Origin of the sequence: Halegenticoccus tardaugens (genome assembly GCF_004116405.1) — an archaeon.
Lineage (GTDB): Archaea > Halobacteriota > Halobacteria > Halobacteriales > Haloferacaceae > Halegenticoccus > Halegenticoccus tardaugens.
Map to the genome: position 1 here is coordinate 1 of NZ_SDIC01000002.1, position 57,671 is coordinate 57,671.

The following is a 57,671-nucleotide window of genomic DNA, read 5'->3' on the forward strand; positions in this document are numbered from 1 at the left end:
AGGATTTCACCAACGCCGTCTCTCTCTTTCAGACCTACGAAGGACTCTCTCTTGGGGACGCGACGATTGCTGCGTACATGCAGCGAGAGGGCATTGAGTCCCTGTACTCGTTTGACGATGACTTCGACGTGATCGAGGATATTACCCGACTAGCGACGCCTGACAATCCGTTCAATTGACCACTGAGATCCTGGCCAACGAAGAGGATGAACCTGTGCTTTTCCGGAGTTTGATTCGAGGGACAATGATAAAGCGGCAAAAGCGCAGACTGAGAAGGCTGTTTTAAGTCGGATCATTCTTTTCTACAGAAATACAGCGAGAGTGCCTCGGGGCTTGACCCCGAGGTACTTCACCTCATGTTGAAGCCGTTTTTCTGTTTCTACGAGTGGCTGCGCAACGTAGAGATATTTGACCCCACCTTCGGCGATGTTCTACGGAGATCGAGTCATGAACTCTCGTTCGTGCAACGTTTTCAAGCATTTCCCGATTGTACTCTGATCTCGCTTCAGATGGCGGCGAGGGTTCGACGAGGAGTCTGCGGAGGGGCTGTTGAATATCCTGCACAACCGCGGCTACATCTACTACGTCGGCGAGCAGGTCCGCATTACGTAGGCTCGCTGTCTCGTGAGGGCTCAGGAGTTACTCTGACAGAGGGGGTTTCCAGCGTGACGCTTGAGGTTAGGCGAGTGCGGTCTCTCGAAGGTACTGATCTTCCCACTCGTAGCGCTCTCGGAGGACATTTCGATCCTCGTCGGTGATCTGGGAGAAGTTGGTGCGCTGGTCGATCTAACCCTTCTCGACGTATCCCGTCTCGTGGTCTACCGTTACCAAAGAATACGCTCTTTGAGACAGAGGCCAGTTTTGAGCGCTCTGCAGGTATTTTTCGATTACGATAACCGCATACAATATAAAATATTAAATAGTATAGGTGTATTCTAGATGATGGAATGTCAAACCATACCAACACTCTCGATCGCAGACGCTTTATACAGGGATCAAGCGCCGCTGTAACAGCCCTGGCACTTGGATCCAGTGCTGCAGCGAAAGAGAAGGGAACCGAGAAGGGAGCGACCAACTCGGCGCACCGAAAGCAAAGCGATGAACCGGACATCATTGCGCATCGCGGATTTGCAGGCAAATATCCCGAGAATACGGTCGCTGCAGCGTGGGGTTCCGCACGAGAGGGTGCCGACATGATCGAAATCGACGTCATCCCTTGTGCTGATGGTGAAGTGGTCGTCTTCCACGATGATGATTTGAGCGAACGCGACGGAGGCAATCAAGGCCTCACTGATGAGGATGGACTCGTCTGGGAGACGGACTGTGAGACGGTTCTCAGCGCCGAAGTGCTCGAATCCGGCGAGACGGTGCCGACGCTTCGCGAGGTACTGAAGGTCATCCCTGCATCCGTGAGCGTCAATATCGAGATGAAGAATCCCGGATCAGAGGACATCGTCGCTGGAGATCTGAGTGGCGAGGAACTGGCGGCACAGGAGGACCTCTGGCGCCCGTTCGTACAGGATGTCCTCGCGATCGCTGCCGAGTATCAGAATGATATCCTCGTCTCGTCATTCTATGAGGCCGCTCTCTCAACCACTCGTGAGACTGATCCGTCGATTCCCATCGCGTTTCTGTTCTCGGACGATATTGAGGAAGGGCTCGCCGTCACCCGCGAATACGACGCCGAGGCGCTCCACCCGTCGTTCACCCTCGTGCAAGGAACGCCATTCTACGAGGGAGAGGATGACATCGATCTCGTCGAAGTCGCGCACGAAGAGGGGCGTGAGGTGAACGTCTGGACCATCCAGACGTGGTATGAGGCGACCCAACTTGCTAAGACGGGCGTCGACGGATTGATCGTCGACTATCCCGATCTCCTCTTCGACAGCTTACCACAGTAGGATCAACATCCGTCTACCCACCGATTTTGATGACTGCTGAAGAGATGAAACGACGACATAAGTGACGTGAAGAGATGCTCGACGACGACCGGCTCATTCCAGTGTACTCGCGATGTTGACGCTTGTCTCTGACACGCTTTCCACTGAGCGTCCTCGTCGTCGGCAAGCGAACCTTTTACTCCGGCAGGTCGACCTGAGGGTTGCGGTAGTGGTCGAGGTACGTCTCGTGGAGGGCACCGTTCGTGGCGACGACATCACCTTCGAGGATAGCGTCGATGTCCGTGTTGATGCTGAGAGGTCTGCGCCTGCATTCGATTCGGCCGAGTTAGAGATCGTTAAGTCCAAGTTGACCGTTGATGACTGGGACGCGAAAGCGTACGGGACCGTCAAAAACACGGGTGACAGTCCATTCGAGAGTGTGACGATTATCGCCTGGTTCTACAGTTAATACAGCGAGAGTGCCGCGAGGTCAAGCCTCGCGGATGAATCGCGTAAACTTCACTTTCCACCCGCCCGTTTCTTTAGGTATAATGGGCCACGCGGCCCGATTGAGCGTAAGTACGGGTGTTGCACAACCGCCCGGCGTTCGATTCGACGCGCTCGGGAGCGCCCATCAAGCACGATAGGCAGGAGATGGGCCGAATCGTTCCAGCGAGGGAGAACGCCTGTGGAGTCTGGAACCACTCTGTCCTTCCTCGGAAGGATGGAGGTTCTGACGCCGAGGCAGGAAGCCTCGACCCTTGTGGTCGTGGTAGTTCACAAACGAACAAAACCCTCCATCGTGGCCAAAATCGTTCCGTTTGAAAAATATAGAACAAGTTATGGAACGGCCATACTTAAGGCGGAGGTTAATGTGCGGTGTCCGAACACGGCACAGCGAGCATGTCGTCAGAGATTATGATTGCCTCCGAGACGGAGGGAGTAGAAACCGACACTCTCTCGGTTGCGGTGATCGGCACGGGAGCGATCGCACAGCGACTCCACATCCCTGCATACCAGCGACACGACCGCGCCGAAGTCGTCGCGGTCTGTGACGTCGAAGAGCAAAAGGCCGCCGCGGTAGCCGAGGAACACGGCGTCGGCGAGTACTACACCGACTACGCGGCGCTCCTGAACGACGGCATCGCCGACGCCATCAGCGTCTGTCTGCCGAACCATCTCCATCGCGACGTCGTCGTCGCCGCCCTCGAACGTGACGTTCACGTCCTCTGTGAGAAACCGATCAGTACCTCGCTTGCTGAAGCCGACGAAATGGTCGCCGCTGCGGACGTGAGCGAGGCGATCTTCATGGTCGACCAGACCGAGCGATTCAATCCCGTTTATGAGAAGACGAAGGAAATCCTCGAGAAGGGTATCGTCGGCGACGTTCACAACGTCCGGAGCCGCTTCAGCCACCCCGGCCCGGAGGGGTGGTCGCCTCGTTCGGCGTGGTTCACGGACGCCGACGCCTCCGGGGGTGGGGCGCTCATCGACATTGGGATCCACAACGCCGATCTCCTCAACTACCTGTTCGGCTCCGTAACGGAGCTAATGGGCTACAGCGACACGCTGTCGATGGATACCGAGGTCGAGGACACCTCGGTGGCGGTGCTGCGCTTCGCCGACGGTGCGCTGGGTACGTTCGAGACCGCGTGGCGGACCGATCCCGAGTCGATCCGGATGCAGATCATCGGCGAGGAGGGCGTCGTTTACGTCGACAAAGTCGAACCCTCCGTGCGCGTCGAATTCGGCGACAATAGCGGCGAACTCGACGTCCCCGTCCCGGATCGTTCCCGGCACGGCGGCCCTATCTCTCACTTCATCGCTTGCGCACTGACCGGGGAGGAGCCCACGGTGACGGGAAGGGACGGACGAAAGGCACTCGAAATCGTCATGGGCGTCTACCAATCCTCGAAGTCGAGACGTGCGGCCGAGTTACCGCTCTCTCGGGAGGGGAGTAGATGAAACTCGCTTGCAGTTCCTACTCGTACCACGCGGAACTCGAAGAGTGCATGGAACTCGCGGAGTTCATCCGCATTTGCGGGGAGGAACTCGGCGTCGACGGTGTCGAACTCATCGACGAGCACCTTCCCGGTGACGATCGGGACACCCTCGACGAGATACGAGAGCTCGCGGACGCGTATGGCCTCGAAATCGCCTGTCTCTCCGTGTTTTACAACGACTTCGCGAAGGCGTGCCGAGCGGACCGTCGCGAAGACGTCGAGAACGTGATGGCGTGGCTCGATCGGGCCGACCGACTCGCCGCGGACGTGCTCCGCGCGTTCACGGGCTTTCCGGGCCTTCACGATCGCGACCACGGCGACCCGGCCGTCTGGCGCGACGTGACGACCTGCCTGCAGGAGTGCGTCGACTACGCCGAGACGGTCGAAGCGACGCTCGCTATCGAGAATCACAACCACGACGGCCTCATTCGCACCGCGGACGACGTCTTCCGCGTCAGAAGCGGGGTGAACGGCGAACTTGGGCTCGTCCTCGATCTCGCGAACTACGTCGACGGCGTCGACTCGATCGATCGAACCGCGCACGTGGCCGATCACGTTCACGCCGCGTACGACGACATCGACGCGGACGGGTCGGATCCGAACTACCCCTACTACGATGCCGTCCTTGCGGACCTCGCCGGGAAAGGATACGACGGTTACGTGACGTTGGAATGGGAGGGCGAGGCCGACGACTTCGAGGCCGTCCCCAGAGCGATCGACTACCTGCGTACCGTCGCCGACTGACGAGCGCGGCCGCTTACGCGTTATTTTATGTATTTCACCGGCTGAACGAGAGGCCGGTCGGCTCTGTTCGTCGATTTTCAAATAGCTTTGAAAATACCCGAAGACGAGAGGGAGCTTTATCAGTCGTAGTTGGTTGCCCACACCTGTGAATTTCCCATGACAGGTTCTGACAATCCGACGCGGCGGACGTTGTTGCAGGGGATCGCCGGTGCGAGCACCGCGGCGACACTCTCGATTGCCGGCTGTACGCAAATCGAGGGCTTCGGCGGCGGTGGCGACTCATCAACGCTCGAATTCTGGTCCTCGCCGAACGAAGAGGAGGTGTCGTTTCACGAATCGGCCGCCGAAGAGTTCACCGCCGACAACGACATCGAGTTGGAAGTCCGCCCCGTTCCCGAGGGCGACTCGTCCGAGGAGGTCGTCCTCTCGGCGCTCGCGTCGGGAACCGAGCCCGACGCGTTCGCCAACGTGTTTCCGGGATTCGCCGCGCAACTGGAGGTCAACGACGCCGCCGTGAACCTCTACGACATCGAGGGCGCGAAGCAGGCGCTCACCGAACGCTGCGGCGAGGAGATCCTCTCTCGCTACGAGACGCCCGATGGTGATCTGTACCAAGCGCCGTGGAAAGCGAACCCCGTTCTCTTTCAGTACAACGATACTGTTTTCGAGGAGGCGGGCTACGAAGAAGAGGACTACCCCCGAACGCTCGACGCGCTCGTCGAAGCAGGGATCGAGATCGTCGATTCCGGTGCCGCCGAAGTGTTGTGGGATCGTGCGCCGCTGCCGACGTGGTACGAACGGTGGTTCGACTTTCTGCCCATCTACTTCGCAGCCTCGGAGGGCAAAGCGGAGATGTTCACTCAAAACGGCGAGACGACCGAACCTGCGTTCAACAACGACACCGCGGTCACCGTTCTGCAGTTCTTCCAGGATCTCTTCGAGAGCGATCTACTTCCGACCCAGTCGAGCGAGAATCCGAAGTTCCCGGAAAACAAGGCGGCCATTAACACCGGCGGTCCGTGGGTCGTTCCGTACTTCGAGGACGTAAACGAGGACGTTCGGATGAGTCACCACACGGCACCAGTTCCCGACGACGTCGAGCCGAACGCTCACACGTACGCGGACCCGAAGAACACGACCGTTTTCCAGTCGTCGTCGAATGCCGAAGCCGTGTGGTCGTTCACGGCGTTCGAACTCGGGGAAGACTGGGACGTGAGGCTCCTCGAAGACACGCTGCAACTTCCGCATCGAGAAGGAATCATCGATAGCGCGAGTTCGTTCTTCGAAGAAAATCCAGATATTAAACCGTATGCCGAGGCGCTCGAAACGTCCCATCCACCGTCGTATACGCCCGATTACACGAAAGTGATGGACATTTTCGGCGACGAGGCGTTCGTCCCGGTCGTCCGCGGTAATCGTTCACCCGAGAAAGGACTCAACGCCGCCGAACAGAAGATCACCGAGGAACTCGAGTAGCTGGCGGGTGACAGACGAGATGTTAGATCCAATTATTCGGCGCGCTCGCGTCGCCGGAACGTCCGCTGGCGGTGCCATCGGTCAGCACCTCGCTGGAATGCCCCTACTCGGGTCCACGGTCGAACGACTCGGACGGTACGACGACAACTTGAAAGGATGGGCGCTCATGCTTCCCTGGCTCGCGTGGGCATCGGCGTTTCTCATCTTCCCGTTCGTGTTCGCTCTCTACCTCAGCTTCCACGAGTGGGCCATCGTGTCGCCGGAGACGCCGTTCGTGGGGCTCGATCACTACGTTGATCTGTTCACGAGCGACCTCTTCTATCAGTTACTCGGGAACACGCTGTACTTCTTCGCGGTGAACGTCCCGTCGCAGATCCTGTCAGCGCTCGCCGTCGCGGTGCTCCTCGACCGCGTCGTCCGCGGACGGGCCTTCTACATGGCGGGATACTTCGTTCCGTACGTTACGAGCGGCGTCGTCGTTGCCGTCGTGTTCAAACGTCTCTACGCCCCCGACGGAATGCTCAACCAGTGGCTCGCGGTCGTCGGCGGACGGATCGACTTCCTCGGGAGCGAAACGTTCGCGATGCCGGCCATCGCGATGATGGTTTCGTGGAAGTTCGTCGGCTACTATGCCATCATCTTCCTCGCGAACCTCCAGTCGATTCCCGAAAACGTCTACGAATCCGCCGCACTGGACGGCGCCAACGAGTGGGAGCAGTTCCGCCACATCACGCTCCCGCTTTTGAACCCGAGCATCCTCGTCGTCGTCATCCTGTCGACCATCACCGCGTTCCAGATCTTCACGGAACCGTTCATCATGACTTCGGGCGGACCGAACGGCGCGACGGAGACATTCGTCCTCGTCATCTACCGAACGGCGTTTTCCTACCTGGAAATGGGGTACGCCAGCACGGTCGGCGTCGTTCTCGCGGCGATCATCTTCGTGGTCAGCTACGTCGAGCGCAACTATGTCGAACAGGAGGTGTCGGCGTAACATGGCCGCCGACACGGTCGAAGCGAGGTCGCAAGATTCCGTCGTTGATCGGTCCGAGAGTCGGTTCGCGTCGCTGACGCCGAAGCGGTTACTTGTTTACGCGCTGTTGACCGTCGGCGTCGTCGTCCCGGTGTTCCCCTTCGCGCTGATGGTGTCAATGTCGTTCAAGCCGCGCTCGGAGATGTACGAACCTGCCCTCCTCCCGTCGCACGTGACTTTCGAGCACTACCTGTTCCTGCTGGAGAACGTGCCGATCGTCCGGCAGCTGTTCAACAGCGTTCTCGTGACGTCGGCCGTCGTCACCTCCGTCGTCGTCACGTCGTGTCTCGTCGCGTACTCGCTGGCGAAGCTCGACTGGTTCGGACGACGGTTCACGTACAACTTCATCCTCGCGACGATGATGATCCCGGGCGTGCTGCTTCTCATCCCGCAGTTCATCGTCATCGTCTGGCTCGGGTGGGTCGACACCTATCAGGCGATGATCGTTCCCTTCGCCATCAGTTCGTTCGGCATCTTCCTCCTGACGCAGTTTTTCAAGCAGTTTCCCGACAGCCTCATCGATGCCGCACGGATGGACGGCTGCTCGGAACTGGACGTCGTCTTCCGAATCGTGCTGCCGAATTCGCTGCCCGCCATCGCGACGGTCGCGCTCTTTACCTTCATGAACCGCTGGAACGAGATGCTGTGGGATCTCATCGTCATAAAGGAGGAGACGATGTACACGCTGCCGGTGAGCATCACGCTCTTCGCGAAAACGGGACTCTACGGCGACAGCACCGGGGCGCTGATGGCGGGGGCGACGCTGCTCGCGCTCCCGACCATCGCGCTGTTCTTGCTGCTACGCCGGTACTTCATCCAGGGGGTCACGATGTCGGGGTTGAAGTCGTAATGGGAGCACAGAGCGCCAATCACCGGTCGACGCCCTGAACATCACCCATGCACTCGACGTACGACCTCGCGACCGGCCGCGTCCACTTCCTCTCGCTCACCCGGGAAGTCGTCGGCGACCTTTACCGACAGCTCCCGCGAGTGGTCGCCGTGAGCCTCTGTTGGTGCGTCCTCAGTTCGACGGCCGTTCTCGCCGCACCCGCAACGACCGCCGCGCTCGTCGCCGCGCGAAGTATCCTCGACGGCGACGACTTCGGCGTTCGCGACGCCGCCGCCGCGTTCCGACGGTTCTTCTGGCGGTCGCAGGCGGCGTTCGTCCCGGCGTTCGTCCTGTTCGACGTGGCGTGGTGGCTCTGGCTCCACGCGACGCCCGGCGGGATCGCCGCGACGATGGCGGCGTTTGTCACCCTCGACGTGCTCCTGTTGTACTGTTTCCTGCTCCTGTACTACGGGCCGTTGCTCGTCGAACGCGACGGGTCGGCGCGCGAGACGGCCCGAGCGTCGGCGCTGCTCGCGTTGACGCGGGTCAGGGCGTCGGTCGGCTTGTTCCTGTTCGTCGCGTCGACGGCTGCGCTTCTCGCGTTCTCCGTCGTCGGATTCGTCCTCCTCGCCCCGGGCGCACTTGTGACGAGCCTGTCGCTGGCGACGCGATATTTGGCGGGGGATGCCGACTGATGCGTTCCGCCGCGACGCTGACGGTCGCCTTCGCGGCGCTGTCCGCCGGTACGCTCTGTTTAGGAATTCTCGGTGTATTCGCGAGTGCCCCCGGCGTCTGGCCGGACGCGTGGCCGATAGCCGTCGTCGTACACGCCTGTCTCGCGTCGGCTGTCGGCTACTACGTCCGACGAACGGGCGGGTTCGTGGCGTGAAACTGCCCGCCGATTCCGCTACCGATTCGAGAGTTTGAGCGTCACTTCGTCGACCGCGAGGGCGACTTCCTTCTCGACGCCGCCGCTATCGCTGACGTTGAAGCGCGAGGCCGCGACGCCGGCGTTCTCCAACTGCTTTACGTGGGTCGAGACGGTTCCCTTCGAGCGACCGACGGCCTCAGTCAGCTCTTGAATGGTTCGTGTATCGCGCGCGAGAGCGCGAACGATCTGCCACCGCGTGTCGGAGCCGAGCGCCCGCGCGACGCTGACGACTTCGTCGCCGTCGACGTCCTGCGTCTGCGGCGGACGTATCTTCGAGCGAGCGTTCGGAATCTGACGGGTGAATCTCGGTTTGCTCATAGTGGGCGTCAGCGCGTGTACTGAGGGCGGTCCCGAACGACGATTATAAATTTACCGTCCACGTTCGGAGATTATCAAATATCTTCTGTAGCCGCCGAATATACTCGGCTCCCGTCGGACTGGGTCATCACGTATATTTCTCTTCTGCTCGTTGGCGCACGTGATGACCGACTCAGGGGATGAAGCGCACTGGTGGGAGGATCGGCTGTTCCGGTCCGTAACCCTCTATCCGTGGGCGACGATGGACGCGGAAGCCGAGCTGAAGTACCTTGCCGAACGCGACGTGAACACGGTGTTCGTCGTGACGAAAGAGAGCGACGGCCGCGTCTTCTACGACTCGTCGGTCGCACCGAATCAGGTGCCCAACCGAGATCTTCTCTCTGACCTCGTCGACGCGGCCCGGGTCCACGACGTCGCGCTCGTTCCGTCGGTTTTCACGCTCTGCGATGAGCACCTCGTCGAACAGTACCCGGAGGCGGTGCAGGTGGCCCAGGAGGGGACGGAGATTCGCTACCCGAACGTCTCCATGGAATGGATGCACTGGGTCTGTCCGAACCACGACGTCGTCCGTGACCACCTGCGATCTATAATTGACGAATTGGCCGAGTACGACGTCGACGGTATCCAATTCACCCACTTCGAGTATCAGCCGATCATGAACGGCGAGTCGAGCTACCGCTCTTGTTTCTGTGAGGAGTGCGTCCGCCGCTACGAGGAGGAGGGCGTCACGACCGAATCGAGTGGAGGGGTTGCCCTCCGTTGCGAGACGATTACGTCGATGCTCGACGACCTGACGGCATCGCTGCGACGACGGGACGATCTCATGGTGAACGTCGAACTGGAGGCGTTCGCCGACCTCGATGCGGCGGTCGCCGACAGCCGAGAGATGCTCGGCGTCGACCCGGCGACGCTCGCACGGTTCGCCGACGTGCTCACCCCGCGGACGGCTCACGTCGACCTCGGGCTACATCCGCTCTGGATACGCGACGTCGTCCGCTCGCTCCACGAGGTGACCGCGACGCCGATCGTCCCTTCCATTCGCACGTCGACCGGGGAGCGTCCAACCGAGCACGTTCCCGCTGACGAATTGATGACGGCAATGCAGATGGCGCTCAACGGGGGCGCACGCGGCGTCTCACTGTTCTCGGCGGGAGCGAACGTCGGTCGCCTCACCGACGCGCAGTGGGAAACCGCGGCCGCCACGTTCGAGGAGTTCACCTACTTCGAACGCGAGTACGGCGTTCCCGGCGACGAATCCGGCTCAGCCGTCTTTTGATCTTCCGACTGGCGTTCGGAGAACGCCAAATATGAGTTGATACTCTCTAAACGCGGGCGAACTATTATGCGGGCGGTTCGCACAGTCGTCACCGACATGGGCGAACTCGACATCGACGATCTGACGAAGGCGTTTCCTACGGCCGACGGCGGCAACCGGATCGTCGCGGTCGACGGTCTCGACATCTCGGTGGCGGACGGCGAGTTCCTCGTCCTGCTCGGCCCGTCAGGGTGCGGGAAGTCGACGACGCTACGGTGTGTTGCCGGTCTCGAACGGCCGACCGACGGTCACGTCCGTCTCGACAGTGAGGACATCACCGACGATTCTCCGCAGCAGCGCGATATGGCGATGGTGTTCCAGGACTTCGCGCTGTACCCGCACATGTCCGCCGCGGAGAACATGGGATTCGGACTGAAGATGACGACTGACCTTTCGGGCGACGAGATCGAAAACCGAGTCGGGGAGGCGGCGAGCATCATGGACATCGGCGATCTGTTGGACAAGAAGCCGAGACAGCTATCGGGCGGCCAGAAACAGCGCGTCGCGCTCGGCCGCGCCATCGTCCGCGACCCCGAGGTGTTTCTGATGGACGAACCGCTCAGCAACCTCGACGCGAAACTCCGGACGCAGATGCGAACCGAAATTCAGCGCCTGCACCGCCGACTCGACGTAACGACGCTGTACGTCACCCACGACCAGACGGAGGCGATGACGATGTCCGATCGCATCGTCATCCTCGACGGCGGCGAACTCCAGCAGATCGGGACGCCGTCGACTGTCTACCACCACCCCGTGAATCGGTTCGTCGCCGGATTCATCGGCTCACCGTCGATGAACTTCCTCGACGTCGAACTCATCGACGAGCAGCGCCGCCGACTCACCGCCGACGGAGAGACGCGGTTCGACTATCCGCTTCCCGCGGCCGTCGCCCAACGCTGCGACGTCTCCCCGGGAGACGAGCTGACGCTCGGTGTCAGACCGGAGGCCATCCGCGTGGTCGATCACGAAACGGACGGAATCGATCAGGCGGCGGAGGGCCGCGATCGGGCTCAGCACGCGGTTCTCGACGTGGTCGAGCCGATGGGAAGCGACGACTTCCTCTACCTCCTCGTCGGCGATTCGGCGTGGACCGCTCGCGTCGATTCCGCGGTGGAACTCGAGGAGGGCCAACGGATCGCACTCGAATTCGACGCCGACGCGCTCCACATCTTCGACGCCGAGGGTCGCACGCTCAAATCCGCTGGGACAGGAGAGGATGCGTATCACGAGAGCGGAGCGACGACGGCACCGACGCCCGGCGGTGCCGTGGAAGGGATTGAACCGTGAGCGTGAACCGGTCGACTGCTCCGTGATACCTTATCCATCGCCGCGACACTCGTCGGATCGCTGGCTGACGTTTTTCACGTAGTCATGGATCGTTAGAGCGAGATCGAACATCACCTCGGCTTGTTCTGCGGTCGCAACCGTATCGCGATAGTACGCTGCCGACCGACTGTCCGTGTAGAGCGTTTGGAGGTGGCGAGATGTCAGGTCTCGGAGCGATTTGCTCTCGTGATAAACGTGGATATATCTATCTCGTCGATGACCAGGTTCGGATCACGTAGGCGCTGCGCGTCTCTCGGAGGCTTCGGGACGCGATCACCGTCGGTGAGCGGTGACCGCGTCGTCACGCGCTGAGCTGTTCTGGAACTTCTCGGACGGGATTCGGGCACCATCTACCGACTTTTCGAGTGGAACGGGCACGACGGCGGCGGTGAATACCTCCAGTGGATCCAGTCGATTTAGCGGATGCAGCGGAAGCGGATGTTCGAGTAGATGCACGCGAAGCGTCAGACACGGTTACAGTCATCCAGGCGTCCTTCGATGCCCTCGTGTCCGAAACGTCGTTCAAATGCGCGTTCGTGTGATTCCGTTCCCGACCCAAACGGTTTTGCCGTCATACGACCCTCGTCGAGCGTGATCAAATCGCATGATACGAAGTGGCATTGATATCGGCGGAACGTTCACGGACGTGATCGTGTTTGACGAAGAGACGGGTGCCATCGAAGTGACGAAGACACCGTCAACGCCGGAGAATCCGGCCAACGGCGTTCTCACGGGTCTGAAGAAGTCGAACGTCGATATCGGAAATTTGGACTTTTTCTCCCACGGTTCGACGGTAGGCACGAACGCGCTCATCGAACGCGACCTTCCGCGGACGGCGCTCGTCACCACGAAGGGATTTCGTGACGTCCACGAGATTCGCGACGCGACCAAGCAGAACATCTGGGACGCGTACGAAGACGTCGCAGATCCCTATGTCGCTCGCCGAGATCGACTCGAAGTAACGGAACGCGTCAAACAAGACGGCACGGTTGCCACCGAATTGGACGAGACGGAAGCGTACGACGCGGTTCGGGTGCTGAAAAAGCGCGGCATCGAGACCGTCGCGATTTCGTTCATCAATGCCTACGTTAACGGCGACCACGAAAAGCGGATGCGTGCGATCGTCGAGGAGGCGTATCCCGAGGCCTTCGTCTGCTGCTCGCACGAAATCCTCCCGGAGATGTTCGAACACGAGCGCACTTCTACGACCGTTATCAACGCGGCGCTCGTTCCCGTCGTCCGAGAATACCTCGTCGACCTTTCGGAGCGCCTCGAAGAAGAAGGGTACTACGGCGACGTGCTGGCGATGCACTCCGGCGGCGGTGTCATGACGACCGACACCATCGCCTACTACGCCTCGCGCATCGCGAACTCGGGGCCGACCGCGGGGGCCATCGCTTCGGCGCACGTCGCCTCACTTTGCGGGTACGACAACGCCATCGGCTTCGACATGGGGGGGACGAGCGCCGATATCTCACTCACATATGACGGGGAAATCGAGATGACCGATCAGTGGGCGGTCGAGTACGGCTACCCCATTATGTTCCCCTCGACGGACATCGAGACCATCGGCGCCGGGGGCGGATCCATCGCGTGGATCGACGAGGGGGGCTCGCTTCGAGTCGGACCGAAGAGCCAGGGCGCAGACCCCGGCCCGGCGTGCTACCTTCGTGGCGGCGATAAGCCGACCATCACCGACGCCAACGTCCTGATGGGCTGGATCGACCCTTCGAAGTTCCTCGGTGGAGAGATGGACGCCGCGGCGGACCCGGCGCGGAGGGTCATTGAACGTGACGTCGCTGGCCCGCTCGGTCTCGATCCCATCGAGGCAGCGACGGCCATCGAGGAGATCGCGATCGCCAACATGTCGAACGCGGTGCGGCTCGTCTCGACCTCGAAGGGGTACGACCCGCGCGACTTCGCCCTCGTCGCTTTTGGCGGGGCGGGGCCGCTCCACGCCGCAGACGTTGCCCGTGATATGAGTATCCCGACGGTGATCGTTCCGCCGTACCCCGGTATCAACTCGGCGCTCGGGTGTCTCCTCGTCGACGTCGAACACGACCACTCACAGACGTTCATCGAAAACGCCACTCGCGACGTCGTCGATGATATCGAGGACGCCTTCGCGAGTATGGAAGACGAGGTGCGAAAGCGCCTCGAAGAGGAGGGGATCGGGGCCGATAGAATGCGGATGAACCGCGAAATTCGGATGCGCTACGCCGGCCAGTGGCGATCGCTCGATGTCTCCTGTCCCCGTCCCATCGACGGGATGGACGAAATACGAGCGCGCTTCCACGAACAGCACGAGCGCGCGTACGCGTACTCTGACGCGGACCAGGCGGTGGAGATCTACGGGCTCCGCGTCGTCGGTAAGGGTCTCGTCGCGAAGCCCGAATTCCCGAGGATCGGTGGCCCCAACAGCATCTCTACGGCGCAGACGGGCACGCGTGATGCCTACTTCAAAACCGAGAACGCGTTCGTCGAAACGGCCGTCTACGATCGCGGGGCACTCGGCACCGGTGCCGAATTCGAAGGTCCAGCGGTCGTCGAACAAATGGATTCTACCATCGTCGTGCCGCCGGGGGCGGCCGTCGAGGTGGACGACGTCGGCAACTTCATCATTACAGTGTAAAAATGTCCGCACACACAGATATTGACCTCGACCCGGTCACCTTCGAGGTACTCCGAAACTCCTTTGGCAACCTCGTCGACCGGATGGCAGAACAGATCGTCAGAACGTGCTACTCGTTCGTCATTTACAACCGAGACTTCTCGAACTGTCTCAACGACGCGAACGGAAACATCGTCATGCAGGGCAGCCATGACATCGCCGTTCACGTCGGAACGCTCCAACCGACGTGTAAAGAGACGCTCAGCTACTTCGAGGGAGACATCAACGAGGGGGACGTCTTTATCATCAACGATCCCTACCTCGGTGCAACCCACATAAACGACGTACGAATTATGCGCCCCGTCTTCTACGACGGCGAGTTCATCGCGGTCACGCAGTCGAACGGTCACTGGGCCGACGTCGGCGGGCCGGTCCCGGGTTCGTTCAACATCCAAGCGCAGGAACACTTCGCCGAGGGGCTCCGTATTCCGCCGCTGAAGATCTGGGACGAAGGGGAGTTCCGCGACGACGTCGCGAATCTACTCGTCACGAACATGCGCCTGTCAGAGGACCGTCTCGGCGATCTGAGGGCGCAAGCGCAGGCGACAACGATCGCCGAGGAGCGGCTCCTCGAACTCGTCAAAAAGTACGGCGTCGACACCGTACTGACGGCGTTCGACGAGTCGCAGAACTACGTAGAGCGTATCATGCGGGAGCGGATTAGCGAGCTGCCTGACGGCACGTGGCGGACGCAGGACTACATCGATTCCGACCCCGCTGCGGGCGAGCGGCTCGTTCCGATCGACGTGGAAATGACGATCGAGGGTGATGGGGTTCACTACGACCTCTCCGGCTCCCACGAGTACATTGGATCCTTCCTCAACTCCACGTACGGGACGGCCCTCTCGGGACTCATCGCGGGCACGAAAATGTTCTTCCCGGACGTACCGCTGAACGCGGGCATCTATCGCGTCATCTCCGCCGACCTCCCGGAGGGGACGGTCGTGAACGCACCCGAACCGGTCGCCGTGACGGGGTCCGTCGCTGGCGCATACGAGAAAATCATGAACGCCGTCTTCGAGCTCTGGTCGGAGGTGCTCCCGGAGCGTGCGATGGCGTGCGCGTTCAACCTCGAGTATCTGCTCGCGGGGGGCAAGGACACCCGTCCGGGCAACGAGGGCCAAGAGTTCATGTGGTACGACTGGATGGCCGGCGGCTGGGGCGGTCGAAAGGGGAAGGACGGTTCGAACGCCACCGCGCCCGTCTTCGGCGCGGGTCTTGCGGTCCAACCGCTCGAAGGACAGGAGCGAGATACACCCCTTCTCACCTCCGAGCACGCCATCGTGACCGACTCCGGCGGCCCCGGAACGTTCCGCGGTGGATGCGGCGTCCGAAAGGGCGCAACGATGCTCGACGCGGAGAACGCCGTCATGTCCTACTGTTCAGACCGCGCCCGCTCCGTCGCGTGGGGCATAAAGGGCGGGCTCCCCGGCATTCCTCACGGCGTAACGCTCGAGCGCGAGGGAGAACGCCCGATCGCTCTCGGCACCGTGTTTTCGAACGAATCCATCGGTAACGGCGACGACTTCGTGCGACCCTCCTCCGGCGGCGGTGGCTACGGCGATCCATTGGAACGCGACCCCGAGAAGGTGCTCGAAGACATCGTCGACGACTACGTCTCCGTCGAGCGGGCCAAGAAGGACTACGGTGTCGTCGTCACCGTCGGCGATGAGGATCTCCGCGAGTACGAGATTGACGACGAGGCGACTGAGGAGCAGCGCGAGTACATTCGGCAGAACCGTCACGATTGGCTGGAAACGGATCCCGACGAAGTCGCTCACCGCTTCCGCGAGGGTGAATGCGCCGAACTCGACCTCATCCGCCGGTACGGTGTCATCGTGGACCCCGAAACCGAAGCGGTCCTGGAGAACACGACCGATCAGTTCCGGGAGATGCTACAGAAGCGCGCCGCATCGTACTGGGACTGACATGGATCAAGCGGAAGCCCATGACTTTAGTCGTGGGTCTACGCGATAGGTACGGCCCATCTACCGCAAGATTTTGGCCGTCTGGGATCGTTTGTGTATCTGACTCGACAGGGAAAACTGGGATTGGATTGGGGTCCCCATCACCAACAAGCAACCCTGCCCAACCGAGTGGGGCAGATGGCACCGCCCGTAGGGTGTTAGCGGGGCAGTCCGCATCCGCGCGGACTGGCGTCACCATGCGCTCATCGCCCCGACGCACCGCCTACAAACCGTGACCGACCACCACGGTCGGGAAGGTGCCTCCGTCGGGGTGGTCGGCGTGACCGACCCCGAGCGCGAGGAATCCCACGACTTCAGTCGTGTCGAGGATGTCAATATAGCTGTGCCTCCTCCCCGGCATCGGACAGCTATGGTTAGCTATCAACCCAGAGGATTTATAGGACTCTCCGGAAATCACTCGACGATGGGGATCACTCGATGGATAGACCGTGTCGGGTTCGTCAGCACTTCCGGAGGGATTCTTGCCTCTGGATTCCTCCAGGGGCTCGGCGTCCTCTCCGTCAGAATTGAACTTGCGTCGATCGTTCTCGTAGTCATCCTCTTCCACGCAGTTCTTTCAAGCATCTCGATCACGGCATTCGTCGGTGTGTCTGGACTGCTCTTCGGCGTAAAACTGGGCCTTGACGGACGCTCGCCGACGGTCCAGACTGAAGGAGGGACTGTCGCAGCGATCGTACCGGTCTACCAGGACGTCCAGGCACTCTCCCGGAGCATCCAGGGACTGCTCGCCTCAACGTATGATGACCTGTCAGTGTATATCGTCTGCGAACCGGACGACCACGCAAGCCAGCGACGAGCCCGCGAGTTCGCCGACCACGACCGAGTCCACGTCCTCGTCAACGTGACCGACCCAGGGTCGAAAGCAAGCGCGATCAACCATGCTATCAATCAGACCGCCAGCGAGTACGTCGCAGTCTTCGACGCGGACGAATGCATCCACCCATCGTTCGTCGGGCACGCGGTGTCTCACCTCGACAGGTACGATATCGTCCAAGGCCGGACCGTCCCAGAGCCGACAGGCGCGGTCGAATCTGTCGCGTACTACGAGTCGATATTGCTGAGTTACGTGGGCCGCCGTCTGCTCTACCTACTCACGGCCTTCCGGATTGCGAGTAGTCGGGCAGTTGTCATGCGCCGGTCGGCCTTCGAACGGGTCGGTGGGTACGATCCGGAGATGCTTACCGAGGACTTCGAGTTCGCGTACCGGTGCTACCAGCATCGCTTATCGGTGCGCGAGACGCTCGCGTACCCGTCGCGGATTGAAGCCGCACACTCTCTCCGGGACTGGTGGGGTCAGCGCAAACGCTGGATGACGGGGTACGTGCAGGTGTTCCACCGTCTCGTAGCTGAGATCAATCCGTTCGACTCCCGGAGCGTGCTGAGCACGGCAGTCTGTGCGGGGACAATCGTTGGAAACGTGCTGATGCTGTCGCTGCTCTCGAAGTTTCTGGTGTTGCTGGTCGTGGAGGCTGAGGCCTGGTTTCTGCCGCCGATTGGCGCCGTGGGTGCCGTCGCGCTTACGGTCCATCTCTCCGACATTCGCCGGGTCGGGTTGTCCCGTCCTGGGGTGTACTGGCTGGTGATCCCGGCACTTTTCCCGTTGTACGGGCTGACGATGGTCAAGGCAGTCTTCGAATATTTGTTTACGTGGGATGGTTCGTGGTATTCTGTTGAGAAAGGGTAGCGTTAGTTGGCCTGGTCCGATCGGGTCAGGCAAGAGTGACCTCCTCCACACCCTAAAGGGCGTGGCATCCCACCATGGGATCTCGGCCAGTGACCTTCGAGGTGTTACGTGGAAACAGGCGCAAAGCCTCGCCCTTCAGGGCGGGGAGGATGTCAACTATGGGGATTGCTGTCGGACTCGCCCTCGGTGCAGGCATTGAAGCTGGGTGGCCTCACAAAGACCAGTCGTAAGTCGGTCGCTGTTCAGTGGGGCACCAATCGCACCGTGAATTGACTCATTCGGCTCTGTTGAAACCCTCAGCCGATGACAGACTCGGCACACGAGATACAGTTCAAGGGCATATCGACGCCCCGACCCGAGTGAGCGTAAGGAGAGCCTGGGACCGATCCCGCCCGACTTAGCAGACGGGGTCGGTTTAATGTCGCGACGAAACTCCCCGCCACGCTTCCCCCGCCAACGAAGCCTATTTGCGCATCCCTCACCTAGTTTCCTTGGGCTATGGCGATCAAGCGGATGGACAACGTCCTCATCGTGGTCGAGGACCTCGAAACTGCGAAGGCGTTCTTCACGGAGCTCGGCATGCAGTTGGAGGGCGAGACGCGCGTCGAGGGAGAATGGGCGGATCGCGTCGTGGGCCTCAAGAACGTCCAGAGCGACATCGCCATGATGCGGACCCCCGATGGCCACAGCCGCGTCGAGCTCTCGAAGTTCATCACGCCCACGGCCACCCGCGACGGATCCGAGGAACCGGCGGTGAACACCCTGGGGATCCGCCGCATCATGTTCACCGTCGACGACATCGACGAAGTCCTTGCCCGCCTCCGCTCCCACGGGGCCGAACTCGTGGGCGAAGTCGCCCAGTACGAAGACGTGTACCGCCTCTGCTTCGTGCGCGGCCCCGAAGGTATCATCGTCGGGTTGGCCGAGGAGCTCGACGGAGCCTAGCGGATCGCTCCCACGCTCTTGGCGGTCACCGTTTTGAGCCCGGGCATCCCCGGGAATCAGGACCAGCCGGAAACAGAGCGATTTGTCGCCGGTCCCAATCGGGAAAGCCGCCTTTCCCGCGACGAGCCGTTCCGAAACCCGGGTTAGCCGTTCCAGAGTGGGGGTCGTCCGGCGGATTTAGCTTTAATCGAGGGCGCTACGCCCCCTTCCTCAGCGAGCGGCGAAGCCGCGAGCAGGGAGGGGATACAGCGCCCGCATAGTTCACGTTCACTGTCTGCGGCAACTTTACTACCCGCGCGGTCGAAGCAGGTAGTACGATGCTCACCACGCTCCCGGCGGTGTTCAAGCGCGACAATAAGCGCGCACCGTCGGGTATGGCCGAGTGTCCATTTGGTAGGAGTGGGACACTCCGAACCACCCGTAACGGGAAGTCGCCTGCGGAGTCTGGAACCACTGTGCCCACGCCGGGTGCAAGTTTCGACACAGAAACAGGAAGCCCCGACCTCAACAAGCGAGGGCCGGGGAGGCCTGAGTGCGGTAGGTCGGAGTAGTTCACAGTGGTATACGGCGAGGTAGTGGTCTCACCGTCGTGTAACTCGCTGGATTTAATTACTGCCTCTCGGCGAGTCGAGGAGCAACATTCTTGAATGCTTCGAGGTGCTCACTGATGTGTTTTTCTTCGTGTTGAATGCTAATTGTCCACTGCTGTGAGGCATGATGTGGATGAGGTAAGACGCCCTGGTTGAGCATTGCAAACCAGTAGTTCTCATGGAACTCTGGATCAATATGTTCGAGGTAATCACGATAATTGTCGATCCGCTCGTCGGTGAAGTGAACAATACCCTGCGAATTAACGTTTTTGACATGGCCAGTGATCCCAGTATCGGCCATGATATCTTCGTAGCCTGCAGCGAGTTTCTCACCCAGATCATTTACGTGCTGATATGCACTCTCAGTAAGAACATCTCGGAGAACGGTCGTAACTGCCCGCAAAACCAGCGGATTCCCGTTGTACGTCCCGTAGTGGGCCGCCCCGTCTTCGATCGTCCTCATAATTTCTTCCCGCCCACCAAAAGCTCCAACAGGGAAATTTCCCCCAATACTCTTGGCCAGTGTAACGAGATCAGGTTTAACGCCATAGTATTCTGCAGCGCCGCCTGGAGCGACTTTGACTCCTGTCTTTACTTCGTCAAAGATGTAGGCGACGCCGTACTCATCACAGAGTTCACGGAGACCTTGCAAGAATTCCTGATACGGTTGAGTGACGCCGACGTTCATTACGATTGGTTCAACGATCAGTGCTCCAATCTCATTCATATGTTCTCGCATAATTGTCTCAACGCCGTCAAGATCGTTCCACGGCGCGATTTCGACCGTTTCTGCAATCTCCTCCGGAATACCCTCACTCTCGATTACTTTCGCCGGACGATCTGGGTGTCCGAGTTTCCCCTCTGGTGTGGACTTACTAATTAATACAGCGTCGTGGACCCCATGATACGATCCTTCGATTTTCAATAATTTATTTTTCCCGGTATAGGCCCGAGCGATTCGGATCGCATGCATCGTGCTTTCAGTGCCACTGTTCGTAAAACGGATGAGGTCCATCGCATCCCATCGCTTTTTAAGTTCAGTAGCTGCTTCTGCAAGAAGATCGTGAGGATGAGTAAATAGAGTTCCGTCGTCGAGCTGGTTTTTCACCGCCTCAGTGACCACAGGGTGGGTATGTCCAACCATCCCCGCCCCGTTGTTCATATCAAAATCTATATAAACATTCCCGTCGATATCATGAAGATACACCCCCTCTGCTCGGTCAATCACGAACGGATGAGGATCCCATGCGCGATACGTGCTCGCCACACCTGCTGGGACGTGTTTCTGGAGCTCTTCATACCGTTCCTTACTCGTCGTCGTTCGATCAACGTACTCTGATTCGAGATTGTCCCAAATCATCATGGATCAACTGCTCGTTTGGACCGTGATAAATATTTATTCTAAATTCAAAGACGAGGTGTTTTTATAGAATTTGATCCATACCTTGCCCGTGATTTTTGTCGGCCGTATCGGTCCGTATGGCAATTCCTCACTTACCGTCCTCCAAAAGAACAAGTCAAGGTCTCAGCTTTTCCTTATCATGTTCAGCTTTCACATTGTCTCTAATTATATTCACCCCAAGAATAACTGAGAACTAGTCTGATACTCAATGTGCTGAATGTCTGGTGACGGCTGTGCCAGTACTCGTTATACGGAAAGATGCTTTTCGGTACTATACGAATGCGAGGGTTGTGCCAATAGCCCAATTCATGACAGATGTCTCTTTTGATCCTGCTTTGGCTCTTTATGATAGTCTATATAGAGGTTTCTCTCGCACTCCGGAGAACCGAACAGTCGAGAGTACCTCGACCATCCCAAGACCCAGCGCGACGACGTGGGTACGATCACCGTCATGGTCGTCTAATCAACACCGCGATCGAGACGAGAAGTGCCATCATCCTCAATAATTGTCAGCACCCGATGTTCCATTCTGGTGATAGCCGTTGGTCTCTAAAACGGGACTTAAAAGTGGTATACTAAACTTTCGCACCCAACACGTATCCAAATCATTTGACTAACCCACTCCTACTACTTCGACTTGGCGTGGGTTAGGTGAGCCATCTAACTCCATCTCCTCGCCCTGTGGGATGTCTTTTCGTGACTTCTTAGCCCGCCAATATAGGCTAGTCAGGCCTTGTTGAAATCATTCGTCGTTGATATTCAAGAGCGGTTCTCTCTTGGCCGCTTACGATCAAAGTTACAGAAAACAGTTGCTATACGAAATCGCAAGGCGTGAAGAGGGTTTCAACAGAGCCGCTAGTCACTATTCAGCCCACTGGTCAATCCCTCACAATGCCGCTGAGTATCTCCGTGGCTGGTGTCCCTTCTCGGTAATGACCCTTAATGACCCTCTTTGAGCTCAGCAACTCCCAGCGAGACCTCCTCACCGTCATCGTCGACCATGACCAGCCTTCCGGCCAACAGCTCAAAACTGACCTCGAAGACGCCCACACCAAGAGATCGACCACGGACGAGTCTCCCAACCTCGACGTACTCGTCGACATGTGCTACGTCGAGAAGGGGCAGATCAATCGCCGCACCAATTACTACAAAATCACCGATGAGGGTCGCACTGCCCTCAGCGAGCGCCGCGAGTGGGAAGACCAGTGGCTCTAGAACACAGCTTTCGCCTAACACCAAAGCCACACTCCACTTCTGGTGAGACGTTCAAGTGATCATGACCCAGATGAGCCTCTACGGCTGATCGTCCGTGGGCAGTGGTGTGTCTTCGTCCTATTCAGTGTGCCACGAGCAGGTGCAAGCTCAGAATCGATGGTAAGAGGTATGGTGCGTAGCCCTCGATCTTCAGAATGACCAATTTATACAAATTAGCCACACTTAATTACTGTAAACGATCTCGGCGATTTTTTAGTCTCGGAAGAATTTGTGAGACTAATCCATTGAAGGTGATTCGGATGAATGTGCTTTCTTGGATGGAAACGGCGGTGAGCAAGATTCGCCACCAAGAGGAACTCTTCTATGAATGCCGAGTATGTGGAACTACCCTCAAGGCGACTCATGAGCAGTGTGCCCACTGTGGGTCAAAAGAGATTGTTGAATACGACATTTAGCCAAAAAGATGAAGGAAATGGGTGTATTCAAGGTATGTGACACTAGACCATAGTATCATTTTCTAACTATAATTGTATTTAAGAAACTTTTATTCAGGTTTAGAGGTGTCCTCTCACAGGGCTAGTCAATGACAATCATACAAGTCACCGTCGTACACGTACTGACCCTCACGACGATCCTGTACTTCGTCACAGTCGCGTTCTGGATCCTCAAAATGGAGGACTTCCTAAAAACACGCGAGAGAGGTTACGAAACCAGAACGCAGCCTGAAAGCGTTCAGGAGACGGAGGAAGGCATCTAATGGTTCCTCTACAGAATGAAGTCGGGGAAGCAGTCGTCACGTATGGTTGGTACTTCTTGGCCGCGTACGTTATGCTGATCTTGGGGCTGGGATACATGGGATACAAGAAGACAGACTCACAGGATGACTATGCGACGGCCCGCGGCGGCTACGGCTTCTTGGCGCTGGCTCTGGCGTACGCGGCGACAGTCGCCAGTGGCTCAACTTTCATGGGCATACCTGGCATGGCCTATGATATGGGGTTCAAGGCAGGGTATTATGCGATGATTTACCCCATTGGCATCTACTTCGGGATGCTCTTCGTCGCACGAATCACGAAGAAGGTCGGCGACAGGTTCGGATCGCAGTCCGTGCCCGACTTCCTCGGCGATCGGTTTCAGAGCCCGTTGCTCCGATTGCTGGCGGCACTGCTGTCGCTGTTCCTCCTGTTTTACATAATGTCGCAAGTCGTCGCTGCCGGTTGGATGTTCGACGCGATCCTCGGCGTTCCTTACGACGTAGGCATCTGGCTGGCCGGCCTTCTCCTGTTGCTCTACCTGACGCTCGGCGGGTCACACGCCGACATCCTCACCGACGCCGTACAGGGCGCAATCATGATCGGGGTTATGGCGCTCATCGTGGTTATGTTTGTCGTCGGGTGGGGATTTGACGGCGGCGCCGGAGCGGTCAACGCCGCCTTGGAATCCGACCAGCAGTGGTCCACCCACACGAACCCCGACAACCCTATCTTCGCGAGCTGGTGGGTCATCTTCCTCCTGTTCATTGCCCACATCGGTTTTACCGTGCAGCCTCATCTTGGGAACAAGTTCTTCGCGATCAAGGGCACCCAGTACATGAAGAAGTTCATGACAGTCGCTGCAATCGTTGGAATGGCGCTGCCGCTCATGTTCCTCGGCGGGGTCCTAGGCGCCGCACAGGGACTTCAACTGGAGAATCCAGACGCCGTCATCCCAATGCTGTTCATCGAGACTCTGCCACCGATCGTCGCTGCGTTCCTCGGCGTCGCCATCCTCAGCGCGATCATTTCCACCGCAGACGGGTTGATCATCGCGGTCTCGCAAATCTTTGCGAACGACCTCTACCGCAAAACATACGTCCCGTGGAAGGGGGACGATCCAGAGGGCCCGCGAGTTGACCAGCGTACCCTCTGGATCTCTCGTGCGTCGACCGTGATCGTGACACTCGTCGGTGTCGCGGCGGTCATGACTCCGCCGCAATACCTGTCTGTCTTACTGTGGGTTGGCATTGGGGGAATTATATCGGCTCTCAGCGGCCCTTACTTCATTGGAAATTTCTGGGAAGACACCTCGAAAACGGCGGCGATAGCTGCCGTCCTCATCGGCTTCGGCGTCTACTTTGTCATCCATTTGGGACCGCAGGCGGGCCTCTACGAAGGCTGGTACCCGTACAATGAGAACCCGTTCGCTTCAACCGGGATCGGGTTCGTTGTCTCCTGCGTCGTGACGTATCTTGTGAGCCGGTTCACTGATCCGCTTCCACAGAGCCACCTCGATAAAGTCTTCCGACCCGAACGAGCAACTCAGGCCGACGGTGGTGTCACAGAATCCCAGCCCACTTCGGAGTCGCCTGATAACCATTAAATAACTATTTCTTTTCTTTCGCCCTATAATGGAGATCCAGACGTTTGACCCACGCTTGTCCGCCGCGTCCGCCGTTGATCGGACGGATCGTCTTACGCTAGGGTCGTACCTCCGTGCGAAGGTAGCCACACTAATCGGAATAGAGCATACTCCAAATGCAGTGTCTCCAGTCTACTATCCCGACTATATCGCCTACACGACCGTTGAGTTGCACCACGTTACTCGAAGCACCCGGACCGTGAAGTTCCTTGTAGGGATCGATGCGGTAACTGGGCGCGTTGGTGAGGTTGACATCGAATTACCGCCGCGCGAGGAGCAAAGCGTCAAGAAGATCTCGGTCATTCCCCCTCGTCTTGATCAAGACGAGGCCGGAGCCAAATGGAGGGAGTGGATTCTTCCGTACCTCGATCGTACATATCGACCGATTAAGCGACCGGAGTACACACTCGACCGCGTTGAACTGATCTACGTCCCGTACTGGCTGATCGACTATGGGACGCTCGATGAGAGCTTCGTCATTAGTGGTCTCACCAGGCAGGTTGAGAAGGTAGAAGACCTACAGCCCGTGAAGGAATACTACGAGCGGACATTCACAGAAACTACCTATGAGCAAGAGCGCTAAGGCGGTCGCAACTATTCTACGTCTTCAAGATACCATCCGGGAATAAAGTTAAATCGGTTGTTTGGTAATATGACCACTATGATGGAGAAAGACACGCATAATCTACTGATAAACGGTGAATTCGTTCCCGCAGCGTCCGGAGAGACGTTCACGACCTTCGACCCAGCGACCGAGGAGCCGCTCGCCGAGGTGGCGAAAGGGGCACAGGACGACGTCAACCGAGCAGTCGAGAGTGGACGAGAAGCGTTTGATAAGTGGCGAGCGATGCCACCGGAAAAGCGCGGTCGACTGCTCACGCAACTCGCCGAGGCGATTCGAGATGACATCGATCGACTGTCAGAACTTGAGACACAGGATAACGGTAAGCCGCTGTCGCAGGCTCGAGCTGATGTAGAGGGATGCGCACGCTACTTCGAGTACTACGCTGGTATCGCGGACAAGATCCACGGCAACAGCATTCCACTGACGCACGATTACACAGATTACACGGTCCGTGAACCACTAGGCGTTACAGGACAGATCATCCCATGGAACTTCCCAATCAACCTCGTCGGCCGGACAGTCGCACCAGCGCTGGCGGCAGGCAACGTCGCGGTCGCCAAACCCGCTGAACAGACACCGCTCTCAGCGTTGGAAGTCGGAAAGATCGCCCTCGACGTTGGCTTTCCGCCGGGTGTCTTCAACGTTGTCCCCGGTTTCGGGGCGGATGCGGGAGCCGCTCTGGCGAGTCATCCCGACGTAAACGGAATTAGCTTCACTGGATCAGTCGTGACTGGGCAGCAGGTCGCCAAGCTTGCCACGGACAACGTCACCCCGGTTCACCTCGAACTCGGTGGAAAAAGCCCGAATGTCGTCTTTCCCGATGCTGATCTCGACGTTGCGCTCAATGAGACGATTACAGCCATCTTCGGCACCAACGCGGGGCAGGTCTGTTCGGCCGGCTCACGACTCCTCGTGCATGAGGAGATTCACGACGTTTTCATAGACAAACTCGTGGAACGAACTGCTGAGCTCTCACTCGGGGCGGGGATCGATGACCCCGCCGTTGGTCCGCTTGTCTCCATTGACCAGTACGAGAAGGTACAGAAGTACGTCGATATCGGTCGAAGCGAGGTCGGCGAGCCGATCGTCGGCGGCGATGTCCTCGACCGAAAGGGGTACTTCGTTGAGCCAACGATCTTCGACGACGTCGACAACGACATGCGCATCGCCCAAGAGGAGATCTTCGGTCCTGTCCTGAGTGTCGTCGAGTTCAAGGACGATGATGAGGCGATTGAGCTCGCGAACGACGTCGACTACGGCCTCGTCGCCGGCATTTTCACCACTGATGTCGGTCGAGCCCATCGCTTTGCACGTGACGTCAACGCCGGACAGATTTATGTCAACGAATGGTTTGCTGGCGGCGTGGAGACGCCCTTCGGTGGGTATAAGCAAAGTGGATTCGGCCGGGAAAAAGGACTCGAGGCAATTGAAAGCTACACGCAGGTAAAAAACGTCTGTTTCAAGATCGATCGATAATGACCGACGTTCGGCTTACTGCCACGAACGAAGTGCGGTCTGTACTCGGTGATTTGGCGTCAGAGTATGGTGAGATAGCAATCGTGCTCGACGGCGGTTGCTGCGACGGTATGGGGCCGCAAGTGGTTCGGCCCGAGGTACTTGGTGTACGTAATGTCCAAATCGGCACTATCAACGGAATCGACGTGCTGGTGCCGTCATACCGTGAGGGGGCTCGGCGTGGATACGAACTCACGTTCGACGTTGCGGACGCGCCAGGTGTCGGATCGTTCTCGCTCGAAGTTCCACGCGGAATTCGTCTGACCGTTGATGAACAGCGGCTCGACACCGAGGCCTGAAGGACGCTACCGCCAATATTCGTCTTTTAGGATCGGCACAGATCGGTGAGGGATCATCCTCAGTGTTCGTGTTCCGGGATCAGCGTCGCCCGGGTGACCGCACGCGTATCGGACTTGTGGAGTGCCTCCTCAACGTCGGTCAGCGCGAACTCTGCGTCGATCAGATCGGCGTACGGATATGTATCGCTGTTCTCAGCGAGGAACTCGAGTGCGCGGTTGAGGTACCATGGGTTGTATCGGACGACGGAAGTGATGTCGATCGACTTCCGGGTGAGCGCTCCGGGGTCGAACTCTGTGGTGTGTCCAGGACTGACGTTTCCCATCTCCAAGTACCGCCCCCCATCTCGGAGGAGGTGAATTCCCTCGGCGAAGGCGGCCGGCACACCGGCGACCTCGACAGCGACATCGGCTCCGATACCGTCAGTGAGTTCTTTGATACGTTCACTTCGGGCATCGACTGTGTCGTACTCACGGAAATCGACGACGTGATCAACGCCAAACTCGTAAGCACGTTCGATTCTCCCGTCAACACCTTCAACCGCGATTGTCTTGGCACCCTGCTCGTTCGCATACGCAATGGCGTTGAGGCCGAGTCCGCCTGCGCCTTGGATGACGACCGTGTCGTCATACTCGACGCCGGTCTCGTCTAAGCCGAACATAACCTGCGAGAGCGCACAATTCGCGCCCGCGGCGATACCTGGATCGAGCCCGGCTGGAACCTTATAAAAGTATTGGTCGGGATGGACGTAGTAATGCGTCGAGAATGTGCCGTGGAAGTGCGGGGCTTCCTCTGGGGGCTTTGACCAGTAGCGATAGGCGTTCTGACAGAGATGGAACTGACCTTCCTGACAAGAATGACATTGTTGGCAGGTGATGTAGTAGACAGGCGCGATTAGGTCGCCCTCCTCGATCGGCTGCCCGGCGTAATCGGTTTCAATGTCCTCACCGAGTTCAGAGATACGACAGAGCACCTCGTGGCCAAGCACTCCCTCCTTCACCTGTGGATGGTGCCCTCGCCAGATGTGCAGTTCGGACCCGCAAACGTTCGCGCGAACGACCTCTGTGATCAGGGCGCTGGGTTCGGGCTCCGGAACCTCGTACTCTTGGGTCTCTAGCTTCTCTGGTTCGTCGAGATAGACGAGCGTGCCGATTGGACGAGATGCCATAATGTTCATTATCTATTAACCATTATAAATGTACTGTCAATAGGTATCACAGGTCACTGTTGAAGGCAGATGATCAGTACCAAACCGTGCCGGCGTCCACATTGATATCCTGCCCGGTAATGTGTCGTCCGCGCTCGCTTACCAGATAAGTGGTCAACTCAGCAACGTCGCTTGCCTCGACGAGCGACCCGAGTGCGGCGTCCTCAGTGAACACACGTGCCTTTGCCTCCTCGTATGTACACCCCCGACGCTCAGCCTGCCGTTCGATGACCCGTTCGATCCGAGGACCGTGGGTCGCTCCAGGACAGATTGCATTTACCCGCACTTCGTCCTCGCCGAGTTCGAACGCGAGGGTGCGTGTGAGACCAATCACTGCCATCTTGGATGCAGTGTACGGTGTTCGGTGTTCGAGCGGCCGCTTCCCGCTGATCGATGAAATGTTCACTACCGCGGCACAGTCGCTCTCTCGAAGATGTGGTGAAGCGTATTTGACCGTAAGGAACATTCCGGTGACGTTCACCGCGAACGTTTGATCCCACTCCTTGCGGTCGATCTCCTCGACGGAGGCCGTCGGTCCAGCGATGCCGGCGTTGTTTACGAGCCCGTCAAGCCCTCCGAAGGTCTCGACCGACTCCTCGATCGCCGTTTCGACCGATGCTTCGCTTGTGACGTCGGTTCTGATAGCGAGAGTGCGGTCCGGTTCATCGATCGCCTCAACCGTCTCCTCAAGCTCGTCACTTCGGCTCGCTATCACAACGTTAGCCCCTGCCTCTGCGAGCGTGATCGAGATCTCTCGGCCGATGCCGCGACTCGCGCCAGTGACGAAGATCGTACTATCTGATAACATGATATGGTGTGGGTTGAGTACGTACAAATGTATTTTGCGTCGCACGACCGTTCAACGAGCAGGATTTATCATTCAGTCTCCCGATAGACCGTGTACATAATGAACACGAGAGACGGTATCACCTACCTCAAGAGCGCAGAGAGCAAATCGATCGAGATCGACCAAGACGTGACCGACACCGTCCAAGATATCCTCTCGGAGGTCCGACAACGAGGTGATGAGGCACTTCAGGAGTTCACACAACAGTTCGACGGCGTCAAGCGAGAGGATCTCCAGGTAAGTGACCGGGAAATTGCGGCCGCCGCCGAGGCGCTCTCCGACGAGAAGAAGGAGGCGATCGAGAACACGATTGCCAATGTGCGCAAGTTCCATGAGGAGCAGCGAAACCACATCGAAGGGTTCGAGCGGGAGTTCACCGAGGGGATCAAACTCGGCCAGCGCATCGTTCCCGTCGAGTCTGCCGGGACGTACGTTCCAGGTGGCCGTCACCCGCTGGTCGCGGCGCCAGCGATGTCAATCGTACCGGCGAAGGTTGCTGGCGTCGAGACGGTACTCACGTGTGCGCCCCCGCAGGAGGATGGAAGTGTTCAGCCGGCGCAGCTGTATGCGATGGATCGATCCGGCGCCGACGAGATATACGCTGTCGGCGGCGCGCAGGCTATCGGTGCAATGGCGTACGGGACTGAGACGGTCCCAGCGGTCGCAAAGGTCACGGGCCCGGGGAACGTGTTCACGACCGAGGCCAAGCGGCAAGTATTCGGCCACGTGGGGATCGACTTCCTCGCCGGGCCAACGGAGATTCTGATAGTCGCCGACGAGCACGCCGATCCGGACCTTGTTGCAACCGACCTGTTGGCACAAGCGGAGCACGATCCGAACTCCCGACCGATCCTCGTCTCGACTGACGAAGAACTTGCGAACGCCGTCATCGATTCGCTCTACGAACAGCTGCCCGATTTGCGAACAGAGGAAACCGCCCGCGAGTGCTGGGAGGACAACGGCGAGGTGATCGTCGCTGACACCATCGACAGTGCCGTCGGCGTCGCAAATGACTACGCCATTGAGCACCTGCATCTAATGATCGACAAGCCACGATCGGTTGTGGACGACCTCTACAACTACGGGTCGCTCTTTCTCGGCGAGTACTCGCCGGTCGTTTTCGGCGACAAGGCCGTCGGAACGAATCACAGCCTTCCAACCCTCGAAGTTGCCCGGTACAGCGGTGGAATCTGGGTCGGGACGTACCTCAAGACGCTTACTCACCAACAGGCGACGGCTGAAGGCGCAGCGCAGATTGCGCCACTGGCGGCAAAAATCTGTGAATTAGAAGGCACGCACGCACACCAGCTTTCTGCAGAGGCTCGAATTCTCGATGACACCTAATCCCAGTTTTGACGACTTGGCTCCGTTCAAACCCTTCATAGCGGACATTCGTGAGACTGGCTCTGGTGCCTGTCTATGGCTGGTACGGAAGCACCAGTCCACAATACGAAATCACGAAACGGTAAGAGGGTTGGTCACCAATAACGCGGCGGTTGCCGAAAAGTACGACGAAAGGAGTGTCGCGAGCTCAGACGAGCGTTTCCGGCCGCTCCGACAGGTAATCGAAGACGGAACCGAGCGAGAATCCGTAGGCGACGTGACCGAGTAACGTTAGGAACAGATAGAGGACGAACGCGATACCGCTCTGGCCGGTGTAGAAGGCCATGACGAAGCCCGTCCAAAGAACCATCCCATATGGAATACCCTTAGTGGCGTACTTCGTGCCGGGGAGGTACGAACCGATCGAAGCGAAAAGAAGCGGCCACGTGATCATGCCGTTCAACAGAAAGAGGACGTACCCTCCGGCCACGGGATCCAGCGGCAGCAGAGCGTTTAAACCGATAAGTTCCGAGAGCGTGGCGAACGAACCAACCTCGAACGCACCGAGCGTCGTCCCGATCAACAGCACGACGGTCATGACGGTCGTCCCGACGAGTCCCCCGACCGCTCCGACGAACCCGTCGGTGATGATCCCCGTCAAGTGGTCGAAGTCCGGTTCGGCTACGTCTTCGGACGTGCTTTCGGCGATGTCGACTTCTGTATGAGTGTCATTACCTACCATGGTTAACGATGGGTCTACTGACGATAAAAACGTTCCCTCAACGGGTAGGTGGCCTGCCCCGAAACGGATAAGTGGAAGTAAACATAACTAAAGATGATGGGGTATATTTCGTATCGCTATCCGAGGTAAGTGTTCAGATCCCGTCTGCACCGCTGCACGCGGAGGGGATCGTTCCAGAAGGAGCGAGAGCCGACGTGTTTCGAGAAATATTCTGGGTGTTTCTACTGCTAGGTACTCTCGTCGGCGTTGTCGTCATCACTTACATGTTCTATAACGCATACGCGTACGCCGCTTCTCGAACGCGGAGGCGCGAAACCGACGCCGATAGACCGCAACTCGGCGAGCTTCCGACCGGCGGGGGCAGTGGACGGAAGCTCTTCATCTCTTTCGCGCTGAGCACAATCATCGTCATCTCGCTCATCGCCTGGACGTACGGTGCACTCCTCTCCGTCGAGGCGAGTCCGATGGATCAGAGCGAAGACACCCTCGACATTCGCGTCGAGGCGTACCAGTTCGGCTGGGAGTTCACTTATCCGAACGGCCACACGACCGACGGGACGCTCCGTGTGCCCGAGGGGAAGGCGGTCGAACTCACCCTGACCTCGCGCGACGTCTTCCACAACTTAGGGATTCCGGAACTCAGGGTAAAGGCCGACGCAATCCCGGGGCAAACGACCACTACGCGGTTTACGGCATCGGAGCAGGGAACCTACCGGGCGAGTTGCTACGAACTCTGCGGCTCCGGCCACTCGTACATGACGGCGGAGGTCGTCGTGATGGAGCCCGACGACTACGAGCAATGGTACGAGAACACTACGGCAAATGCCGAGGAAACGACCGAGACCCGACAGACGAGTGCGCAACGACCGACGGAGGTGTCTGAGTAACCCATGGCTGACGAGATACGACATCGACGGAACGAGACCAACGATCGCGTGACGGATGGCGGACACGCGTCGGGCGAGAGATCGAACTCGGCGCAAAGCGGCGCCCACGCGGACGAGACACTCCCGCCTCTCGGCTCGATCGCGCGGTGGTTTGTCACGACCAATCACAAGGACATCGGAATCCTGTACACAGTGACCGCGCTGTTTTTCCTCGTATTCGGCGGCGTCCTCGCACTTCTAATGCGAGTACAGCTCTGGGTGCCCGGCGGCGAACTTCTCTCACCGGTTTCGTACAATCAGACCGTCACAGCGCACGGGCTTCTCATGATTTTCTGGTTCCTCTCGCCGTTCGCCTTCGGCTTCGCGAACTACGTCGTTCCACTCCAGATCGGCGCAAAAGACCTCGCGTTTCCGCGCCTCAACGCGCTGAGCTACTGGCTCTATCTGTTTTCGGGAGCCCTCTTCGGCGTCTCGTTCTTCCAGGGAGAATCGCTCTCCGGGGGGTGGACGATGTACGCCCCCCTCAACGTTCCGACGTACATGCCAAGCGTAGGGGCGACGACCGTCGTCCTCGCGTTGATCCTGTTCGTCGCATCGGTGACCGTCTCGTCCGTGAACTTCCTGACGACCATCCACCGGATGCGGGCCGAGGGGCTCACGTACTGGCGGTTGCCACTCTTTACCTGGACCATCCTGCTCACCGTCTGGATGATGTTGTTCGCCTTCGCGGCGCTCCTTGCGGCGCTTTTGATCCTAGCGTCGGATCGACTCCTCGGGACGACGTACCTCGCCGCGGAGGGGGGCGGGTCGCTCCTCTGGGCGCACCTCTTCTGGTTTTTCGGCCACCCAGAAGTGTACATCGTCTTCTTCCCGGCGCTCGGTGTGATGGCCGAGGCGTTCCAGACGTTCACCGGACGGCGACTCGTCGGCAGGAAGTGGTTCATCCTGGCGATGGTTCTCGTCGCCATTCAGAGCTTCGCTGTCTGGATGCACCACATGTTCCTTACGACCATCAACCTGCAGGTCAAGACGCTGTTCATGGCGACCACGATCGGCATCTCGCTCCCCTTCGATCTCATGGTCTTCGCACTCATCTACACGATGGTCAAAGGGCGGATCCGGTTTACGACCCCGTTCCTGTTCTCATTCGGCGCGCTCGTGCTGTTCATCATCGGTGGTATTACCGGCGTCTTCCTCGGCGCGGTCGTGCTCGACTACGAGTTTAGAGGGACCTACTGGGTCGTCGCGCACTTCCACTACGTGATGGTCGCCGGTGTCACGGCCCTGATCGGCGGCCTTTACTACTGGTATCCGAAAATGACCGGCCGCATGTACAACGAGCGGCTCGGAACGCTCCACTTTGGGCTGTTCTTCGTTGGGTTCAACCTCCTGTACTTCCCGATGTTTCTCGCCTGGGAGACCCCGCGCCGCGTCATTGAGTACGACCCAGCGTTCGTCACCTGGCACCAGCTTGCCACGGTCGGCGCGTTCGTGCTCGCCGCGTCTTTTCTCGTCATGTTCTGGAATCTCTCGAGGAGCCTATTCGTCGGTGAGGATGCCGCGAACGCACCATGGGAGTTCGCGACCACCGCGGAGTGGGCCGTCCCCTCACCCCCACCGCTCGAAAATTTCCCCGGAACCCCCAGCTACGGGAGCGGATCGCTTCAATTCGTCACGCCGAATCGGGTGCTGACGCCGGGTGGCGCGCGCGGGGTCGCAGACGGCGGCACGGCCGACGCCGCAGGACCGCACGGTCACGACCTCGGTGCTCACGACCAAGGCCACGAGAGTCACGCGAGCGCCTGGCCCTTTGTCGTCGGCCTCGCGTCATTCGTCGCCCTCCTTGGCCTTTCTGGCGCGCGTGACGGTGGGTTTCCACCGGGTGTGGAGGGAGGGATTTACGCCGGGATCGCGGTTGTCGGCGTTGCGCTCCTCGTGTTCGCGTTGGTCGGGATGACGAGACAGCGCTTTTACGGCCCCCGGGGTCCGTTCGGCGAGAGCTGGCCGTTCGAACGTGTCGAGAACGTGAAGATCGGCGTCTGGTTCTTCCTGGCGTCGGACGTCGTCCTCTTCGGGGCGTTCATCGGCGCGTACGTCTTCACGCGGGTCGCGCACGGCTGGGTCGACTGGGAGATTGTTCCGCACGATCCGCTTCCGGGGCTCGTCAACACCTACCTCCTGCTTACGAGCAGTTTCAGCGTGGTTCTCGCGCTCGTTGCGGCCGAAAAGGGAAGCAGGTATGGGCTGCTCGCCGGTCTAATCGCCACGATGGCGTTGGGCGTGGGCTTTCTCGTCAATAAAGCAATCGAGTGGAACGAACTTTTCCACGAGGGGCTGACGGTTTCAAGCAGCGTCGAGACCTCGACGTTCTACCTCACGACAGGGTTGCATGGGGCGCACGTGCTCGTCGGGCTCCTGATCGCGCTGTACATGATCGTCAAGGCGGCCCGCGGCGCGTACCTCGACGACGGTCGACCGGTGGAGTACTTCGGGCTCTACTGGCATTTCGTCGACATCGTCTGGCTGTTCCTCTTCCCGCTGTTCTACATAATATAAGTGATACTATGCCCTCGATGAAACTGTACACAGTAATATACCTCGCCCTCTTCGCGATGGCGACGGTACAGGTGCTGATCGAGTTCACCGGGCTCGCTTACTGGGTTGGCGTGGCCGCTATATTGACCCTTTCGCTTCTCAAAGCAGCGTTGGTCGCGGGATACTACCAGCATCTCTGGTTCGAACCCCCCGCCGTTTCCGTCGTCGTCCTCGTCGGCCTCGTTGCTGCGCTCGCGCTGACGTTCGCCGCCGCATACTCGATCATGTGAACCCAGTCGATCGGCAGTCGTACCGCCTCGCCGGATCCAACCGATGGAGCTCACGTTCGGCCTTCGGGTCGCCAGTATAGAAGGCCGACGGCGAGGACGAATGCGACGGTCGAGAGGTCAACGGTGAGTCCACCAAGGCCCATTGCCAGGGAGGCACCGCCGGCCCCCATCGCGAGAGACGCAGCGAGCGGAACGCTGCAACTGAGACACGAGACGAAGCCAAACGCGCCACCGAGCGCGGCTCGCGTCGCGTCCAGGACGGCCGCGTAGACGAGATACGCGAGCGAAAGGTACCCGACGAGCAGATACGGAACGAGGTAGACGTATCCGAGACCGGGATGGATGTAGGCAACCCTAGGTCCCCATCCCGGGGACGCCATTGTGATGTACAATCCGGCGACATGTCCGTGGCCGTGGCCGTGGTGCGCGAACCCGAGCAGTCCTCCGAGGAAGGCGAGCGTGATAAAGTACGTTGTCGCAAAGCAGAACGCAATCCAGACGGGGGGTCGCGGCGATCGCGAGATGGTCGTCTTTGTCACCGCCCAGAGACCGACGTCGATCCAGACGAACGGGTACAGGACGTACCTGAGGCTCGTCACCTCCGCAGACGTCAACCCGAAGTAGCCGACGAGCGCGAGTGCTTCCCCGGCGAGAATCGCGGCCATCCAGCGGCGTTCTCGGGACGCAGCCGCGGCGTCACTCTGACTCGGAGCCGATATGTTCGGCGCGTCCTCGCTTCGCGCATCTTCCGGGAGGCGTGGGGACGACGGTTCGGATCCGGCGTTCACGGCGCCTCCACTAGCTCCCCAGCGTGAGTTTCACCACGACTGCTAGCACGAATAGGAGACCGAGAATCCACGCGCTCGCTGCGGCCGCCTGGGCGCTCTTCCACCCTCTATACCTTGCGGAAGCGTATATCCCGTAGGCGAGATACGCACCCAGAGCCGAAAGACCAGCACCGGCCAACACGAACACCATCGCTCCTCTGATTTGGGCCGGCGCCTCGGGATTGACGAACACGACCACCGATCCGGCCAACACGAAAACGAGGAGTAGAAAGCTGGAAATCCACAGCGTTTGGCTTCGCACCGTTCGGGTAATCGACTCGGACGCGCCCCAACGCTCGGTGCTTCGATCGCGACGCCAGTTCGCACCTCGTGAGAGACCGATCGCGACGGCGATCAGAATCGCTCCCATTAAAACGGTACTCACGAAGTACACCATCTGTGCCATCTGAATGCCCCTCCTTGTAGATAGTTGTCCAGTATTCATAATAAACATTCGTTTTATTAGCATATCGATAGGATCACATGCCGCCCAGTGTCTCCTCCTATTGCGTCGCTGGTCGATCTTTCGACGATGACGTCCGCCGTCCGCTCGTTCTCCCCAGATTCTTCACAATCCGCCTCTAAGCTCTCGCTGAGCAGGTCTGCGAGCATTCGAGTCTAATTCAGTCAACAATTTGTCACTTCTCAAACGGTCTCGACTAGATAGTGTCCGTCAATACGGTTTCTGAGGTATCTGACGTACTTGCTGGTTGATTCAGGCAACCCTAGTAATAGAAAAATTCAAAAATAATATATTTCGATATCAGATCAAGAGTAGGAGGTATTCATGCGGTTAGAGTCCCGTCCTTGCCCGACGACGACGTAAATCACGTCTCTCTCGCAGGTGCTGCCCCTGGCTTTCCCGACAACCGGTGCGAGGAGGATATGAATCTGGTCTTTGCAGCTGGTACCTCTATCGAACACAATCTGGTATACTAGTAGGTGACAGTACCACTCTCCTTTGGCTGGTTTCTGCTCGACTAACAAAATTAATTGAATAAATCCCTCCACCGCTCTCGGATTTCGCAGGATGGGTCCCTCCATTTTCAGGACAGCGCGTCTCATCGATGAGAATTTGTGTGGCAAACACCTAGTGAATCCTACGCTGAGAATGAGCACGAATGCGGATTTATCCCTGACCGAAAAGCAAGCGTACGACCTGATTGTTGCCGAAGGCGGTCTCCTCCAAAGCCAGTTGTGGAAAGAGCTCGACGTGTCGAGCCGCACAGGCAGCCGCCTTGCGACAGCTCTTGAAGAGAAAGGACTCCTCTCACGAGAACAAACGACCAAGAAGGGCCAACGGACCTACCTGCTGGAGCCGACGAACGGGCACGCGACAACGCCTTCGGAGACAGCAAGCGAATACGCAGAGGAAGAAGTCAAGGACGGTCCAGACACCGCCCTCACTGCTCGTGAAACGCGTGCGTTAGCACTCATTCGCGAGCGAGGCGGACTCTACCAGAGTGAGTTCTGGAAAGAACTGGGGGTGAACAGTCGGACAGGAAGCCGTTTGGCGACTGGTCTCGAAGCAAAGGAGTTGATCCGCCGGGAAGAAACCACGTATAACGGCCAGCGAACCTACCTGCTCCTTCCAGCGAAGAAGGAGCTTGACTTCTCGGTACTGATGGCTGGGGACATGTTCTCGCCGCTAGTCGGCACCGAGGAAATAGATCCAATTACTTCTGATGCGTTTGCTCAGTGGATTTTACAACTCGCATATGAAGAAGATTCGAATGCTTGACATCCTCCCACGGCTTTAGAGTGGGAGGATGTCAAGGAGACGCACTCTCCTGTTAGTCGCTGTACGCGTCAAGGAGATCCCACTCCTCGCGCATCAGTTCTCGAACGCCGTGTTCGAGTATCCCTTCGCCGAGTGAGGTGGCCTGATAGTACGAGTAGAGGCCTTCGGTGTCGGGCTGCTTCCGTTTTCGATTCTCGACACGCTATTCACGAAAGCGGTTCACAGAACTGCAGGGCGAGGAAGCCCACGACTGTAGTCGTGGGAGGAATCGCCCGTCTTTGGTCGCAAACACCGGAATCGGGAGGTTTAGGCCCCCTCTCGGCGCATCTATGATACTCCTCGGTGACCAAAACGGTCGCCGTGGAGGGGCCATCGTAGGCTGGCCCTGAACTCGGGGACTATGACCGCGAACGTGACGCCACTGGCCGCTCTGTTCCCTGTATTGGGATTGAGCGGGAGATGAAAACACCGGGAATTAAAGCCGGGTGAGTCGGCTTCGGACGCAGACCACGGGACGGAAACCCACGCAGGAATCCCCTCCGTGTGCCCGTCCTGCCGAGTCCATCGCGGTCTTGACCGGTGACAAGGGATACGACGACCAGAAGCTCCGACAGCTCGCCCGTGATACTCTGCAATCTCGGAACGACGCCACCCGAGTGGTGCACCCATGCATTCCGCTGCCCGCAGCAACTGATGCGCGTCGTACCGTTCTGGCGATTCATGAGTGAGGACAACGCGGTCGCGGGAGCGCTTCGGATCGTCGACGACTACATAGGATACGTCCTGGCCAGGCTGCAGACCCATTAGCCGTAGTGATTGCAGTCTTGGGCTGCGGTTCTGGATTGAGATCCAAACTATTCGCCGCAGATTCAGGTGATCGATCTTATGTGAATGTATCAACTATAGATGGGAGATAGAGCTGAAGGTAAGGGTACCGAACTACGATATTGCTCATGTAGCATACCTCGGGATAGAAGATGACAGATTATCAGACAAAGTCAATCCCTCTTCGATTGAGACTATCACAGGTGATCGTGCATTTAGAGTAGTTGGTGAGTTAGATGTTCTCTGAATCCGCCTCAAGCTCTGAATTCTCGGTGAAGATGAGATCACCAGTCTGTTCCAGCCAGTCGACACCCCATTTGACGGTAGGCGGGACAAGTGCTGTGGTGAAGATCGCCGTAAAGACGAGAATCGAGAAGAGTTCCTGGCCGATAACGCCTGCTGACAGTGCAATCGATACAATAATGATCTCAACGGTTCCGCGTCCATTCATTCCGAAACCGATGACGAGTCCCTCCCTTGGAGACAGCTTCGTTGGGAGGGTGAACAGCCAGCTCCCAACGATCTTGCCGACGAAGGCGACTACCAAGATGAGTACGAGGAGGCCTAGGTCCTGCGTGAACACGGCAAGCGTGAGATCGAACGCGACTGAGACGAAGAAGATTGGCGCGAAAAAGCCCATCGCCAGATCATACATCACGCTGTACATATGCTCGTAGATGTCCGGCTCCAACTGAGCCTGGCGAAGGAATAGGCCGGCTATGAATCCGCCGATGATCATATGAAGATCAACGAGTGCCGCGAAGAATGCGAAGATGAGGGCGACTACGAGCGCTACTGTGAACGCGGAGGTCTTGTCGACGAATTGGTGGCGCTCCATCCACGCTTCCAACTGCTCCCAGAGGTGTGGAAGGACTTTCTCCCCGACCAGAAGCGCTGCCGCAAAGAATAGGAGTGCTTTACCCGCAACCAAGCTGAGGCCGACGGCAGTCACTTCTCCAGTTTCGATGAAACCCATGATCCCGGCGAACACGACCATCACGCCGACGTCGGACAGTAATGCACCACCCAGGAGAACACCTGCAATCCGCGTATCCAAGATATCGAGATCGACTAAGATACGCGATTTCGTCGCTAGTGAGGTGGCTGCCATCGCGATTCCGATGAATAGTGACTGCCCAACCGTCGCGCCAATGAAGTGCCCGACTCCATAGCCTAGCCCAAACGGGACGATAAAGCCACCGAATGCGACCATCAACGCTTGTGGCCCAAGTTCGAACAGGTTGTGCAGATCGACTTCCATGCCGACATAGATCATTAATAAGAAAACACCAAGCTCCGCGAAGGTTTCGAGCCCTTCCGTTGAGTGTACCAGGCCCACTACCGCTGGTCCGAAGATGATTCCTGCGAGGAGTTCACCCATCAACGCGGGATAGCCGACGCGCTCAACCAAGAGACCGAAAATCCACGCAAGTATGAGCACCAAGAGCAGATTGAGGATATCGATACCCGCGGCTTCGACCATTATGTCTGTTCTAGTCACTCCATCAACTAAATGATCATGATCCATGCGAGGAGTGGGCTGGTAGTGCCACCGCTAGAGGGCTCGTTCAGGGTATTTGGAAAACAAAGCGAAATCGATCATAACACCAATAGGAGTCGAATCCCGGCAAAAACTGAATCTCCGAATCCAGCCACGGGTTATTCTAAGTATCCGGCTTTTCAAGCCGGACGTTGTAAGGAACTGCGCGTTGAAAAAGGTACTAGCGGGTAGCGTTCCAACAACACAGTATCGGAGCAACCTACGAACCACCGTTTGAGAGAGGAGCAAAAATGGTTACCCCAAGTACCTCTACAGATGTTCAAAAGTGTCAAAATTAGTCATTTTCTGGGAATCCCAATTCGGGTGGATCTCACGTTTCTCCTCGTTGGTCCGCTCTTCGCTTGGCTGATCAAGCGAAATATCGCCACTGCAGGAATTTTTCTCAACACCAGCGTTCCTGAGAGGCAAAGATTCGACACAACTCGGCCGGAACTCCCCACCGTAGACATCACAATTTCCGGAGAGGTGTACGTCGAGCTGTGACGACTTAGACGGGTCCTCTTCGACCGATGTTCCGTCTTCCTTTCCCCCGACCAACATTCCCTCACTAACTTGTAGGGTCCTATCCGAGGAGGTTCTGCAGCGTCAGGACGACGAAGAGCAGAATCACGGCCTCGGATATTATACACGTCGATGTCGAGTTCGTCATCGCCCAGGGCCTCCTCGACAGTCTGCCTGATCAATGACAAGTTCGCAGGGACGACGACGTCTGCGAGGTACTCTTGGAGGGCATACTCCTCGACGAGGTCCTTGTGGGCTGGAATTCGTTCGGGGAGGAGCCGAACATCGACCGTCATTAGATAGAGCGTACTCACCGCGAAGACAAGGACACCCAGCTGGGTGAATTCGAACATTTCGAAGGCGTGAAGACCGAGCTCAGGAGACTTCGCCCCAAGCTGGGTTGCAATATCGCTTGCGAGAATGTTCGTCGACGTTCCGATGAGCGTCAACGTTCCCCCAAGCATCGACGCAAACGAGGGGGATGAGCAGCTTCGACGGTGAGGTCTTGCCGTTGTGAGCGAGATCGTTGATCACCGGAACCAGTATCGAGACGACTGGCGTGTTGTTGATGAACCTCGAGACGGACCCGGTGATGCCCACCGTCGCAGCAAGTTGCTTACGCCAGTCGGTCCCGGCGAACGTGGCCATCCTTCGCCCAATCAGCTGGACGATGCCGGTTCGGTTGATCCCGGTGCTCAGGATAAGCATCGCCAGGCCAGTGATCGTGGCTGGATTGGCAAATCCTGAGATTCCCTCCCGCGGAGAGATTTGTGTCCACGGCTCGAATACAATCAACAACACCATCACCAAGATCGCGGTGAGGTCGATCGGGAACCATTCGGTGGCGAACAACACGAGCGCGAGCAGGATAACTGCGAAATCGACGAGCATCTTGGCTGTCACGGGCGGTAAATCGAGGTTCTGGACTGCCAACGGAATGTAGAGAAGGACACGCCGAACAGAGACGCCTACATGGAAAAAGGACTGGTATGTGCCGATTGCTGAGCGCTACGACCCGTGGAAGAGCGCGTGACTGCCAGTTCGAGAAGCCAAGTAGAACGCGTTGTACGCACCAGAGGCTTGTCATTAGTCAGTCGTATCCCGCGGCCTCGGCCCCGCCCCACGAGAGATATACGCCGTCAGATCCGTTGTCGTGATGACACCAATAACTTCTCCGTCATCAAGAACCGGAACGTGATGGAAGCCATATTCGAGCATTAGATCAGCGACGCTACGAATGGGTTCGCTCGCGGTAGTCGTGGTAACGTCCGTACTCATCGATGTCCCGACGGTCGCGTTCGGATCAGGGTCGCCTTCTGCGATGACTTTGATGAAATCAGTGGCAGTGAGAATTCCTTCGAGATGATCGTCGTCGCCAACAACAATGACCGAGCCGATACCCTGTTCGAGCATCAGCCTCCCGGCATTCTGAAGTGACGTGTCAGCATCCACTGTGTGGACCGGCGAAGACATGAGGTTCCCAACGAAAACATCGTCCATCTAAGAAGAGAGAATGCGTCCAGGGATAAAAGTTCGCACCGAAGTACGGATCTTGGTCTGGACACTCTACTGTGTTGTGTGGATGAACGCCCCAATATCGCTATTTAAACTGAATTGAAATTTCTACGGGCAAGTCAGAGTGAGTGTCTCGGGACTTGGCCTTGAAGCGGTTCACTAATCTCACGTCATCACTCGGGGAGTGCTGACGTATCGAACTCGGCGTTGTATTGCTCATAGGTGAGTATCAGCTTTCCAGGCATTGGGTCCTTCGCTGCATCTCAAAGCGTTTTGAACGCTTGAATGGCCTCATTTGAGTCCTCTGAACCTTCCCTGACGGTTCGTACCTCTTCTCGAACCGTGTCGTATACTCGCTCGAGGATGCGCTGAGCAGCGTATGAATCCGTTTTTGAGCCAATTTCAAAGAAGCTTCGTAGCGAGCCATACTTGTAATTGGTCCGCACTGGGTTAACCTTCATCGTGCCTCTTCTGTGCACGTAGCGAAGAAGCACTCTCCCGCAACGACGTTTTCTATTATTTCCCCCACCACGTTCGACATCGATACTGTAGAGCCGATAACTCCCCTCTTCAGGCAGACGGTCTCTAACACTATCTTAAGCAGGCAGAGATACGCCACGTCTCCACCTGCGACCCGACTACAGCGACGAGGACGACACGGATGGCCTAACCACTCGGAAGCCAAAGACCGCACCGCCGCGTTCTACGATTACGTGATTGCAGGCGAGAAAGCCTCGCCCCTGAGGGCGGGGCTGAATCGCCGTCTTCGGTTCACTTTCGGAGTTCGAGTACATCTTCGGTGCTTTCCAGTCGGTTCTCTATTCATCCGACGCGGCATGTCCGCGCCCATACCGGGACAATCGGATATATTCGGACCCCCCAACCGACCGAGGCTCGCAGGCACCTCTTTGGGAGACGTCGGGTACCGACACAAAACACCCAGGTACCTCCAAACCCGCCGACAATTGTTCGTATTCTTCCGGAAACGGTAGGGGCATCCGATTCGAGCGAAACGATATGAACGACCGGCAGATTCCCAGTCTCTGGGAGCGCCCCCAACGCCTCTATGTCCGCGGACGAAAATTCCGTACATGTCGGAGTCGATGTATTCCGAGATCGGCGGGCGCGAAGCGATCGAAGCCGTCGTCGAGGATTTTTACGACAAGGTGCTCGCCGACGAACGGCTCGCCGGGTACTTCGAGGATCATGATATGGAGTCGCTCTACGCCCATCAAGTACAGTTCATCAGCGCGGTCGCGGGAGGCCCCGTCCAGTACTCGGGCGCGGACATGCGGGAAGCCCACGACCACATGGACATCGATCAGTCCGATTTTGACGCGGTCGCGGAGTATCTGGAGAGCGCCCTGGTCGAAAACGGCGTCGGCGACCAGAACGTCGACGCGATCATGGCGGAGGTCGCCGCGCTCGAAGAGCCGGTTCTCGGCCGGGGGTGACGGCAGTCGGGTGAGACCCTTCAGGGTGTGCTCCTCGCGAGCGACGGCACGCGGGTGACGACGCCGATCCCGCGCGAGAGACGACGGGTGAGAAGTGTCACGGCCCGAGCGACACGATGGCGTCGCGGAAAGTATCGGCGGCGTATGGCTGCGCCTAGGCTTTTCGCGCTCGCGGTTGACGATCGAACGAGGGACCAAAGAGATGTACGACACGATTCTTCTCCCGATCGACGGGAGCGCCCCCGCGAACCGCGCGACCGAACACGCGATCGCACTCGCGGAACAGTACGACGCGACGCTTCACGTAATGTACGTCGTCGATACGGCGCGATACGGCGAACCGGCGTTGAGTAGCACCGAGCTCGTTATCGACGAACTCGAGGACCGCGGTCACGACCTCCTCGTGGACGTAGTCAAGCGCTCGGACGACCTTGGGATTGAGTCGCACCGCAGGCTGTGTCACGGCGCGCCGGCGTCGGAAATCACGGGCTACGCCGACGACATCGACGCTGATCTGATCATTCTCGGCTATCAGGGCCTTTCGCACCGCCTGTCCGACCATATGGGGAGCGTCGCGGAGCGCGTCGCCCGGACCGCCGGCCGACCAGTTCTCACCACCTGAGTCGGTGGTGGCCTCGCTCCACCGTCACCGAATCGAGACATACTGGCGCATGTGGCCGTTCGCTTTTCTATTCCCGAGTAGAACTATTCGCTATGCAAGGCCTCCGTTGGGTGCAAATGACCGCGGACGAACGGAACGAGTTCCTTGGACGGGGTGGCACGGGCGTTCTCTCCTTCGCAACCGACCCCGACGACCCGCCCCTCTCGCTGCCCGTCTCGTACGGGTTCAATCCGGACACGTCGAACTTCTACTATCGACTCGCCTTCCCGCAAGGCAGCGGGAAAGAGGCCGTCCTCGACGGTCCCGTCTCGTTCGTCGTCCACACCCACACCGACGGCGGGTGGCGGAGCGTCGTCGCGGCCGGTTCTCTCGAAGAGGTGACCGACGCGCCGTACGAATCGACCGCCGTCCAGGAGATGTGGGCGGTTCACATCCCGGAGATCGACATCTTTGATCGCCCCCCAGAGGACATCCCGTTCCGGGAGTTCCGCCTCGTTCCGGACACGCTGACCGGACGGAAGGAAGTCGCGTCCCAGTCCTGACCGGTGGGACGGCGGCGTCCGGTCGTCAACTGACGGTGGTGGCGCCCCGACCGCCTACATCCTTATGCTATTCGGTACCGTCTAGCACTACGGTGCGGATCGAACATGTCATCCACAGCGTTTCGGCTAGAAGAAGCTACTATCGACGAGATCCACCGCGCGTTCGAAGCGGGTGAGCTCACGAGCCGCGGACTCGTCACGCAGTACCTCGAACGGATCAACGCGTACGACGATGACGGACCGGCGCTTAACTCCATTCTACTGGTCAACGACACGGCAGTCGACAGGGCCTTCGAGCTGGACGTCCACTTCGAAGAGACAGGCGAGTTCGCCGGCCCACTCCACGGAATCCCAGTGCTCGTCAAGGACGCGCTCGAGACGACCGACATGCCGACGTCGTTCGGCTCCGAGGCGTTCGAGGACTACGTCGCCGACCGGGACGCGACCGTCATCACGAGCCTCCGGGAGGCGGGGGCGATCATCCTCGCGAAGACGACCCTGCCCGACTGGGCGACCTCCTGGTTCGGCTTTTCGTCCATCAGCGGCCGAACGAAGAACCCCTACGCCCCGGATCGAGACCCAGGCGGATCGAGCAGTGGTACCGGTGCTGCCGTCGCGGCCAACCTGGGCGCAGTCGGCATCGGCACCGACTGCGGCGGTTCGATTCGCGTCCCCGCGTCGTTCGACAACCTCGTGGGATTCCGCGTGACGCCGGGGCTCATCAGCCGCACGGGCGTGAACCCGCTCGTCTCGCACCAGGACACGGCCGGTCCCATGACCCGAACCGTTCGGGAGACGGCCCTGCTCCTGGACGTCCTCGTCGGCTACGACACGGCTGATCCACTCACCGCCGTGACCGAACTCCGACGCGTCGACGGTTCATACGTCGATCAGCTCCGGGCCGACGCGCTCCGCGGGGCGCGTATCGGCGTCGTGCGCGATGCCTTCGGTGACGACGCGAACCCCGACGCGGCACCCGTCAACCACGTCGTCGACGGCGCGCTCGCAGCGATGCGCCACTCGGGTGCTGAACTCATCGACCCGGTTTCACTTCCGAACCTCGACGAACACCTCTCCGAGACGATGTTGTACGTCCTGCAGTCAAAGCGGGATATCAATGACTTCCTGGCGGAGCGGGACGGCCCGGTCGACACCGTCGATGACCTCTACGAGGCCGATCGGTATCACGAGCTTCTCGATCTCCTCGTCGCATTCGTCGAGGACGGTCCCGACGACCTGGAAGGCACCATCGAGTACTGGCGTAGTCGGGTCGCGCAGTACGACTTCCAAGAGGAGATTCTGAACGTCTTCGCCGAACACGACCTGGACGCGATGGTCTATCCGGACGTACAGGTGATCCCGCCGGCCGAGAGCGAGATCCGAGAGGGGAAGTACGAGACGATGACGTTCCCGACGAACACGCTCATCGCCTCGCAATCGCTGTGCACAGCGATGTCAGTGCCGGCGGGGTTCACCGACAACGGTCTCCCAATCGGGATCGAACTCCTCGGTCGGCCGTTCGACGAGCCGACGCTGCTCCGCCTCGGCTACTCGTTCGAGCAGGCGACCCGCCACCGCCGGCCGCCGGAAACGACGCCGCCGCTCTCCGAGTGACCGTCGACTGACGCCACGACACGTCGTAGTAGATTATCTCGGACGATCCGCAGGCCACGTACCGTTTATCGTGCGGGTGAAGGGTTGTCCTGCAGTGTCGGCACTCGTATATCGACATCTCGCTGCTTCCGTCGTGATCGCACGCCCCATTCATGCGAAACCACTCACGTTCCTGCCTCGGTGAGCGGCTCTCCCCCGTTTTCTCCGCCGTATCGGTGAGCGCGATCGTAATCCCAGACGACGTTAAGATTGGACGGAGACCGTAGTCATCGACTGGATCCACACTCGGCCGTTTTTCTATCTGTGTCTGTCAGTCAACCGTTAGCTCGCGCGAGCCGACGTGGGAGATCGCACCGACCGCGAGAGCGGAACAGGAGTGCGCTTTCCAGCCTCGGCACGGAATACCCATCGGTAGAAACACCGAGGAAGACGCATTCGTTTCCCCTTAGAGATGCCTCGCGTATCCGCAGGACGTGCAGTGTAACGTGTCCGAGGTACGCAGAAGCACTCCCTCGCTGCAGTGCGCACAGCGACCCAAAACCGCGCTGTCCGGGGGGGCGCTAACCGCGACTTCGAGCCAGCGGATTTTGGCTTCGAGGTGCGCCAACCGCTCATCCTTGCGGTGATTCTGCTCCGCGAGCCGTTTCTCGACCGTGCCGCGCGAGAGGGTCTGAGCGGCGGACGGAGGCTGTTTTCTCTCTTTGCGAGTCAGCAGGTCTCCGCTCTCCCTCGTTGTCATGCTAGGGCTAAGGTAGCCGACTATTTAATTCGTATTCCAAATCACCGGGAATGAAATGGCCTCTGCGGCAACCCCTTATCCGTCTTCTTCTAATGGATGATACGGTGAACGAATTCTACAAACTTTCACAAAATGGGATATAACCGTTTGATCTATCCACAATCCTCCGAATTTATTGGATACATCGACATTTTCTCCCCCCAAAAGTCCGCCGGACTTCGGTAGTCGCGTCCCGGCCCGCGAGTCGAAGCGTCGACGTCGCTACTCCGACTCGGCGCGAAGTGCGGGCGTCCGCTCGATCTCGAGATCCTGGAGGTCCTCATAGTCCCCCGACTCCATCGCTTCCTCCAGTTTCGATATCTCGACCGCGTAGTGGAGGAACGTGTCGACCGAAGCGACCACGACGCGCGCTTCGATGGTGATGAGTTCGATCCCGACGACCGAAATCCGCGCCCAGATGTCTATGACGATGCCTTTGTCCAAGATGCGATCGAGGACTTCCGCGAGGCTGGATGATTCGGGGCGGTTGGATGCCATCAAGCAACACTGCGTCGTTCATGTGCTTAACGGTGCTGGCTAAACTGTATAATAATGACGCAACTCGGGAAACAATGAATAATGTCTAGGCTATTATCATCACTTGCTCGGGCGACTGTTCACTTTCCAAGATTGTGTACAAACAGCATACATCGAACTCAGGCGATTGACAGGATACGAACTATCACGATCCGGCGGTAAATCGCGACGGACAGAAATCGATGCTCGAACCGGACCCGTTTCGTCGGAGCCTCTGACGTGAAGGCTTCTCGCACGTTAGCGCGGGGAGGCACTTACGGACGCGGGAGCGAGACGTATGTGTCGCTAATGAGCGTGGCTCCCTCCGCGACGAGGGTGCCATCGCAGTCGGTGACGCTCCCGCCGTCGGGACCGATCACGGCGATGACCTCCGGTTCGTCATGCTCCTGCTCATCGGGCGGTCCAACCGACGTTGCAATCAGGTCGATGTCGCTCAGATCGACAGGGGATGATGGACGCGACGTTGATTGTCGCATACGTACTGTGTGAGGGTTTGATTCAAAAGGGTTTCTTTCTTAGAAAGCATACCTTTGCGAGAAATTCGCAATCATCGGGCTATCCTTTTCAGATCGTAAGATAGTACGCCGCAGTGGAAAACGGGCCTCAGTACGATTCGAAAACTTGCCTCGACGAAGTCGTGTTGACATCCTCCCGCTCCTGAAGACGCGGTTATGCGCTCGAAACTTCTATCACGCGCTCGCCCGCGGCCCCGATAATGGCCCGCCACCGGTACCGTCGTTCGATGGAGGGCACCGACCCGCCCCATGAGATCCGCCGTAACCCGGCATCAAGGTGCCGTTCGTTTCCCTCGATTCGCTGCGTTCAAATTTTTCACTTCGATTTAGCAATAGCTTAGTGAAGATCGTCGAGGAGTATAGCAGTCGAACATGGCACACGAATCACGCCGATCGTTCGCCCGAAAAGCAGCTGCGGTTGCGATCGGTGGGTCCACACTCGGCGTCGTTGGAACCCGTCGATCGACCGCTCGGGCGACGGCGGACGAGTACGAACGCGAGGTCGAGCGCGCCGTCCACAGACGCGTCAATCGAATCCGGACGAACCGGGGGCTCGATCCGCTCGCGTACGGCGAGCGCCTCGCAGACGTCGCCGCGTACCACAGTGAGGATATGGCCGACGAGGGGTACTTCTCACACACGTCACCCGACGGCGAGACGGTGGGCGATCGGTACGAGAAGTTCGGACTCGCCTGCCGTCGCTGGGGAGAGAACATCCTGTACAACTACGCGGCGGACGAGTCGCCGACCGAGGCCGCGAGACTGAGCGTCGACCAGTGGATGCAGAGTAGCGGCCACCGGCGGAACATCCTCGCCGATTTCTGGACAGCCGAAGGAATCGGGGCGGAAGTCGCCTCCGACGGGCGGCTGTACCTGACGCAGAACTTCGGAACCGGTTGTCGCTGAATCTCGATTCGTTTCTCACTCTCGAAAACACTATCCGAAATCGACAGTCGATCCTCGCGAACCGAGACCACCGCTCGTTCCTGCGAATCGTTATGCCCGTCCAGTGTCAACCCATTAGGAGGGAACACCGGATGAGAAGGACGGCGCGAACAGTTGCCGTCGTCGGGCCGGACGGCAGCGGAAAGACCACGCAGGCGAGGTTGCTCACAAAGCGTCTACGAGCGAACGGCTACGACGCCCAGTACGTTCACGCGCTGTATTACCTCACCAACCCCCTCCCGTACGACGATCGGCTTCGTCGCCGAGTCGGCCCACGGAGCACGCGAACCGGGAGACGATCGTCCTACAGCCCGCCGTATCTCGCTCGCCGGTTTCTCTTCGCCTGGTTCGGCTACTGGTTCGCGCTGGCGACGGTCCTCATCGCGTCCGTGCGTGTTCGCGATCGGATCGTCGTCTTCGATCGATACTACCAGCAGTTCTTTTACGACGTGTACGGGCCGGTCGGCCTCCCGCTCTCGCGTTTTCTCCCCCAGCCGTGGCGGATGGTCTATCTTGAGGCGGACCTCGATACACTCCGCCCCCGGTTCGACGCCGTCGACCGCTCCATCGACGAGCGGTATCACTCGGCGGCAATCGACCGCTACGACGTCTGCGCGACTGACGACTGGCTTCGACTTCCCGCCGAATTATCGGTCGATCGGCTTCATGAGCTGATCTTCGAGGAGATTCGCTACGGGATCGAATCGGAACAATCGCCGACACTCGCGCCCACCCCTGTTCGCGACGAGCGATTCAGCGACCGGTGAGTTCGCACGGGCGGCGCCGCGAGGGATGATTCGGACGACTGCCAAGGAGAGGACGACGCTTCGACGCGAACCCTAATTCTTGGCTCTATCCCGAGATGTGACCTTCACAGAGCTATCGGTGCCATGGATCATCTAAAAATTGATCATCAGTGCTGTTCAAATCGAACCTTCGGGCACGGCGTGCGTTGATGCCTAGAGAACGCGGTCAGCGTCCGCTTCACCGCCGTTGACGCAATGCTTATTCCCCGTCGAGCTATCGATACGACACTGAAAGGGTGTTCTATCTCACATGTTTCGTCAACCACGGTCGGTGAGCGATCGGAACACAGTGCACCGCCGGCTACTTGTCCTTTTAGTCATCGGGTTGTTGGTCATCCCGTGCGGAAGGGCGACGGCGACCGTCGGGCCTGAGCACCTCGAAGTGCCGTCACAGGGTGAAGTCGCCCTCGTTCAGAGCGCGCCCGACGAATCGACGACCACGGAGTTCACGCTTGAAGAAGGAGACGAATCGCTCGACGCGGGTGAAAACGGGACTGTCGACGGCGTGCTCACCAATAGTGGCTCGGAGCCCGCGTTCGACGTCGTACTCGTACTTTCGCCGGACCAGTCCGAGGTCTCGCCGCGTCAGCCAGAGATCCCGCTCGGCGACCTGCAACCGGGCGATTCGACCGAGTTCAAGTATCCGATCGCGGTTCCGGACGACGCCGAATCGGGCGACCGTCAGCTCTCCTTCGTCGTCGAGTATCGAAGCGAGGACGGTACGGCACAGCGGAGCGACGCGCTTACCGGGCGAGTGACGGTGGCCGGACAAGGTCCCGACTTCGAGATCGTCGACGGCGAGTCGGAACTCGTGGCCGGCGAGGAGGGGACGGTTTTGATCACGATTGAAAACGAGGGCGAAGACGTTTCGGATGCGATAGTCACCCTGCAATCGCGAAGCAGTGAACTCCGACTCGGGAAGGCGGAGAGCGACAGCCGGTTCGTCGGCGAGTGGGAAACCGGCGACGAGCAAACCGTCGAGTACCGGGTGGTCACGACGGAGGACGCGCTGGAGCAGAGTTATCCGCTCCAGGTAACGGTGTCCTACGAAGCGGAAAACGGGACCTCGGATCGGTCGGATCCGCTCCCGATCGGTGTGACACCAGAGGGCGAACAGGGGTTTTCGCTCTCGAACCTCTCCGGCGGACTGAGCGTCGGAGACGAGGGCGCGGTGGCCGGTACGATTACGAACGACGGGCCGCAGACCGCGTCGGACGCGGTCGTCACGTTCGAACCCGAAACCGGGAACCTCGACGCGCAGGAGACGGAGTACGCCCTCGGGACCCTCGAACCAGGCGAGTCGGCTCCGTTCTCGTTCCCGATCGAGGTTTCGGACACTGCTGAGCCGGGCGACCGCCAGCTCTCCTTCATCGTCGAGTACGAGAACGAGCAGGGAGATCTCCGGCGCAGTGACCCGCTGAACGTGCAGGTGACCGTCGACGAGCGGACGGATGAGTTCCTCGTCGAGTCGCAACACGGGACGGTTCAGTCGGGCGACAGCGAAGCCGTCACGGTCGTCGTCACGAACAACGGCGCCGAACCGGTTCGGAACGTCGACGCGCGGGCGTTCGCGGACGATCCGCTGACCCTTTCGAACGACGAGGCGTTCGTCGCCGAACTCGAACCGGACGAGTCCGCGGCGCTGACGTTCGAGGTCAGCGCCGCGAGCGGCGCGGTTCCGAACACCTACCCCCTCTCGCTCGACTTCCAGTACGACGAGGAGGACGGCGAGACGAAACTCTCCGACACGTACGAGGTTCCGATCACGGTGACCGAACCCGAGGGCGACGGACTCCCGTTGGGGCCCATTGGCGGCGTCGCCCTCTCCCTTCTTTTCGCCGTGGCGGTCGCGTGGCTGTGGAGGCGGCGCTGAGGAGCGCTCGTGTCCACGCTCGACCCCCAAACGATCGTCGATCGGGCCGACGAGTGGGTCGTGGAGCGGTCCCGCGCGGTGATCTTCTCCTTCCTGGTCGTGACCGTGATATTCGCGATCGGCCTCGGCGGGATCTCGACCGACAGCGGAACCGAGCAGTTCACCGAGGATGATCCGGCACAGGAGGCGCTCGACGAGGTCGACGAAAAGTTCGAGCGGCCGTTCGTGCCGGACGAGGAAACGACGCAGATCGTTCAAACTGCCCCGAATGTCCTCGCGAAAGACGAGCTAGTGACGATGCTCGAAGTGCAGGAGGAGTTCGAAGACCGCGAGGAGCTTCGCGTCGTCGAGACTCGAAGTGCGGCGTCGGTCGTCGCCCGAACGATCGACCCGAGCGCGACGACGACCGACGCGCAGATCCGAGCGCTCGAATCGGCGACCACCTCGGAGGTCGAGGCGGCCGTCCACAGGGCGGCTGGGGATTCGGCGTTCGCGTCTCTACTGAGCGACGACTTCAACCGCGAATCAGCGTCTGCGTCGGCGACGATCGCGATCGCAGAGCACGAGGTTCCCCGCGGCCTCTCCGAGGCGGGCGGCGGCGAGGGCGAAGAGACCGCGCTGACACCGATTCAACTGCGCATGCAGGCGATCGCGGATGGCTCCGACGGCGACGTTCGCGTGTTCGGCAGCGGAATCATCTCCGCGGAGCTGTCGAGCGTCATCTTCGACTCGCTTTTGATTGTCGTGCCGGCTGCGGCGATCCTCATCCTCCTGTTTCTGGTCGTCGCCTACCGCGACCCCGTCGATCTCGTCCTCGGACTCGTCTCGCTCGCCGTGACGGTCGTCTGGACCTTCGGATTCGTGGGGCTGGCGGGGATCCCGTTCACGCAGCCGCTCGTCGTGATCCCGCCCCTGTTGCTCGCCGTCGGTATCGATTTCGGGATCCACGCGATCAACCGCTACCGCGAAGAGCGCGTCACGGGGCGGGCCATCCACGAGTCGATGCGGACGGCGACGGACCAACTGCTCCCGGCCTTCGTCATCGTCACAGGGACCACGGTGATCGGCTTCGCCGCGAACGCGACGAACGATCTCGCGCCGATCCGCGATCTGGGGATCGTCGCCGCGATCGGCATCGTCTTCACGTTCCTCATTTTCGGGCTGTTCCTCCCCGCGCTGAAGGTGTACACCGACGATGCGCGCGAGCGCTTCGGCGTTCCGACGTTCGGAGTGCGACCGATCGGCACCGCGGGATCGGCGTGGGGAGGCGGGCTGACCGTGGGCGTCGCAATCGCCCGTCGAGCCCCGTACGCGTTGCTCGTCGTCGTCGTCCTCACGACCGTCGCCGCCGGGTGGTACGCGACCGGCATCGGAACGTCGTTTTCCACCGAGGACTTCCTTCCGCCGGAACAGACCCCCGAGTACCTCGACGTCCTGCCGGAACCGTTCGCACCGCGGACGTACACCGTCACGGAGACGATCGATTTCCTGGAGGAAAACTTCGCTTCCTCCGAAGAGGACACTGTAATCGTCTACGTCGAGGGGTCCCTAGACGAGGACTACGCGTTAGAGTCGATCCAGCGCGCCAATCAAAATCCCCCCGATACGTTTCTCGTGCAGGGGCGGGAGGCCCGCGCCGAGAGCATCATCACCGTCATCGACCGCTACGCGGCCGTGTCGCCCGAATTCGCCCGCCTCGTCGAACGGAGCGACGTCGACGACGACGGGGTTCCGGACGAGAACCTCGAAGAGATATACGACCGACTGTTCTTGTCACCGGCTCGCGCGCAGGCGCTCGAATACCTCACCGAAGACCGCCACAGCGCGCAGGTCGTGTACTCGGTCCGGGGAAGTGCCTCCGATCGCGCGATCACGGACGACGCCCGCGACGTCGCCGACCGATACCGGTTCGAGGCGACCGCGACGGGTGAGACGGTCGTGTTCCAGTCGCTCGCCGAGACGATCTACGCCTCCGCGGTTCAGAGTCTCGCCCTCGCCCTCGCCGGTTCAGCCGTCTTCCTCGTCGGCGTCTTTCGCGCGCTGGAGGGACGCGCGTCGCTCGGCGTCGTCAACATCGTTCCGATCGTGGTCGCGGTTGCGCTGCTCGCGGGGTCGATGCGATTCCTCGATGTTCCGTTCAACGCGCTCACGGCGACGATCCTCGCGATTGCGATCGGCCTCGGCGTCGACTACTCGTCGCATGTCGTCCACCGGTTCGCCGACGAGTACGGGAAGTCAGACGACGTGTTCGACGCGCTCGATCGGACTGTCCGCGGCACCGGCGGCGCGCTCACCGGCAGCATGCTAACGACGGTGTCCGGGACCGGCGTTCTCGTGTTCGCGATCACGCCGCTTCTCGGCCAGTTCGGCCTCGTGATCGCGCTGAGCATCGTCTACTCGTACCTTGCGGCGCTCGTCGTCACACCCTCTGTGATCGTCGCGTGGAGCCGATTCGCAGCGTGACCGTTCGGCGACATCCGGTGGGAGAGCGCGAGCGAGTCGACACGGGGAGCCTGGCACTTCCGAAACTCACCGACGACTACCGAAGCGCTTGTATACGATGAATACAAAGTAAACACCATGGGAACGATCTCGGCACGGGTGCCCGACGAACTGGAAGCGGAACTCGAAGCTTACCTCGAAGGGGAAAAGCTTGATCGGAGCACGGCGGTGCGCAAACTCCTCTCCGAGGGGCTCGAAGACTGGCGTCGCGAGCGAGCGCTCGAACGGCTCGCCGCGGGGCGGGTCACCTTCGCCAGAGCGGCCGAGCTCGCCGGGATGTCCGCGTGGGATTTCGCCCAGCTCGCCAAAGAGCGCGACGTCACGTGGGTTTCGGGGACGCACCTCGACGAGGATCTCGGGGCGCTGTGAATGTGGATCTTCGACGCGACACCGCTCATCTACCTCGCGAAGGTCGACCGCCTCGACCCGCTTTACGACCTCGACGGATCGCGTGCGATACCCGAGCACGTCTACGGCGAAGTCGTCGAAGCCGGCATCGAAGGGGGCCACCCCGACGCTCGTCGAATCGAACGCGGCGTCGAGGACGGCCTCTTCGAGGTGGTCGCGGTCGAGGAGACGGCGCTCCTGTCCCGGCTTCGGCGGAATCCGAACCTCAGCGAGGCCGACCGCGCGGTCCTCGCCTGCGCCGCCGCGAACGACGGCGTGGCCGTGATGGACGAAACCTATGGCCGAGACGTCGCCGCGACCGAGGGAATCACGACACGAGGCACGGCGTACCTCGTGTTACTACTCGTCACTCGGGAGGCGATGGGCGTCGACGAGGCCCGAGCGGCCATCGACGCGATGATCGACGAGGGCTGGTACTGCGCGCCCGACGTCTACGCGAAGATCGTCCGGAAACTCGACTCGCTCGCCGATTGACGCGTGCGGCGCGGGCCGCGCGTTCGGCGTTCGGCATTCGGTGTTCGGACGAAGACCGTCCGCCGGAGGGGAAAAGACAAAACGGCCGGCCGACGTTGACGGTCGTATGGACACTGACAAGCGAACGCGAGTGGGGGACGTGATGTCGACGCCGGTGCAGACGATCTCGTCGAAGGCGACGGTCAGGGAAGCCGCGACGACGATGCGCGACCACGGCATCAGCGCGCTCCTCGTGCCGGGGTCCGCGACGGCGATCGTCACGAGCACCGACGTGCTCAACGCCGTCGCGGACGGGCACGACGCGTCGGAGCTGCGCGTCGCCGACGTGATGACGTCGCCCGTCGAGACGATCACGTCGAACCTGATGATGGAGGAGGCGGCGGCGATGATGACCAACTTTGGCATCAAACACCTCCCGGTCGTCGACGCCGACGGCGACGTCGTCGGAATGGTGTCCTCGACGGATATCACGGTCGCGCTCTCCTGACGGCTCGGCCGCATCCCGCGAAGCTGAGCCGTCCCGCCGCTTCGCTCCGCCCCCCGATCAGCCGAGGGAGGCGACGGCGTCCATCTCGACGGCGACGTCGCCGGGGAGGCGCGAGACCTCCACGCAGACGCGCGCCGGCGGGACGTCGCCGAACTGCGCGCCGTAGGCCGCGTTGACGCGGTCGTAGTCGTTCAGGTCCGTCAGGTAGACAGTGACTTTGACGACGTCGTCGAGCGAGCCGCCCGCCGCCTCGACGGTGGCGGCGACGTTGGCCAGGACCCGCTCGGTCTGTGCCTCGACACCGCCGTCGACCTCCTTGCCCGTCTCAGGATTGACGGGTCCGTACCCGGAGACGTAGAGCGTCTCGCCGGCGCGGACGGCCTGCGAGTAGGGGTTGTCGGTGCGCGGTGCGTCGTCCGTTCGGATGCGTTCTTTGGACATCGGTGAGTTGGCGTTAGGTATGTTGTCGGTTACCGATTCTCAGGCGGCCCGTCGCGTGGCGGTGACGTGTTCGACCGCGTCGGCGACGACGTCGAGCGCAGTCTCGGCGAGCTCTCGGGTGAGCACGAGCGGCGGAAGCAAGCGTAGCACGCTGCCGTAGCGGCCGGCCGTCCAGACGAGAACGCCGTGCTCGTAGCAATACTGCTGGATCGCGTCGACGGCGTCGCCGTCGGGGGCACCGTCGCCGTCGACGAACTCGGCACCGACGAACAGCCCCCTCCCACGAACGTCGGCGAGGCGGGGGTTGTCCCCCGCGATCTCTCCGAGGCGCGCTTGGATGTACTCGCCCAGGTCGCGGGCGTGCGCCAGCAGGCCGTGCTCCTGGACGTACTCGATGGCGCGCGCTCCGGCGCGCATGGCGACGACGTGGCCGCGGTAGGTCCCGGCGTGCTCGCCCGGCCCCCACGTGTCGAGGTCCTCGCGGTACATCGTCGCCGAGAGCGGGAATCCGACGCCGCCGAGCGCCTTCGCGGTCGTCACGACGTCCGGCGTCACGCCCTCCCACTCGCTCGCCCACCACTGCCCGGAGCGGCCGAACCCGCTCTGAATCTCGTCGAAGACGAGCGGCAGGTCGTTGTCGTCGGCGACGTCGCGGAGGCCGCGCAGGAATCCCTCCGGGGGGACGACGACGCCGCCCTCGCCCTGGATGGGTTCAACGAAGATACCGGCCGGGTTGGCGAGGCCGCCGTACGGATCCTCAACGATGGCCTGCACCTCCTCCAGCGCGCGGTCGATCGCCTCTTGTGGATCCCTGTCCTGTGCGAACGGATACGGGTAGGGGGCATGGACGACGTCAGCCAGAAGCGGCGTGTAGTGGCCTTTGAACCCCTTGTTCGACGTGAGGCTCATCGCCCCGCTGGTTGCCCCGTGGTAGGCCCCGCGGAACGCGATAAGCCCGTCGCCGCCGGTGTTGTACTTGGCGAGCTTGATCGCTGCCTCAACGGCGTCGCTCCCGGTCGGCCCGCCGAAGACGACGCGCTGTTCGCCCGCGAGCCCGTCGGGTGCGATCTCGTCGAGCTTCTCGATGAGTTCGAGTCGCGGTTCGCTTGGGAAGTCGACGGTGTGGACGAGCTTGTCCGCCTGCTCGTGGACCGCCTCCATCACGTACGGGTTTGCGTGGCCGACGTTGAGCACGCCGATACCGGCGAACATGTCGATGAAGACGTTTCCGTCGACGTCACGGACGGTCGCTCCCCTCCCCTCGTCGAAGGCGACGGGGATGTCCTCGGGGTAGGCGACGGCGCTGCTGTCGATCTCGCGCTGTTTCGTCAGGAGTTCGCGCGACCGCGGTCCGGGAACTGCGTCGACGTTCGGTGCATCCGTAAAGTGCAGATCCTCGATGGGCGGGCCGGCAGCCATACCCATACCCATGTGGAACGGTTATAAATAATTTGTCCACAGTATTCGAGAGTAGATTACACAAAAATTGATTACGACTCTGTGGATCGGCGGGCCGTTTCGCCGTGGGAGGACGCGCGGGCGCTGGATCTCACCGTGACGACGCCCTCCTCTGCGACTGCTTCGGTCGACGCCGTTTCGCGTACACACCCTCTGTTGATAATGTACACAAAAATTTTATATTCACCTTCTCCGAACGTCGAGCCGAGTAGCGATACCATGTCCCAAGC

At 59.7% G+C, this 57,671-nt stretch carries 53 protein-coding genes and 3 pseudogenes (1 of these 56 running past the window's edge); 40 read left to right on the top strand and 16 right to left on the bottom strand.

The window, feature by feature from the left end:
* From C3L37_RS04305 to C3L37_RS04355, 11 genes are all read left to right on the top strand, one after another.
* Window positions 1-179: PIN domain-containing protein (locus C3L37_RS04305; protein ID WP_129113409.1), on the top strand; the 179-nt coding region annotated here is incomplete at its 5' end.
* Window positions 180-947: 768 nt separating this feature from the next.
* Window positions 948-1,901, top strand: a complete 954-nt coding sequence (locus C3L37_RS04310) for a glycerophosphodiester phosphodiesterase (protein WP_129113410.1) — start codon at window positions 948-950, stop codon at window positions 1,899-1,901.
* Between the two features lie 208 nt (window positions 1,902-2,109).
* Window positions 2,110-2,349 (top strand): hypothetical protein, encoded by a 240-nt coding sequence (locus C3L37_RS04315; RefSeq protein ID WP_129113411.1) that lies wholly within the window; start codon window positions 2,110-2,112, stop codon window positions 2,347-2,349.
* A gap of 219 nt (window positions 2,350-2,568) precedes the next feature.
* Window positions 2,569-2,802 (top strand): hypothetical protein, encoded by a 234-nt coding sequence (locus C3L37_RS04320; RefSeq protein WP_129113412.1) that lies wholly within the window; start codon window positions 2,569-2,571, stop codon window positions 2,800-2,802.
* Window positions 2,784-3,845, top strand: a complete 1,062-nt coding sequence (locus C3L37_RS04325; protein WP_129113413.1) for a Gfo/Idh/MocA family protein — start codon at window positions 2,784-2,786, stop codon at window positions 3,843-3,845. The genes C3L37_RS04320 and C3L37_RS04325 overlap by 19 nt, the downstream gene beginning before the upstream one ends.
* Window positions 3,842-4,627 carry a sugar phosphate isomerase/epimerase family protein gene (locus C3L37_RS04330; protein ID WP_129113414.1) on the top strand — a complete coding sequence of 262 codons (786 nt, stop codon included), beginning with the start codon at window positions 3,842-3,844 and terminating at the stop codon, window positions 4,625-4,627. Before C3L37_RS04325 ends, C3L37_RS04330 begins: the two co-directional genes overlap by 4 nt.
* A gap of 156 nt (window positions 4,628-4,783) precedes the next feature.
* Window positions 4,784-6,103, top strand: coding sequence for an extracellular solute-binding protein (locus C3L37_RS04335; RefSeq protein ID WP_129113415.1), 1,320 nt, complete (start codon window positions 4,784-4,786; stop codon window positions 6,101-6,103).
* A gap of 19 nt (window positions 6,104-6,122) precedes the next feature.
* A complete protein-coding gene (locus C3L37_RS04340) occupies window positions 6,123-7,097 on the top strand; it encodes a carbohydrate ABC transporter permease (protein ID WP_164974659.1) in 975 nt (324 codons plus the stop codon).
* Between the two features lies 1 nt (window position 7,098).
* On the top strand, window positions 7,099-7,986 hold the full coding sequence (locus C3L37_RS04345) for a carbohydrate ABC transporter permease (RefSeq protein WP_164974660.1): 888 nt from the start codon (window positions 7,099-7,101) through the stop codon (window positions 7,984-7,986).
* A 47-nt stretch (window positions 7,987-8,033) separates the two neighbouring features.
* Complete coding sequence (locus C3L37_RS04350; protein ID WP_129113418.1) at window positions 8,034-8,660, top strand: hypothetical protein; 627 nt, start codon at window positions 8,034-8,036, stop codon at window positions 8,658-8,660.
* Window positions 8,660-8,854, top strand: a complete 195-nt coding sequence (locus C3L37_RS04355; RefSeq protein WP_129113419.1) for a hypothetical protein — start codon at window positions 8,660-8,662, stop codon at window positions 8,852-8,854. Before C3L37_RS04350 ends, C3L37_RS04355 begins: the two co-directional genes overlap by 1 nt.
* Window positions 8,855-8,872: 18 nt before the next feature.
* On the opposite strand, the gene C3L37_RS04360 is transcribed toward C3L37_RS04355, so the two are convergent.
* A complete protein-coding gene (locus C3L37_RS04360; protein WP_129113420.1) occupies window positions 8,873-9,214 on the bottom strand; it encodes an ArsR/SmtB family transcription factor in 342 nt (113 codons plus the stop codon).
* Window positions 9,215-9,377: 163 nt separating this feature from the next.
* Between C3L37_RS04360 and C3L37_RS04365 the strand changes: the two genes are divergently transcribed.
* The 6 genes from C3L37_RS04365 to C3L37_RS04390 all read left to right on the top strand — a co-directional run bounded on the left by C3L37_RS04365 (window position 9,378) and on the right by C3L37_RS04390 (window position 19,143).
* The gene (locus C3L37_RS04365; RefSeq protein WP_129113421.1) at window positions 9,378-10,490 is read left to right on the top strand and encodes a family 10 glycosylhydrolase; all 1,113 of its coding nucleotides are present in this window, start codon (window positions 9,378-9,380) and stop codon (window positions 10,488-10,490) included.
* A 96-nt stretch (window positions 10,491-10,586) separates the two neighbouring features.
* Entirely contained in the window at window positions 10,587-11,816 is a 1,230-nt protein-coding gene (locus C3L37_RS04370) for an ABC transporter ATP-binding protein (RefSeq protein ID WP_129113422.1), read from the top strand.
* Between the two features lie 643 nt (window positions 11,817-12,459).
* Complete coding sequence (locus C3L37_RS04375; protein ID WP_129113423.1) at window positions 12,460-14,487, top strand: hydantoinase/oxoprolinase family protein; 2,028 nt, start codon at window positions 12,460-12,462, stop codon at window positions 14,485-14,487.
* 2 nt (window positions 14,488-14,489) lie between these two features.
* On the top strand, window positions 14,490-16,454 hold the full coding sequence (locus C3L37_RS04380) for a hydantoinase B/oxoprolinase family protein (protein WP_129113424.1): 1,965 nt from the start codon (window positions 14,490-14,492) through the stop codon (window positions 16,452-16,454).
* A gap of 271 nt (window positions 16,455-16,725) precedes the next feature.
* Window positions 16,726-18,198, top strand: coding sequence for a glycosyltransferase (locus C3L37_RS04385; protein WP_129113425.1), 1,473 nt, complete (start codon window positions 16,726-16,728; stop codon window positions 18,196-18,198).
* A 498-nt stretch (window positions 18,199-18,696) separates the two neighbouring features.
* Window positions 18,697-19,143 (top strand): VOC family protein, encoded by a 447-nt coding sequence (locus C3L37_RS04390; RefSeq protein WP_129113426.1) that lies wholly within the window; start codon window positions 18,697-18,699, stop codon window positions 19,141-19,143.
* A 609-nt stretch (window positions 19,144-19,752) separates the two neighbouring features.
* Here the strand turns inward: C3L37_RS04390 and C3L37_RS04395 are convergent.
* Window positions 19,753-21,096 carry an aspartate aminotransferase family protein gene (locus C3L37_RS04395; protein WP_129113427.1) on the bottom strand — a complete coding sequence of 448 codons (1,344 nt, stop codon included), beginning with the start codon at window positions 21,094-21,096 and terminating at the stop codon, window positions 19,753-19,755.
* Between the two features lie 981 nt (window positions 21,097-22,077).
* Between C3L37_RS04395 and C3L37_RS04400 the strand changes: the two genes are divergently transcribed.
* The 6 genes from C3L37_RS04400 (at window position 22,078) to C3L37_RS04420 (ending at window position 27,186) form a co-directional block, all read left to right on the top strand.
* Window positions 22,078-22,350: a PadR family transcriptional regulator gene (locus C3L37_RS04400; RefSeq protein WP_129113428.1), complete on the top strand. Its 273-nt coding sequence runs from the start codon at window positions 22,078-22,080 to the stop codon at window positions 22,348-22,350.
* A 583-nt stretch (window positions 22,351-22,933) separates the two neighbouring features.
* Window positions 22,934-23,107, top strand: coding sequence for a hypothetical protein (locus C3L37_RS24150; RefSeq protein ID WP_164974661.1), 174 nt, complete (start codon window positions 22,934-22,936; stop codon window positions 23,105-23,107).
* The gene (locus C3L37_RS04405) at window positions 23,107-24,708 is read left to right on the top strand and encodes a sodium:solute symporter family protein (protein ID WP_129113429.1); all 1,602 of its coding nucleotides are present in this window, start codon (window positions 23,107-23,109) and stop codon (window positions 24,706-24,708) included. Before C3L37_RS24150 ends, C3L37_RS04405 begins: the two co-directional genes overlap by 1 nt.
* A gap of 28 nt (window positions 24,709-24,736) precedes the next feature.
* Window positions 24,737-25,330, top strand: coding sequence for a hypothetical protein (locus C3L37_RS04410; RefSeq protein ID WP_129113430.1), 594 nt, complete (start codon window positions 24,737-24,739; stop codon window positions 25,328-25,330).
* Between the two features lie 78 nt (window positions 25,331-25,408).
* Window positions 25,409-26,848, top strand: a complete 1,440-nt coding sequence (locus C3L37_RS04415; RefSeq protein WP_129113431.1) for an aldehyde dehydrogenase family protein — start codon at window positions 25,409-25,411, stop codon at window positions 26,846-26,848.
* Complete coding sequence (locus C3L37_RS04420; RefSeq protein WP_129113432.1) at window positions 26,848-27,186, top strand: DUF779 domain-containing protein; 339 nt, start codon at window positions 26,848-26,850, stop codon at window positions 27,184-27,186. Before C3L37_RS04415 ends, C3L37_RS04420 begins: the two co-directional genes overlap by 1 nt.
* Window positions 27,187-27,245: 59 nt before the next feature.
* Here C3L37_RS04420 and C3L37_RS04425 read toward each other — a convergent pair whose 3' ends face one another.
* Together C3L37_RS04425 and C3L37_RS04430 are read right to left on the bottom strand one after the other, a co-directional pair.
* Window positions 27,246-28,352: a zinc-binding dehydrogenase gene (locus tag C3L37_RS04425; RefSeq protein ID WP_129113433.1), complete on the bottom strand. Its 1,107-nt coding sequence runs from the start codon at window positions 28,350-28,352 to the stop codon at window positions 27,246-27,248.
* Between the two features lie 73 nt (window positions 28,353-28,425).
* Window positions 28,426-29,199, bottom strand: coding sequence for an SDR family NAD(P)-dependent oxidoreductase (locus C3L37_RS04430; RefSeq protein WP_129113434.1), 774 nt, complete (start codon window positions 29,197-29,199; stop codon window positions 28,426-28,428).
* A 99-nt stretch (window positions 29,200-29,298) separates the two neighbouring features.
* Here C3L37_RS04430 and hisD point away from each other — a divergent pair, with 99 nt between their 5' ends.
* Window positions 29,299-30,582 (top strand): histidinol dehydrogenase, encoded by a 1,284-nt coding sequence (gene hisD / locus C3L37_RS04435; protein WP_129113435.1) that lies wholly within the window; start codon window positions 29,299-29,301, stop codon window positions 30,580-30,582.
* A 187-nt stretch (window positions 30,583-30,769) separates the two neighbouring features.
* On the opposite strand, the gene C3L37_RS04440 is transcribed toward hisD, so the two are convergent.
* Window positions 30,770-31,303: a DUF6789 family protein gene (locus tag C3L37_RS04440; RefSeq protein ID WP_129113436.1), complete on the bottom strand. Its 534-nt coding sequence runs from the start codon at window positions 31,301-31,303 to the stop codon at window positions 30,770-30,772.
* 137 nt (window positions 31,304-31,440) lie between these two features.
* Here C3L37_RS04440 and coxB point away from each other — a divergent pair, with 137 nt between their 5' ends.
* Genes coxB through C3L37_RS04455 form a run of 3 tightly spaced genes read left to right on the top strand, consistent with a single transcriptional unit; the run spans window position 31,441 to window position 35,015 of the window.
* Entirely contained in the window at window positions 31,441-32,190 is a 750-nt protein-coding gene (gene coxB / locus C3L37_RS04445) for a cytochrome c oxidase subunit II (RefSeq protein WP_129113979.1), read from the top strand.
* A gap of 3 nt (window positions 32,191-32,193) precedes the next feature.
* Window positions 32,194-34,746 (top strand): cbb3-type cytochrome c oxidase subunit I, encoded by a 2,553-nt coding sequence (locus tag C3L37_RS04450; RefSeq protein WP_129113437.1) that lies wholly within the window; start codon window positions 32,194-32,196, stop codon window positions 34,744-34,746.
* Window positions 34,747-34,754: 8 nt separating this feature from the next.
* On the top strand, window positions 34,755-35,015 hold the full coding sequence (locus C3L37_RS04455) for a cytochrome C oxidase subunit IV family protein (protein ID WP_129113438.1): 261 nt from the start codon (window positions 34,755-34,757) through the stop codon (window positions 35,013-35,015).
* A 50-nt stretch (window positions 35,016-35,065) separates the two neighbouring features.
* On the opposite strand, the gene C3L37_RS04460 is transcribed toward C3L37_RS04455, so the two are convergent.
* Both C3L37_RS04460 and C3L37_RS04465 read right to left on the bottom strand, forming a co-directional pair.
* A complete protein-coding gene (locus C3L37_RS04460; RefSeq protein ID WP_449267278.1) occupies window positions 35,066-35,803 on the bottom strand; it encodes a DUF7546 family protein in 738 nt (245 codons plus the stop codon).
* A 10-nt stretch (window positions 35,804-35,813) separates the two neighbouring features.
* Window positions 35,814-36,248: a hypothetical protein gene (locus C3L37_RS04465; protein ID WP_129113440.1), complete on the bottom strand. Its 435-nt coding sequence runs from the start codon at window positions 36,246-36,248 to the stop codon at window positions 35,814-35,816.
* Window positions 36,249-37,235: 987 nt separating this feature from the next.
* Between C3L37_RS04465 and C3L37_RS24705 the strand changes: the two are divergent.
* Window positions 37,236-37,583 (top strand): annotated as a pseudogene (locus C3L37_RS24705) (helix-turn-helix transcriptional regulator); the annotation flags it as partial.
* Between the two features lie 52 nt (window positions 37,584-37,635).
* On the opposite strand, the pseudogene C3L37_RS25645 reads toward C3L37_RS24705, so the two are convergent.
* The 5 genes and pseudogenes from C3L37_RS25645 to C3L37_RS24155 form a co-directional block, all read right to left on the bottom strand.
* Window positions 37,636-37,782: pseudogene (locus C3L37_RS25645) on the bottom strand (ArsR family transcriptional regulator); the annotation flags it as partial.
* Between the two features lie 858 nt (window positions 37,783-38,640).
* Window positions 38,641-39,891, bottom strand: a complete 1,251-nt coding sequence (locus C3L37_RS04490) for a cation:proton antiporter (protein WP_129113443.1) — start codon at window positions 39,889-39,891, stop codon at window positions 38,641-38,643.
* A gap of 695 nt (window positions 39,892-40,586) precedes the next feature.
* Window positions 40,587-41,361, bottom strand: a pseudogene (locus C3L37_RS04500) (SLC13 family permease); the annotation flags it as partial.
* A 195-nt stretch (window positions 41,362-41,556) separates the two neighbouring features.
* Window positions 41,557-41,970 (bottom strand): CBS domain-containing protein, encoded by a 414-nt coding sequence (locus tag C3L37_RS04505; protein WP_129113445.1) that lies wholly within the window; start codon window positions 41,968-41,970, stop codon window positions 41,557-41,559.
* A 472-nt stretch (window positions 41,971-42,442) separates the two neighbouring features.
* Window positions 42,443-42,604 carry a hypothetical protein gene (locus C3L37_RS24155; protein ID WP_164974662.1) on the bottom strand — a complete coding sequence of 54 codons (162 nt, stop codon included), beginning with the start codon at window positions 42,602-42,604 and terminating at the stop codon, window positions 42,443-42,445.
* Window positions 42,605-43,076: 472 nt separating this feature from the next.
* Between C3L37_RS24155 and C3L37_RS04515 the strand changes: the two genes are divergently transcribed.
* From C3L37_RS04515 to C3L37_RS04530, 4 genes are all read left to right on the top strand, one after another.
* Window positions 43,077-43,439 (top strand): group I truncated hemoglobin, encoded by a 363-nt coding sequence (locus C3L37_RS04515; protein WP_129113446.1) that lies wholly within the window; start codon window positions 43,077-43,079, stop codon window positions 43,437-43,439.
* 202 nt (window positions 43,440-43,641) lie between these two features.
* Window positions 43,642-44,061, top strand: coding sequence for a universal stress protein (locus C3L37_RS04520; protein WP_129113447.1), 420 nt, complete (start codon window positions 43,642-43,644; stop codon window positions 44,059-44,061).
* 92 nt (window positions 44,062-44,153) lie between these two features.
* Window positions 44,154-44,603, top strand: coding sequence for a pyridoxamine 5'-phosphate oxidase family protein (locus C3L37_RS04525; RefSeq protein ID WP_129113448.1), 450 nt, complete (start codon window positions 44,154-44,156; stop codon window positions 44,601-44,603).
* A 105-nt stretch (window positions 44,604-44,708) separates the two neighbouring features.
* Window positions 44,709-46,217, top strand: a complete 1,509-nt coding sequence (locus C3L37_RS04530) for an amidase (protein WP_129113449.1) — start codon at window positions 44,709-44,711, stop codon at window positions 46,215-46,217.
* 1,000 nt (window positions 46,218-47,217) lie between these two features.
* On the opposite strand, the gene gvpA is transcribed toward C3L37_RS04530, so the two are convergent.
* Window positions 47,218-47,493 (bottom strand): gas vesicle protein GvpA, encoded by a 276-nt coding sequence (gene gvpA, locus C3L37_RS04535; RefSeq protein ID WP_129113450.1) that lies wholly within the window; start codon window positions 47,491-47,493, stop codon window positions 47,218-47,220.
* Between the two features lie 293 nt (window positions 47,494-47,786).
* The gene (locus C3L37_RS04540; RefSeq protein WP_129113451.1) at window positions 47,787-48,008 is read right to left on the bottom strand and encodes a hypothetical protein; all 222 of its coding nucleotides are present in this window, start codon (window positions 48,006-48,008) and stop codon (window positions 47,787-47,789) included.
* Window positions 48,009-48,419: 411 nt separating this feature from the next.
* Here C3L37_RS04540 and C3L37_RS04545 point away from each other — a divergent pair, with 411 nt between their 5' ends.
* From C3L37_RS04545 to C3L37_RS04575, 7 genes are all read left to right on the top strand, one after another.
* On the top strand, window positions 48,420-48,953 hold the full coding sequence (locus C3L37_RS04545) for a CAP domain-containing protein (RefSeq protein ID WP_129113452.1): 534 nt from the start codon (window positions 48,420-48,422) through the stop codon (window positions 48,951-48,953).
* Between the two features lie 131 nt (window positions 48,954-49,084).
* Window positions 49,085-49,759, top strand: coding sequence for a hypothetical protein (locus tag C3L37_RS04550; protein WP_129113453.1), 675 nt, complete (start codon window positions 49,085-49,087; stop codon window positions 49,757-49,759).
* A 310-nt stretch (window positions 49,760-50,069) separates the two neighbouring features.
* A complete protein-coding gene (locus tag C3L37_RS04555) occupies window positions 50,070-51,671 on the top strand; it encodes a COG1361 S-layer family protein (RefSeq protein WP_164974663.1) in 1,602 nt (533 codons plus the stop codon).
* A 9-nt stretch (window positions 51,672-51,680) separates the two neighbouring features.
* Window positions 51,681-54,134, top strand: coding sequence for an efflux RND transporter permease subunit (locus C3L37_RS04560; RefSeq protein ID WP_129113455.1), 2,454 nt, complete (start codon window positions 51,681-51,683; stop codon window positions 54,132-54,134).
* Between the two features lie 117 nt (window positions 54,135-54,251).
* On the top strand, window positions 54,252-54,542 hold the full coding sequence (locus tag C3L37_RS04565; protein ID WP_129113456.1) for a UPF0175 family protein: 291 nt from the start codon (window positions 54,252-54,254) through the stop codon (window positions 54,540-54,542).
* Window positions 54,543-55,055 carry a DUF3368 domain-containing protein gene (locus C3L37_RS04570; RefSeq protein ID WP_129113457.1) on the top strand — a complete coding sequence of 171 codons (513 nt, stop codon included), beginning with the start codon at window positions 54,543-54,545 and terminating at the stop codon, window positions 55,053-55,055.
* A 106-nt stretch (window positions 55,056-55,161) separates the two neighbouring features.
* Window positions 55,162-55,542: a CBS domain-containing protein gene (locus tag C3L37_RS04575; protein ID WP_129113458.1), complete on the top strand. Its 381-nt coding sequence runs from the start codon at window positions 55,162-55,164 to the stop codon at window positions 55,540-55,542.
* Between the two features lie 57 nt (window positions 55,543-55,599).
* Here the strand turns inward: C3L37_RS04575 and C3L37_RS04580 are convergent, their stop codons facing one another.
* Both C3L37_RS04580 and C3L37_RS04585 read right to left on the bottom strand, forming a co-directional pair.
* A complete protein-coding gene (locus C3L37_RS04580; protein WP_129113459.1) occupies window positions 55,600-55,983 on the bottom strand; it encodes a RidA family protein in 384 nt (127 codons plus the stop codon).
* A 39-nt stretch (window positions 55,984-56,022) separates the two neighbouring features.
* Window positions 56,023-57,402: an aspartate aminotransferase family protein gene (locus C3L37_RS04585; RefSeq protein WP_129113460.1), complete on the bottom strand. Its 1,380-nt coding sequence runs from the start codon at window positions 57,400-57,402 to the stop codon at window positions 56,023-56,025.
* Between the two features lie 258 nt (window positions 57,403-57,660).
* Here C3L37_RS04585 and C3L37_RS04590 point away from each other — a divergent pair, with 258 nt between their 5' ends.
* Window positions 57,661-57,671, top strand: partial view of a M24 family metallopeptidase gene (locus C3L37_RS04590; RefSeq protein WP_129113461.1) — the 5' end (the start) only. The gene runs 1,168 nt beyond the window's last position; 11 of the gene's 1,179 nt are visible here — the first part of the coding sequence; it begins with the start codon at window positions 57,661-57,663; its stop codon lies off the right edge, out of view.

What these genes read in the sequence shown, in the direction of transcription:
- C3L37_RS04365 (WP_129113421.1), top strand. Translation starts at nt 9,378, where the DNA reads ATGACCGACTCAGGGGATGAAGCGCACTGGTGGGAGGATCGGCTGTTC.
- C3L37_RS04355 (WP_129113419.1), top strand. Translation starts at nt 8,660, where the DNA reads ATGCGTTCCGCCGCGACGCTGACGGTCGCCTTCGCGGCGCTGTCCGCC.
- C3L37_RS04575 (WP_129113458.1), top strand. Translation starts at nt 55,162, where the DNA reads ATGGACACTGACAAGCGAACGCGAGTGGGGGACGTGATGTCGACGCCG.
- C3L37_RS04310 (WP_129113410.1), top strand. Translation starts at nt 948, where the DNA reads ATGTCAAACCATACCAACACTCTCGATCGCAGACGCTTTATACAGGGA.
- C3L37_RS04455 (WP_129113438.1), top strand. Translation starts at nt 34,755, where the DNA reads ATGCCCTCGATGAAACTGTACACAGTAATATACCTCGCCCTCTTCGCG.
- C3L37_RS04570 (WP_129113457.1), top strand. Translation starts at nt 54,543, where the DNA reads ATGTGGATCTTCGACGCGACACCGCTCATCTACCTCGCGAAGGTCGAC.
- C3L37_RS04335 (WP_129113415.1), top strand. Translation starts at nt 4,784, where the DNA reads ATGACAGGTTCTGACAATCCGACGCGGCGGACGTTGTTGCAGGGGATC.
- C3L37_RS04400 (WP_129113428.1), top strand. Translation starts at nt 22,078, where the DNA reads ATGACCCTCTTTGAGCTCAGCAACTCCCAGCGAGACCTCCTCACCGTC.
- C3L37_RS04430 (WP_129113434.1), bottom strand. Translation starts at nt 29,199, where the DNA reads ATGTTATCAGATAGTACGATCTTCGTCACTGGCGCGAGTCGCGGCATC.
- C3L37_RS04490 (WP_129113443.1), bottom strand. Translation starts at nt 39,891, where the DNA reads ATGGTCGAAGCCGCGGGTATCGATATCCTCAATCTGCTCTTGGTGCTC.
- C3L37_RS04345 (WP_164974660.1), top strand. Translation starts at nt 7,099, where the DNA reads ATGGCCGCCGACACGGTCGAAGCGAGGTCGCAAGATTCCGTCGTTGAT.
- C3L37_RS04350 (WP_129113418.1), top strand. Translation starts at nt 8,034, where the DNA reads ATGCACTCGACGTACGACCTCGCGACCGGCCGCGTCCACTTCCTCTCG.
- C3L37_RS04405 (WP_129113429.1), top strand. Translation starts at nt 23,107, where the DNA reads ATGGTTCCTCTACAGAATGAAGTCGGGGAAGCAGTCGTCACGTATGGT.
- C3L37_RS04420 (WP_129113432.1), top strand. Translation starts at nt 26,848, where the DNA reads ATGACCGACGTTCGGCTTACTGCCACGAACGAAGTGCGGTCTGTACTC.
- gvpA (WP_129113450.1), bottom strand. Translation starts at nt 47,493, where the DNA reads ATGGCATCCAACCGCCCCGAATCATCCAGCCTCGCGGAAGTCCTCGAT.
- C3L37_RS04550 (WP_129113453.1), top strand. Translation starts at nt 49,085, where the DNA reads ATGAGAAGGACGGCGCGAACAGTTGCCGTCGTCGGGCCGGACGGCAGC.
- C3L37_RS04410 (WP_129113430.1), top strand. Translation starts at nt 24,737, where the DNA reads ATGGAGATCCAGACGTTTGACCCACGCTTGTCCGCCGCGTCCGCCGTT.
- C3L37_RS04450 (WP_129113437.1), top strand. Translation starts at nt 32,194, where the DNA reads ATGGCTGACGAGATACGACATCGACGGAACGAGACCAACGATCGCGTG.
- C3L37_RS04330 (WP_129113414.1), top strand. Translation starts at nt 3,842, where the DNA reads ATGAAACTCGCTTGCAGTTCCTACTCGTACCACGCGGAACTCGAAGAG.
- C3L37_RS04380 (WP_129113424.1), top strand. Translation starts at nt 14,490, where the DNA reads ATGTCCGCACACACAGATATTGACCTCGACCCGGTCACCTTCGAGGTA.
- C3L37_RS04525 (WP_129113448.1), top strand. Translation starts at nt 44,154, where the DNA reads ATGCAAGGCCTCCGTTGGGTGCAAATGACCGCGGACGAACGGAACGAG.
- C3L37_RS04325 (WP_129113413.1), top strand. Translation starts at nt 2,784, where the DNA reads ATGTCGTCAGAGATTATGATTGCCTCCGAGACGGAGGGAGTAGAAACC.
- C3L37_RS04360 (WP_129113420.1), bottom strand. Translation starts at nt 9,214, where the DNA reads ATGAGCAAACCGAGATTCACCCGTCAGATTCCGAACGCTCGCTCGAAG.
- C3L37_RS04520 (WP_129113447.1), top strand. Translation starts at nt 43,642, where the DNA reads ATGTACGACACGATTCTTCTCCCGATCGACGGGAGCGCCCCCGCGAAC.
- C3L37_RS04440 (WP_129113436.1), bottom strand. Translation starts at nt 31,303, where the DNA reads ATGGTAGGTAATGACACTCATACAGAAGTCGACATCGCCGAAAGCACG.
- C3L37_RS04395 (WP_129113427.1), bottom strand. Translation starts at nt 21,096, where the DNA reads ATGATGATTTGGGACAATCTCGAATCAGAGTACGTTGATCGAACGACG.
- C3L37_RS04390 (WP_129113426.1), top strand. Translation starts at nt 18,697, where the DNA reads ATGGCGATCAAGCGGATGGACAACGTCCTCATCGTGGTCGAGGACCTC.
- C3L37_RS04465 (WP_129113440.1), bottom strand. Translation starts at nt 36,248, where the DNA reads ATGGCACAGATGGTGTACTTCGTGAGTACCGTTTTAATGGGAGCGATT.
- C3L37_RS04580 (WP_129113459.1), bottom strand. Translation starts at nt 55,983, where the DNA reads ATGTCCAAAGAACGCATCCGAACGGACGACGCACCGCGCACCGACAAC.
- C3L37_RS04585 (WP_129113460.1), bottom strand. Translation starts at nt 57,402, where the DNA reads ATGGCTGCCGGCCCGCCCATCGAGGATCTGCACTTTACGGATGCACCG.
- C3L37_RS04565 (WP_129113456.1), top strand. Translation starts at nt 54,252, where the DNA reads ATGGGAACGATCTCGGCACGGGTGCCCGACGAACTGGAAGCGGAACTC.
- C3L37_RS04545 (WP_129113452.1), top strand. Translation starts at nt 48,420, where the DNA reads ATGGCACACGAATCACGCCGATCGTTCGCCCGAAAAGCAGCTGCGGTT.
- C3L37_RS04515 (WP_129113446.1), top strand. Translation starts at nt 43,077, where the DNA reads ATGTCGGAGTCGATGTATTCCGAGATCGGCGGGCGCGAAGCGATCGAA.
- C3L37_RS04415 (WP_129113431.1), top strand. Translation starts at nt 25,409, where the DNA reads ATGATGGAGAAAGACACGCATAATCTACTGATAAACGGTGAATTCGTT.
- C3L37_RS04540 (WP_129113451.1), bottom strand. Translation starts at nt 48,008, where the DNA reads ATGCGACAATCAACGTCGCGTCCATCATCCCCTGTCGATCTGAGCGAC.
- C3L37_RS04505 (WP_129113445.1), bottom strand. Translation starts at nt 41,970, where the DNA reads ATGGACGATGTTTTCGTTGGGAACCTCATGTCTTCGCCGGTCCACACA.
- C3L37_RS04340 (WP_164974659.1), top strand. Translation starts at nt 6,123, where the DNA reads ATGTTAGATCCAATTATTCGGCGCGCTCGCGTCGCCGGAACGTCCGCT.
- C3L37_RS04375 (WP_129113423.1), top strand. Translation starts at nt 12,460, where the DNA reads ATGATACGAAGTGGCATTGATATCGGCGGAACGTTCACGGACGTGATC.
- C3L37_RS04530 (WP_129113449.1), top strand. Translation starts at nt 44,709, where the DNA reads ATGTCATCCACAGCGTTTCGGCTAGAAGAAGCTACTATCGACGAGATC.
- hisD (WP_129113435.1), top strand. Translation starts at nt 29,299, where the DNA reads ATGAACACGAGAGACGGTATCACCTACCTCAAGAGCGCAGAGAGCAAA.
- C3L37_RS04370 (WP_129113422.1), top strand. Translation starts at nt 10,587, where the DNA reads ATGGGCGAACTCGACATCGACGATCTGACGAAGGCGTTTCCTACGGCC.
- C3L37_RS04425 (WP_129113433.1), bottom strand. Translation starts at nt 28,352, where the DNA reads ATGGCATCTCGTCCAATCGGCACGCTCGTCTATCTCGACGAACCAGAG.
- C3L37_RS24150 (WP_164974661.1), top strand. Translation starts at nt 22,934, where the DNA reads ATGACAATCATACAAGTCACCGTCGTACACGTACTGACCCTCACGACG.